Here is a 45,977-nt window from a genome sequence, read left to right on the forward strand (position 1 = left end):
CCTCGTCAACTGAACGAATCAGCTCTAGCCGGTGATATCGGGCCCGTCCCAGGGAGGGCAGGGACGGGAGGCTGTTCTGGTAAACGAGCGCTTGGTGTTCAGGGTTGAGATAAATCCTACCGCATAAGCGAGATAAATCCGGTCTATTCCGGGATAGGCTGGCACAAATTGGGACAGCCTATGCAATACCGTTGCAGCCAGCGCAACAAAAAACACCCCGCTCAGTCATCGACTGGCGGGGCGAACATATCGGCCTGGCGACGCGCTATCTCGTCTTTTCGAACCGCCTTAACAATCTTATAGATCCACTGAAGCGATACCCCCCACTTGCGTGCCAGGTCGCTTTGATTGGTGCCGTTGAATTCCTCGTAGATCTGCCGATCCCGCCGGCTCAGCTTGCCCGCCAGCCCCATTGGGAAATAGACGTTCTGCCCACCCCAATGCGCCGCCATGCGATCGGTGACCTCCTTGGCCACATGGCGGGCAGCCTCATCATCCATCGACACCAACTCACGTAGCGCGCCCGCAATGTGTTCAGTCAGATCAACCAGCAGTTCCGGCCCCTTGCTTCGGAAGTCATTCATACAGCCTTCACCGCAGCATCAAGGGCCAGGCTCATTGATCCTGCTCCTTCACTGGCGTAAACCAAGCCACATCAACACCTCGAACGGTCACGGTGTTGCAGGTCAATGGCCCCGCAGGCGAATAGCGAATCCCTCGCAGCTGAGAACCAAAGCGGCACATAAACCGCTCAAGGCTGCTCAGTTCAATAAAAATCTTATTGTCCAAAAGCACCAGAAGCATGATCGAAACCCCAGCATCACGAATGTCACGCGTTAACTCATTGAACGCGGATAACTGCGCCGGAAACGCCTCAGTCAATATGCTCAACGGTTGTACCGGTGTCGCTATCGCTGCCAAATTCAGAGAATCCATCTCAAACCCCCTTAACGACATCGGCAGTCACCTTCGGCACACCCAGTTGAACAGCCAAATTCATCGCCGCGATCATCAGATTGCCAATCGCCAACGGATAAAGCAGAGAAACGGTCCCATCCCGCCCACCATGGCGAGTCGGCTGAGACAGCCGTGCCGCAATCGCCTCAATGGCACCCTGATCGATGACGTCCCCAAGCACCTTGCCCACTCGATCAAATCGAAACGTCAAAAACTCCTCCAGACGCGAATGCTCAACCGGCGTCAACGTGACCCGTTCACAACGCTGCACCACCTCACGCACATCCGCATTACGCTCGCTTAGCTTCACCCCAAGCTCGGGCTGACCGATCATGATGACACTCACCAACTTAGTGAACCCGACCTCCAACTCCAAAATGCGCTTAAGGTGTTTCAGCGTCGGCACCGGCAAACTGTGCGCTTCCTCAATCACCAGACAATGGCGATACCCGGCGGCATGCGACTCCTTCAACGCCTTATGCAACTGAGCGAAGCGCGCCTCGGGACTGCTCTTGGGCTTAGACAGGGGCGCGACAGCCGCCATCATCGACTCGGCAATGTGCGTGCTCTTCAGCGACTTGCCCTTAACGTCGTTATCCTCGGACGCCAACACATACGGCTCAATGACCATCACCGGATCATTGTTCTCGGCAATGCGGTTCACCAGGTCTCGGCGGAGCGTACTTTTGCCGGCCCCCGATTCCCCCTCAACCGCCAGAAACCCACCATGCCGCGCCGTTTGATACATCGCCTCGCGCACATAACGAATATCCGGGCTCACCCACATATCCTGAGCACACTGCAGCTCATCAAACGGATCTCGAAACAGACCAAACGCCTTACGAGTAGCTGGCTGTAGCGTTTGTTTAGGCAGTAACATCAATTCGTCCTCCCCGGACGGCTCTTTCACAAGGGCCGGACCTGCCGTGTTGGCGCACGGCGGGTCCACTTCATCAAAAGCATTAGCAATAGCGGCGTCATTGGCACCGGACTCCGTCAAGAATCCCCGAATGCGCCCCCGCAAAACCTCACCATCCAGACTGCGCGGCCAAAGGCCGTGGTTCAGCAACTGCGCAACCGTAGCGCTGCTCAAACTCAGCGACTGAGCCAACGCCGCCTGAGGTCGCCCCATCTCCTGCAAAATCCTTTTCAGCTTCAACATCACTCACCTCCAACGGTGTGGCGCATGACTTCAACAGGCCGTTTCAACTCAGCCTCAACCGCCTCAATCTGCTCTTGAGGAACACCTTCTGGAAAACGCCTCAGCAACCACCCAAACGTCTCAGCCGACCAAAGATTGCCCAACCGCGGACGCAGAAGCTTCGCCGCCTCAACATGACTCAGCGGGGCAATCTCAACAGAGGGAACATTGACGTTCAGACTCGTACCGCGCCGTGGCAGATAAGCCGGCAGCACCGTGTCATTCACATGTTTATGCGGATCAATCAGCCCACCAAACGGCACGGCCTTCGTCTTACGCACGGCCTGTGCATCGGCCTGATTACTCGTGCCGGTCGCAATTTGCTCCAACACCTTGCGCGACACCTGAGCCGGCGTTTCGGCATGACGCTTGTACGCTTCGCCGATAGTCGCCGCAGTCTCGCTAAAGCCAAACGCATTCACCCCAATGCGCTCAATCACGTGATACCGCTCACGCCCGTCATCGCCCACCAGTACCGCAATTGCCGAGTCCTTATCCCGCCAACAATTGCGAGTGATCAGCAGCTGTTCGCCCACCATCACCCCCGGCACCGAACTCACATCAAACTGCGAGCCCCGGAACGAAACCCGCAGCAAATTGCTCACCTTGCGGTTTTCCGGCGTGCTCACCGCCAACTCACGACACACCTCAACGCTGGGCGCCAGCCGCAACTGCTCCTGCTTAATCAACTGCCAAACACCGTACCGAGTGCGCCGCGTGCGGGTATGAATCGACGTTGCATTGAAGTACCGCATCCACTGGCCGGCCCAAGTATTGATCTGCTCCAGACTGCTAGCCGCTTGAAACTTCAAAGCACTTTCAAACTCACGCTCAACAATGTTGTGTGCCTGTTCAACCTGACCCTTGGCCCGTGCATTACCGACCCGATTGATAACCAAATCGATCGACAACACACGGCAAAGATTGCGAAAAATACCACTGGTCATCGCCGCCCCAGGGTCCGTCATCAGCACCCAGGGCACCCCATGAAATGGGTCTGAATCACTGCGTTTCTGCATTGCGTTAATCAGTACCGCACACAGGTTCTCCGCTGATTCCGCCCCCAGCACATACTCGACATACAGCGTGCCGCTCGTATGGTCCGTGATCACATACCGCCACAGACGCTGGCGTTCGATCTTCTTCAGATTCGCGGGCTTACCGTCATAGAACTCGGCCTTATTCATCACCCGAGCGCCGTCATCGGCCAGATAAAACTGCGTCGAGATCGACGCATCAATCTGCCAGACATGATTGGGGTGCTGACTCGCCAACGACACCGCCGGGGCGTCTTGCAGCAATTGCTCGGGGTGCAACTTATAAGCGCGCAACGCCCGGCTGATCGCACTGCGGCTCAACGGTCGAAACTCCCCCGTTTCCTCATCCACCCGGCCAGCCATCACCAAGTTATTACTGCGCAAGCGCTCAACGGCCCGCACAATCGTCGACAATTGCTTATTGTTGGCCCGGATCGACTCCAGCAAAACTGCCGAAATCAACCGTGCTTCCTCGAGTGGCAACGCGCTGCAACCCGCATCACTGCGCCGCTTTCGCGGCTTCGCCAAACGCACCGCCTTCAACTGGCGTTGCAGAGTAGAAATCGAAACCCCCAACGCTAGCGCCCCAGCTTCGTAAATAGCCGTACGCTCACCATGCACAGCCGCATCAGCGCGCTGTGCGACCTGCATCAACTGCTCAATGTGTACCGGATTCATCAATCAGGCCTCCGCAGGCGTCATCCAGGCCACGCCATCCGCCTGATCTGGCAAGTTGAACTCACTGCGAACCGCCCCCAGCGTGATCTCCAATTGCCGAATCAAACCGGCTTTAAAGACACGGTGATCCTCACCACCGACAGCCAACGCCTCCAGCTTCGCAAACCCCTCGCGCAACGGCCCTAACACACTGGCCTCTGCCTCATAAGCGATCGCCGCCACTTCCCCGCGCAAAGCCTTCGCCACCTCATCCGCAGACATCGCCTGGATTCGCTTACGGGATACCTCCAACTCCCGCCGAGCCTTATCCAACTCGCCGGTCTTCTTCGCCATCACCTCGCTCTGCGCGTTGTAATCGGCCTTCATCTCATCAAGGCGCCGGCCTAACAGATCCTTCTCCTGGGTGTGCTTGGCAATCATCTCCTCTGCAAGATCAACAAACGCCTCCTTGTCACCGGCTTTCGCCACCTCAATTAGCGCCGCCTGCTGGTCCTGCGGCAAACGCCGATACTGGCGCAGCTCGCGATACCCGATCCCCATACGCGACATCGAATCCAGCGCCTCCTCACCGAAGGCCCGCAGGTTCGCGATATCCCGATCCACCTGATCAACCGAACGCCCCAGCAGCCCGCAAAACTCCTCCCACGTACCGCTCAACACCTGCGCACCGTGCGGACTTTTGCGCCCGGCCAGCCCTCGATACAGCTTCTTCTCCTTCACAAATGCCAACTTCGAAGTCCGCACCGTGCGGGAAAACGCCTCAAACACACCGGCCATTTGTGCCTGCCCCAGCAACTGACTCACCGTGTCACGCTCTTCACTGTGCGAGGCGTGAAGCGCAGCCATCGCGTTCTGATCAGCCGTCAACATCACCCCATCCAAAACAGGCAGCGACAGCGCCTCCACGGGTATGCTCTTGCTCCGTGCCATACAACCTCCTTAAACGATCGACCCAGCGGCAATACGCTGATTGATTTCCTGCATACGCTCCGTCAAACGGGCCATGTGCTCGGCATGCGCCTGTGCGATCTGCAACACACCCACCGAGTGAGCAAAGCGGCCGTTATCCAGCTTCACCGCCAGACCTTCCTCAATCAGGGTTTGCATGGCCCGGGTGATATTGCAGGGACTGTCCTGCGTCAGCTGCGCCAACTCCGTATTACTCAAACCCGTCACCGTGTGCCCCTTCAACGCCTTCAGCGCACGCAAAACGCGTGCAGCAGCCGACACCGAACGATTCATAACCTCGCCTCCGGCTCAGACATTTCAGGTAAATTGACACCCTCAATACCGGTGGCATTGAGTGGCAATGGGTTCAGGCAAAAAGTGGAAACAACGAAAAAGGTGTGAATTGGTGGGTTTTTTGTAGGAAAACTCTTTTTTTGCCCTGCGCACCCACACGACGTAGGTTTTAAAACGGTAGATTCCGAATAGCCGATATGATTTTTCATCACGAGCCTCACGCCACAAAACGGTTGAGCTCAAGGGCCGTCGCCGGATCAGTACAAATTTCTCCGGCCTTAAGACCCAGTTTGATCGCAATCTCGTGGGCCTGACCCCGTACACATTTCTTGCGCCCACCCAACACCTCAAAAACGAGATTGGGTGAAAAACGATTGGCGATTGCCCATTGGGTAATCGAAACACCTTTGGCCTTGAGCTCCGCTCGGGCCTGATCTGCTGTACGTAGCGCCATGGGTTCACTCCGGGGGCTGCGGGCACCGCTGAGGTGCCGATTAAGTTGCCGTTCATGGTCGAACGGTGTGAATTCATGATGGAACCAATCGGTTCCCATTCAAAGGCTTTCTGGTAACCGAATGGTTTCTTTTTGTGAGCGACTGCGCGCAGAGCGGACACGACTTGGCCTCAACCAGACCGACTTCGCGGCACTGGCCGGCGTGACAAAAAAAACGCAAATGCTCTACGAAGCAGGCGAACGCGTGCCCGACGCTAACTACCTGGCCGCCATTGCCGAAGCCGGTGCCGACCTGAGCTTCATCGTCACCGGGCAAAAAAACACCGCCACGCCGTCCGCTGCCGCATGGGCGCCCATCGACAGCGAAAAACTTGGCCGAATTATCGAAATGCTAGAAGCGGCCGCCAAACAAGCCGGGCGGCGCTGGCCGGCCAAAAAGTTGGCCGAAACGGCCACCGAGATCTACAACGCGCTGGGTGACGATCAAGGATTTGATCAACCACGCGTTGAGCGAATATTGAAGTTGGTAGTAAATCGCTAAATAGCAAAGGAATTCTATGCGAAGAGACGACGAGGCCCTGGTAAGCAATCTGTCAGCCAGGCTATCTGAGGAAATCGAAAATCTCCCCAGGGACGGAAAAAATCGCGAACTCACCATCAAGATCAAGGGCAACCGGGGGCATATCAACCTCGGTCATCAAACCTTTGACATAAAGACTGCCAAAGCACCCCCGCCAGAAGGCGGTGATCGTGCTCGGGAATGCCCGCAGTGCCGCCACTGCACATGGCGCTACACACAGTTGTGCATGCACTGTCATTACAACCTGCACCGTCACGACGAAGTCGCTGAGCAGGAAAAAGATTGGGCGCACAAAAAGCGACACAATCTCCAAGTGTTGAAAGCAGGTGTCTGCTGCGTCGGCATTACCGGTCTCAGCTTTTTTGTCATGGACTATCCGCTTGAAACGCTAAAACCGTTGGCCTTAGGCCTGACAGGTGCTCTGGGATTCTTTGCACTCACAACCATGAGGTCACACAGATAAAGCACTGGCAGATAACCGCCAGCGTTAAACGGTCAGGGACGACCAAAGACACTTTAAAAGGAGGTTTCAATGACCGAGAGAAAACACTGCACCCCTTGGAAAGATCGGCCAGCCGCCGAGAAAATCACCCTGATAATCGGCTGGTGTGTTATCGCAAGTCTCATGGTGTACGGGTTCCTGCCGAACAAACCCGAACCGAGCGCCTCCTCACCAGGCGCCGCATCTGAAACACAACCGCCCACAGCACGATACAACGGCCCCAGCGCACAGGCACTGAGCAGTGCAACCCAATACCTGCTGCAACTGGACAGCGCGATGGCCGAAGGTATGCAGATACTCAAAGCCGGCCAGCTCCGTGAGCTGAATGCTCGCAGCCAACTATTCAAATCACTGCTTGAAGGTGGCTACGCGCAATTCGGTCGTTCCGTGTTTCAACCGCTGGGCAAGTGCACCTCGGCGGCGATCTTTGCTAATAGCTGGTGGCAGGCCCACGTGACTGCCATTCGCCAAGGAGGCGCTGAGACGATTCCTGGCTCGATTCAAAGTCACCTGGATGAATACAAGCTCAACCGAGCTGACTGCCTACAAAGCGCGGATCCCTCGGTCGAAACCTCTGCGCCAGAATCGACAAAACACGGCGGATAGACCGGCATACCTAGACACCGCTTTGGTACCGAGCCAATAAAAGCAAAAGGATAACGTCCAGTAAGTTGAGTTCGCCTCAATCGTGAAACGCTACAAAGCGGCTACGCTCATCAAATGATTAACCGGCGTTGAATTCAACGGTCATTTTATGGCTGATCAAAGGTGAGAGGATAACTGTGCCATGAAAGCTCTTAAATTAGTCGTGATTTTGCTATCGATAGATGCAGGCTATACCCTGGCGGATAGCTGTGATGCAATTTTAGATGAAAAATTAATGACTGCTTCGTCCATAGTGGATCAAAGTGAGGCAGAGTCGGCGGCGAAGTATGCCTTTTGTAACAAGTCATTCTCAGAGATTCAAAAATCCACCAGTGGGTCGATAGGCGGAAGTTTTAAATTCATTAGTGCGAATGCAAGTAAGGACGAGAGCTCTTTCAATAAATGGAAGCAATCGAATTGTGGTGACTCATCTAGTTCTTCTGCAACCGCAAAGTACAGATTCTCTGCGCAGAAGGCTCTAGGTGAGGGGGTAGTGGAAGCATGGCGAACCTGTATGCTTCAAAGGGATGGTCTCAGTTGTTTGGTCTCGCCTGGAAGCGATAATGAATCAGTTAATTTTATTTATTCTTGGAGACCCAAAGGGACAGGTAAAACCGAATTGCTTGGGTCGACGATTTATAATGGAAGCAGAATAAGCAGTGAGGATGAAAAAAACAAGGTTGCTAAGGATGCTTCAACTGTCTATCCAGGGAAGCAAAATATCATAATTATTCGAGATGATACTAAGAAAAAAACCATAGTCAGCATGAACACATTGTATAACGGAGACGTTACAGATGAATGCCATGTTGAGGTGCCGGCCCTAATATCCAAAGAGGAGAATGCTGCTCCGGCAATTAATGTGAAAACCATTAAAGGCCGTTGGTGTTACTCTTCTGCTAGCGGCGCCGCTAGCAGCGGGATGTCAGCTCCGCCTAGTGTCGAATTTATTCAGTCTGGTGATAACTGGCAGGTTTATTATTCACCTACTCAAGGGGCTAGAATCCCCGCTGGTGGAGTAGATAGAGTCGAAGTTGAGGACAGTGATGGCGAAGTGACGGTGACTGAGGTAAGCAAAGATATGATGTTGCCGCCGCCGAAAATCCCCTCACTCTATTTCAGAGGTCCATTTCCGGCGCCTCATGCTCCTGTAACCCCTTCTCAGGCTATCCCTGGGGTAATACCAGCACCTGGCACCGCGCCGCTTCCAGCCCCCTCAGGTTCATCCGAAGGGTTAATAATCACCACGGTGGTAAAGTACGACATGCCGAATAATAATACTTTGCAAGCAAGATCGGTAAGTGTTACTACCAATGTTACTGGAGATGAAAATTCCGGTAGTTTATATCCGCTTATAAGATACAGTCGGTGTGATTAGTAATGAATTATTTCGCGGGCCGTTATCAATGCTCCAGCCTACGACGGGAATGCCAAGTCGATCTGCAACTGGCTTTCATGCCACTGGTCAATCCCGGTTAACTTATTGGCCACTACATTATTGGAGATCGAAATGACCCAATCAAAGAAGAACTATTGAATCATCGCGGTGAGCCTAGCTACATCGGAGAGAGCATTGTGCTTGCAGGGAATCGACATGCCTGGGCACGGATCTCCCTCTCCCTAAACCCGATTAAAAGCCCCTCCAGCCCACGCCGCCCACCATAGCGGCGTGAGCATTTCTAGCGCCTCAAATCACAGGGGCGCCACGACTGGAGGCAACCCCCCATGCGACCCAAACACCCCCGCGGCATCCGCAACTACAACCCCGGCAACATCCGCCACACTCATCGCGTCCGCTGGCAAGGCATGGCCACCACCCAGACCGACAACCAATACGTCCAATTCATCAACCCACGCTGGGGCATCCGTGCCATCGCCCGCGTCCTCATCACCTACCAAGACAAACGCCGCGCCGCCGACGGCAGCCCCATCGACACCGTCCGCGAAATCATCGAACGCTGGGCGCCGCCCTCAGAAAACAACACCGATGCCTACATCATCAGCGTCGCGCGCGCTCTGGGCCTCGACCCCGATGCGGCCAGCGTCGATGTCTACGACTTCGACATCATGCGCGCTCTGGTCACCGTCATCATCCGCCACGAAAACGGCCCAGGCCCCTTGCCGGGCGGTCGCTGGTACGGCGACACCATCATTGCCGACGGCCTATCACTGGCCGGCATCGAGCGCGGTGTTTTCCACGGCCAACTCAAGGGGGCGCCCGTATGAGGCTCATCAGCGATTGGCGCCACGGCTACAAGCTCTACAGCCTCCAGATCGGCTTGGTCATCGTCCTGGCAGGGTTCGCCCAACTGGAACTATTGCCCCTCTGGCAGCCCCAGCTAACCCCCAAGGCCTACGCCACCCTCAACAGCGCACTGGCCGTCCTCCTGTTCGTCGCACGCCTGATCAAACAAGGGCCAGACCGACCACCACAGCGCTAAGCCCGCGGAGCGTTGAATGAACCTCAATGAACTCAACTTCGGCTTCCAGACCGTGCAATGGCTGGTCCTCACCGTACTGGCCCTCTACACCTGGATCACCAACCGCCACACCGCCAGCGCCCGAGAACTGCTTGAACTGCGCACCCGCATCGTCGCCCTCGAGGAACACGTCCGGCACCTGCCAGACCCATCAGCGGTCACCGACCTATTGGGCGACATGAAAGCCATCCGCGCCGAACTCACCGGCGTCAAAGACGCCCTCAGCCCCTTGGCCCGGTCCCTCGACCGCATCAACGACTACCTGCTGCGAGAAAAAACATGACCCCCTATGCCGACTACCTGCGCCACGACATGCGCCTGGTCATCTTGCGGCTGCTGGTTGAAATGCCCGGCTACCGCGCCAACAGCTCCGTCCTCAACACCGCCCTCGACAATTTTGGCCACACCGCCAGCCGCGACCAGGTCAAAACCGAACTGCAATGGCTCGCCGAACAGGGCGCCGTAACCCTCGCCGACATCGGCCCGGTACTGGTCGCCACCCTCACCGAACGCGGCCAAGACATCGCCGCCGGCCGCGCCCGCGTGCCCGGCATCAAACGCCCGGGGGCCTGACCATGGCTGGCAAATCCTCCATCAATCGCCTGCCACCCCTGGTCAAGGCCTACATACAAAAACTTCTGCGTGAAGATCGCTTAACCCTCGACGACATGCTCGCCGACATCCAAAAGCGCTTCCCCGACGAAAAAGCTCCCAGCCGCAGCGCCCTGGGCCGTTTCAAACTGGGCTTCGACGAACTCATCGACAAAGCCCGCCAACAGCGCGAAATGGCCGAAGCCTTCGTCGGCGCCTTCGGGGAAGACGCCTCAGACAAAACCGGCGCCTTACTGGTCGAAGCCATCTCGACCCTGACCTACCAGGCCGCCATGGGCGCCCACGAAAAAGACGACGTCACCGTCGCTGAAGTCTCCGCGCTGGCCCGCGCCGCCAAAGCCACCATGGAAGCCCGAACCCTCAGCGTCAAAGAACGCCAGGCCATCGAAAAAGCCACCCGCGAACGCCTGCTCCAAGAGCAAGCCGTCGAACTCGACGACGCCGTCAAAGCCCAAGGCATGACCGAAGACCAGGCCCAGTTCTGGCGGCAGAAATTCCTCGGCGTCAAACCATGAAACCCGTCTCCAACACATTGCGCGTCATCGAATGGGATGAACTGCCGCCCAGCGTCCGTCAGATCCCCGAGGGCTACGACCCGCTGGGCGAAGGCATCCTGATGGCCCACCAATCGCAATGGCTGGCCATCGGCACCCATATCAAACTCTGTGAAAAAGGCCGCCGTACCGGCATCACCTTCGCCGAAGCCCTGGACAGCGTCATCACCGCTGCCTCGCAAAAAATCGCCGGCGGCATGGACTGTTTTTACATCGGCGACACCAAAGAAAAGGGCCTGGAATTCATCGGCTACTGCGCCAAATTCAGCCGCGTCATCGCCGAAGCCCAAGCGTCGGGTGTCAGCCAAATCGAAGAATTCCTCTTCCAGGACCAAGATGAGGCCGGCAACACCCGCCACATCAACGCCTACCGCATCCGCTACGCCTCGGGCTTCAAAATCGTCGCGCTCTCCAGCAACCCGGCCGGCGTGCGCGGCCTACAAGGCAAAGTCATCATCGATGAAGCCGCGTTTCACCGCGACGTCGCGGCCGTGCTCGACGCCGCCACCGCACTGCTGATCTGGGGCGGACGCATCGTCATCATCAGCACCCACAACGGCAAAGCCAACGCCTTCAACCAAATGGTCAGCGACATCCGCGATCAGCGCTACGGCAGCAGTGCCCAGGTCTTCCGCGCCACCTTCGACGACGCCGTCGCCAACGGCCTGTTTGAACGGGTCTGCTTCATGGCCGGCAAGCCCGCCACGGCCCAAGATAAAGAGGCCTGGTACAAACAAATCCGCAACGCCTACGGCCCGCGCAAAGCGCAAATGCGCGAAGAACTCGACGCCATCCCCCGCGACGGCAACGGCGTTTGCATCCCCGGCGTCTGGATCGAAGACGCCATGCGCCCCGGTCGTACCGTCCTGCGCCTGGCCCTGGACGACGACTTCGCCCAACAGCCGGTCTACCGGCGCGAGGCCTACGTCAACGACTGGATCGAGCGCTACCTGGCGCCATTGCTACAGCCGCTCCCAGCCGAGCGGCGCCACTTCCTCGGCATGGACTACGCCCGGCACCGTGACTTCTCCATCATCTGCCCGATGTCCGTTGACCAGGCACGGCATCGCGACGTGCCGTTCGTAGTCGAAATGCACAAAGTGCCCACCCGGCAACAGCAGCAGATCCTGTTCTACATCCTGCGCCAGCTGCCGCGTTTCGTTGGCGCGGCCCTGGACGCCACCGGCAGCGGCGAAACCCTCGCCGAAGACACCGCCGACGCATTCGGCCACAACCGCATCCAACAAGTGAAAATCACCCGCAGCTGGTACGGCGCCTGGATGCCCAAATTCGTGCAACTGTTTGAAGACGCGACAATCACGCTGCCCAAAGACGACTCGCTGCACCAAGACATCCGCGCCATCGAAACCGTCGACGGCATCCCCATGATCGTCAAAGCCCGCAAACAAGACCTCAAAGACCCCGACCTCTACCGCCACGGCGACTTCGCCGGTGCCGGTGCGCTCGCCAACTTCGCCACGCTGGAAGTCGCCAGCGGCCCGGTCACCGTCAAATCACGCCGCCCGCGCCAGGGCCAGCGCCTCACCCAGGGGTACGCATGAACAACACAGGCCTATGGGTCAGCCCCACTGAATTCGTCCACTTTGCCGAGCCCCAACGCAGCCGCTCCCTCAACCGCCACATCGCCACCCGAGGCCGCGCCCAGGCCAGCGACTTCGGCAGCCATTTACCTAACCCAGACCCGATTCTCAAAGCCCAAGGCAAAGACATTGCGGTGTACCGCAACCTGCGCAGCTCAGCCCTCGTCGGAGGCAACATCCGCCGCCGCAAAGCCGCCGTGCTGTCGCTGGAACGAGGCCTGCAACCTGAAGACACCGCCAACAAAGTGGAACGCTTTATCACCGACTGGCTCACCGACCTCGACCTGGACCGCATCATCCGCGAACTGCTCGACGCACCGTTATTCGGCTACCAGCCCATCGAACTCCTATGGCGCCCCGTGGGCAGGCATTGGGTGCCACAAGACCTGCTCGGTAAACCGGCGGAATGGTTCTTCTACGACAAAAACAACGCGTTGCACTTTCGCGCCAAAGACGCCGGCCCAGACGGCGAGCCCTGCGACCCGCAACGCTTTGTCGTCGCCCGCCAAGACGCGACCTACGCCAACCCCTATGGTTTCCCGGACCTGAGCATGTGCTTCTGGCCGGCCACCTTCATGAAAGGCGGGCTCAAGTTCTGGGTACAGTTCACTGAAAAATACGGCAGCCCCTGGGTCATCGGTCAACACCCACGCGGCGCCACCGACGGCGAAACTGAACTTCTGCTCGACAGCCTCGAAGCCATGGTCCAAGACGCCGTCGCCGCCATCCCCGACGACGCCAGCGTGCAAATCATCGAAGCGGCCGGCAAAGCCGGTAGCGCCGACGTCTACCGCCAACTGCTGGAATACTGCCGCAGCGAAATCAACGTCGCCATGCTCGGGCAAAACCAGACCACCGAAAAAGACACCAACCACGCCAGCGCCACGGCCGGCGCCGAAGTCACCCAAGACATCCGCGACGGCGACGCCGCCATCGTCGCCAGCGCGCTCAACGCCTGCATTCGTCACGTCATCGACCTCAACTTCGGCCCCGACGTCGCCGCGCCGCGCTATGCCCTCTGGCAACAAGAAGAAATCGACAAATCCCTGGCCCAGCGCGACAAGGCCCTGACCGAGTCCGGCGTAAGGTTCACCAACGCCTATTGGCAGCGCACCTACAACCTGCAGGACGGTGACCTACAACAAGCACCGACCCGGGGCGACAAACCCGCATTCGCCGAAACCACCCAACACCGGGCGCCGGATCAAGCCGCCCTCGACCAAGCCATCAATAGCCTGCCGGCCGAGCCCTTAAACCAACTGACTGAAAACCTCGCCAACCTGATGTTCATGGCCGACACCTGGGGCCGCCTAAGCACCAGCGCAGACCGGGAAGACTGACATGGTTAGCCTCGCAAAGCAGCTCAACCCCGCGGACCTCAAGGTCATCTTCGGCCTTGAGCCCGCCAACGCCATCGCCTACCTGAAGGCCAAGGGCTACGCCATCACCTGGCATTGGCAAGACATCCTCGACCAAGCCCACGACCACGCGTTCACCGTCGCCAAAGCCATGCGCCTGGACCTGCTCAGCGACATTCGCGCCGCCCTGGAAACCGCCCTCCAACAGGGCCAAACCCTCCAGCAATTTACCGCCCACTTGAAACCCGTCCTACAAGCCCAAGGCTGGTGGGGCCAGCAAGTCATCGTCGACAGCCAAGGCAGCGCCGAAACCGTCCAGCTCGGTAGCCCACGTCGCCTAAAAACCATCTACCAGACAAACCTGCAAAGCGCCTACATGGCTGGCCGCAAAGCCAGCATGGAGCAGGCCACCGAGACCCACCCGTACTGGATGTACATCGCCGTCCTAGACGGAAAAACCCGCAGTAGCCATCGGGCCATGCACGGCCAGGTCTTCCGTCACGACGACCCCATCTGGTCAACCATCTTCCCGCCTAACGGCTTCAACTGCCGCTGTCGCGTCGTCGCCCTGAGCGAAGCCGCCGTCAAGCGCCGTGGGCTTACCGTTACATCCAGCCAAGGGAAAACCTTTACCGAAACGGTCGAAACCGGCACTGACAAACGTACCCAGGAAATCAGAACAGCAACCGTGGGAGGCATCCGAATCACCAACGCCCAAGGCCACACCATCACATTTCGCACCGACCCAGGCTTCAATCACGCCCCCGGCACCGCCTGGCAGAAGGCCTGAAACGCAATTAACCACACCCACCCGTGGCGAGGGAGCTTGCTCCCGCTGGGCTGCGCAGCAGCCCCAAACTCAGCCACCTAGCACCGCAAACCTAAAATGGAAGGCATCCCATGTTCACCATCGAACTAGAGCACCAACACCTGCAACAAATCCTAAGCCGAGTGGAGCGGACTGTCGGTGACCTAGCGCCACTCATGCGCAGTCTGGCCGCTGAGCTCGCCAGCCAGACCGAAGAAAACTTCGAACAGGAAGGCCGTCCCCAGTGGCCTGAGCTTTCCGACGTCACCACAGGACGCCGAGCCGAAACCGGCCACTGGCCCGGCAAGATGTTGCAAGTCAGCGCTGCGGGGCTGGCTGCCTCGATCTCCACCCAAGCGACAGACAGCACGGCGGTGGTGGGTAGCAACAAGCCCTATGCGGCGATGATGCAGTTCGGTGGGGACCAGGCAGATTTCCCGCAACTGTGGGGTGATATTCCGGGCCGACCGTATCTGCCCATGGATGCTGAAGGCAACCTGCAACCCGAAACGGAACAAGCCCTACTGAAACTAGCACTCTCTCATCTTGAACAGGTTGCAGGCATCTAACGTCACAAAGGCAGACAGTGCCCGTGACACGGCGGTTAGACGGAAACGGCGCTAGAGGGACGAGAACCGCTTCAGGGCAGGGGCCTATTAAGCCGCCCATCAAGCGCAAAAGGCTCTTGCAGCACCAGCTCGTACAACCCATCGGCCAGATGCGGGTTCATCAACAAATTCCAGCTATGTGGCGAGACACTAGAAGGGACCAGCACGAAAGGGTGCTTGCTCAACAGATCTGCACCAAACTTTTGCTGACTACGGCTTGGCGTACCCGGTACTAACCAGTTGGGGTTGGCAATGCTATCTGGCTGAACGACATGAATGCCGGACCGGTCAAGTACGCGGGCTTGTGTCAGGCAATGAGGTTTGCAGTCCAGCGCATCGAAATCCTTATGCACTGCAACTTCAAGAATGGCTGTAGAAGCGTCCAGAGCCGCATAAACCGTCGCCATGCCCTTAGGGTTCCAGCGCCCACCCACTTTTTCAGCCCCCACGCCCGAATTCCAAGTGGTGGCATACTCAGCAGGATCAAGACGCCAGAAATGGATCTCACTGCTCAAAGGGTCTTTAGCCATCAATAGACCCCATACTCAATGCGCGTCAGAAAGTCAGTCACCAACTCATACCCGACTGAATTGGAAATCAGGTCAATCGGTGTCTCACCGTCCAGGCCCCGTGCAGGTTTGGCCATCCATTGCTCGGCAAGCTCACGCGAACCCAGGACCACCGTTGCCTTTTCCAAGACCTCGGCATAATTGAGAGCCCGCGTACTTTGCTCTGGGGTCAAGACTTCATTGGGCGTTTTTAACCGCCGCGCCAGCGTGCGCTCAGACGTGCCAACGATTTTCGACAGCACACCGCGCCGCTTATACACCTCACTGTTCTCGACCATATCAAGCACAGATTGCAGCGAGAAACCTTTACGAACGGCCCGGTATATCTCCATACGATCATCGCCATCTTTTCCAGAAAGCAACACCGCGACCATGGACGGAGCGTGACTGGAATCTTGCATCATCACCTTTACCGTGCGCTCGCCACTACTCACAACGGCTACGAACGCACCAGATGCGCGTGGTTTGACGTTTCTTTTGCGGATGCCATCTTTCGCGGCCTCAACGACTGCAACATCTTTTTTCTTGGCGCTCATGGGTACCTCCAGCACTCTGTCATCTGGCATCAACTATAGTGCCAAATGGCAGAAAATCCTAATCCACAACGTTCGTTACGTCGGCCCTGCCGAGCAAGGCTCGCTCTTAGAAGGCGAGGCAAAGCCTAGCCAACGTGGGATAGGTTAGCGGTAGCCTCCCGGCACCGATGCACAGCTGGCCGTCGAGTTCACCAGCTAAGCCGAAAAAGATTTCGGGCGACAAGCTAGGCCGATCACTGGCTTGGCAAATGTTTACAAATCGACGGTACAGACTTGGCCGCCTTTTGGGATCAAAAGCATCTAATGAGCGGTTGAGCTCTATTTATCAGGGATAGAAAAGCATTGCGATGCGGAATTTAGTCATCAAACAAACTTCTCGCAACTCCCATGTTTTTGATGCTCTTGATGTGTTTTAAGTCATCATTGCTTATTTTTTCCAGCCCCACAAAAGCTACATCATTGAATGAACTTGTCATTGGCCCACTCCATGCGCCAAAGAACTCTTTCCCTAATGGCTTTAGCATTGAGTAATACTCAACGTAATACTTAAGGTCTTCTCCGTGAGGCCCTAGACAGTTTATTTGCAATAGAGCCATTTCAGACTCGCTAAGCTGGGCCCGCACTATATTTGTGTAATTTCTTTTTCGGCAATAATCAGCATAAAGTACATCATCAGAAGCTTGCGCCCCATCAATAGAGACAAAATCAAACTCTGTACTTTGGCTGTTGTCAATCATTTTCATAATCCAATAGAGGTTGCGAAAATAATGACCAAATACACTAACTTTACCTTTGCAAAAACTTGAGACGTTTTGCCGTACGTCGCTGTCTGTTGATGGTGGCGGAGAGTAAAATATACTATCTTTGTAAAAACTTTTAAACTCTCTTACAACTAGATCAATGGCATCTCGGCCTTCGCTGATTTTGCCAGGCGTATTGGAGTATTTGATGTCAGCTAGTATTTTGGCATGCGTGTCCAGCATACCAAATAGCGTGGATTCAAACATTTGCCGCGAGTAAACTGCGGTCTGTTGTCTCTGCTCCTGAGTAGCAATCTTGGCTTCTTGCTGTGCCGCCTTCATTTCCGCTCGTTGTAAAGCCATTGTCTTCAAGACTGCCATCAAAGCAAGAAAGCTCAACAAGGGATTCAAAAAGCCTCCAGCAAAATCACCTAGTTGCCCCCAGTAGCTAGCCGTAGATTGATTAACAATTGATAATACCGGGATATCAACACCTCTAAAAAAATGCTGATACAGGGCACCAAACACGACGCTGCAGGCAGTAATAGCAAATAACGCCACACCAAAAAAGAATATATTCTCAGCTGCATACTTGATGAGTTGCACTAAAGCTTTCTTGCACCACTTGTAAATATCTCGAAACAACATAAAGCCACCTAATATTGAGTGCATCCTACCGCCTTGAGCAACTAGCCAGTCTATTGCTTACGGAGGGTAGTTGAAGTGCCTATACTAAAATTTTAATTTTTTCAATTAGCTATGTCCTTAGCCGGAGCGAGCACATCAATGACGGCAAGTCTCAGCAACGCGCATGACCTTAGGCGGTTTAAAATCCAATTTTTATTCCAAGGGCACCTCAACCCTTTGACACTGGATGGGGCACCCCTTCGACGCTAGCAAATCATTCAGTTGTGCACAAAACTCTACGCTTGCACTGACGGGAATCAAAATGGCCTCCAATAGTTCAACTAGGGGCGCTTTCAGCACAAATCCGTATTCATCCACATACCTGAAGTGGTCTTCACAAGCGACTCCACGATTGGGAAAATTCTCAGCTACATCGTCTTCGCAATATAGTTCCATATCTCTTGGCGGCCAGTTGAAATCCGGAAGAATTTTTTTATTGTAAAATATCAGCTCACCAACATCTATCAATATTCGATATTCATGTTCGATGTCGTACGCAAGCCCTTTAGTAAAAAATGCCTCTCGATGTTGCAGCTTGTCCTCGACATACTTAACGGGTCCAGACCGACAGCCGACAGGCAATATTCTATCTAGGTAGGATCCTAGTTTTATGCGATTAACAACAATAAGAGCGCAGTTGGAACTCTCATTGAATTTCCCGTATTCGTTCCACATAAATCGGGACATTTTATCGTGCCAGAACCAACTCTGAATGAAAGAATGCTGCTTGTCTCTATGCACGATGCCTTTTGACAATCGTTTTGCCTCGTCGAGCGACATATGATTGTCATTGAAGAGTCTGCTATTAATAGATTCAAGTATTAAGCTTTCATTTCGGCCAAAAAACTCACGATCACCTTCCGTTAAATCATCCGGGTAACCGTCGACTCGTCTGAAATAGAAGCCGTCGTCGTTGAGAAGTTTTAGGATTCTGTTACCGGGCATATAGCGTTGCAACAACCACTGATCAAACATCTAAACCCACATCCATGTTGTATGAAGTGGCAAAGTGCTACCTCTTTCGCCCAGATCCTAATGCGTATCGACCCCGCGTGCAATCGGCAAACAGGAGAACCATTCATCGCAAGCGCTAGCGAAGGGAGCCTTGGACTCGACGGGCCACTGTTGACGTGCCATCGGCTAACGACCAAGCACTTAGACATATTCAAGCGGCACCTTAACGAGACCCCTAAAACGTCGCGGCCCAAATGCAGGCTCTGAAATTTGTTCTACGCTCACCAAATGGAGTCAAAAAGCCATCAAGGAGAAGCCCCATGAGAGTCCCATTGCTTGTAGCAGCAGTCCTTACCACCACTGGTTGCGTCACCGACCGCATGACCGACCCTGCGATTGTCACAGTCATAGACCACAAAGCTAAATTCACCACCGTCACGACCACAGCCGACCGCCGGATATTTGTCCTCAATGGCTCCACCAATCGCACCTGTGGAGAACCACCGGCAGGTGTGGCAGAGAATGTAGGCGCGTCGCTGAGTAATAGCCTTACAGCTGCGGTGAAAGCAGGAGGTGCCCAGCCAGGGGTGAGCAATAATTTTGCGGAGAGCGCCGCAAAAACGGTCGTGAACGTCGCGCAAAAAACGCAGGGGATGATGTTATATGAGGCAATGGCGTCAGGCTTATGCATGGCCTATGCAAATGATATGACCATCTCATCGACCGAATATACAAGAATGATCAACAAGTCTGCCGAGATGGCGGCGGTGCTCATCGCACAAGAATTAAATTTGACCAAAGGTGTCGTTGGACCTAACGAAAAACCTCTCGTCCAATTAGAGTCAGGAAGCAGCGGCGCAGCCAACAGCACCGGCACGAACCCCAATACTAACGTGACGAACACCACTACGGCGACGGCTGTAGCGTCAGGCGCAGCGGCAACATCAGTTGCAACCAACGGCAACCAAACGGCAGTGAAGGCAACAGCGGACGCGATCACCCAAGCCACGCCTGCGAATGCATCGATTGAGCAGCGAAAAGAGATTGTCAACGCCGCCACGGCAGCGTCGGTCTCCCAAGCTACTGGCGATTCTGGAAAAGGTCAGCGGGCCGCAGACAGGGCCACAACCGTTTTTGAAGCAAGCGTTGGCTCATCTTCAACCGAAGTAGATGTAGGAAAGGTAGTTAGAGATATTAAGGCAGTTATGGGCGGCTCCTAACACAAGCGAACGACTCCTGATGCTTGGGCAAGAGGACATTTTCAAGTATGCCAACGCTTTTTTTGGCATCGAAATTCAAAACAAACACTCTACTAACGATATTTTTTATAATTACTCAAGCCCCCAATAGAGAAAAAATAGTGAACAGACTTGAGGAACGAATCAGGGACTTTCTGACGATCAACCTAAACACAATCGAATCAGATCTAATTCTTATTCGTAAAGAATATAGGTTGCCCAACAGCCTTGGCTCAGGCGGGAGCATAGATATCCTTGCAAAGGACCGCCTCGGTCACTACGTAATTATAGAAATCAAAAGAAGTGATCAAGCAGCGAGAACCGCCTTACATGAGCTAACCAAATATGTAGCGTTGCTTCGTTCCTCCTTAGGGGTTCCTGCTGAAAAAATTCGAGGCCTATTAATTTCAACCGACTGGAAAGAGCTAGCAGTCCCTTTTTCTGAATACCAGAAAACATGCGAAGTTCCGACGACTGGATACGTTATTTCAGCGACCAATACCGGCGAGGTCGTTAGCTGCACTAAATTTATTCCAGTTCATTTAGAGAGTGGACTCTCTATCAGTAGGCAGCAAAGTCTTATATTGTATAAAGGCATAGGGAAAAGAAACAAAGGGATCGATGGTGTTGTGAATGCTGCACTGCAGTCGCAATTGTCAGACTTTGTAATCTTGACAGCGGACTATAGCGGGGATAGCAGCGAAGTCATTTACCCTTATGGCATATATTTTGGCTTCTCTTCGCCGATCTCAAACCCAGAAGCTGAAGAGTCCGAGCTGATAATGCAATCGTTAGCGTGGGATGAAGATTTGGATGATCTTGATGAAAATTTTCTTTGCGCGTTGATGACTAATATTAGCGGTCACGATACTGTGGAAAGCGGTTATCCTGAAAAACTCAAACTGATGGAAGAGTTGGGCTGGTCAATTGCAGTGGTTGTGCGAAACGGACGCTACCAAAAAAATATTGATATTTTGCCTGATGAACAGCTTATATATGAATTCACAAAAACAGAAGGAGGTGCTAACTATTATCTTGATGCCACCTCTTCCCCTAAATACCCACCCAGCTGGAATAAATTTAAAAATGATGTCCTTTTGATTCTTATGGGAAGCGAAAAATGGGTATCCTTTTTTGAAGCATTGATAAAGGAGGTAGAAGCTGACTCATCCAGCCCGACCATATCAATTCACCTCTACAATCCCGTAAATATACTGATTGGGCTAGCTAAAATTTTTGGAAAAAACGATTTCAGATACCAACCTGGCTTCCAACTAATACTTTCGGGCGAGAGGCGGACAATCATATATTTAGGCCAGTTAGCTTGGAACGGTGCAAAATCAAAGCTTAGTGCTACTGAATGGATTGAGAACTCATACGAATCAGTAGAAGATTACTTCACAATGCTCGCCTTTGGCGAACAGCATCACCGGGAAAGTTTGGCATGCAACGCTCTCGGGCTTGAATACGAGGTTTATAAGATCACAAACCCTGGAAAAGTGGACGAAAGTATGTTCCGGGCCACACTAAAAGATGGGCAAATTGTCGCACGTCCTTTTTCGGATAATGATCCATTAACTTTGAATGACTTTTCCAGCTCCCACAAAGAATTCGGTAGGGAGCTGGTCGAAGTTGTAAAGAACTGTTCCATGGGACTTATTAAATAAGAGGGCTACGCGCTTGGATTACGATCAAGAAACCCTGGATTTACGAGTCTGCGGCTGCTAGGGAGGATGTCAATGGACGAAAGATACCCTCCACTAACGCTTACCCCCATCGAATTTGAGCGACACGTACGCTCCATGCTCGATGCGATGGGGAACTCACTTCTCGACTATCGGTCGCATCACCGAGAGGTTATCCCTGGCGTGGACGGTGACTACGAAATCGACGTATCAGCTCGATTCGCTTACTTGGGGATGGAATTTTTGGTCCTTGTTGAGTGTAAACACTACAAGAATCCAGTGAAACGGGAGACGCTCCAAGCCCTTTACGACAAAATGCATTCAGTGGGAGCTCAGAAGTGCGCTGTATTCACGACGTCTGGTTTTCAATCCGGCGCCCTGAAATATGCGAAAGTGCATAAAATCGCTACGGTAAAAGTCGTGGATGGCCGGAGCGTGTATTTCACCAAATCGTTAGGGAGTGAACCGGTTGAGCCGCCGCCGTGGGCGAAGCTTCCGCCTGTTTCCGGCTGGCTAATTGATGATAACCGTTATTCAGTCGTTTCTGAGGAGCACGGGGAATATCTCAAACGTTACCTTTTTGATGACGAGCAGACGTAGTTCTGGCTGACAGATCGAGGCGTTCTAAACCATGGTAACGGCGGCAACCGTTGCCTTGGTGATAAATGGCCAAACGGGACGCTGCGCCCCGCCTTACAGAATGGCTAATGCGGTCCTGAGGCACAACACTCGCCACCTTTGGTGGCATTGAGTGCACCAGTGCCATGCCCCTTCCTTACGCTGCTCAGTCAAATTACACGGTGAATGACGCCTCTATACGGACACACAAAGAGATCATCTTGGGGTCGATTGCAGGAGCTCGTGTCAGGTGCGACTAGCTTCCCACCGTGCCTCGACTCACGATAAAACAAAAAACCAAGCGTAAATGTTTTATAAAGCCTCCTAGCCGTATTGGGCGTCAATGGTTCACCTCACTACAGCTGATCAACTTTGACCGTCTGAATCTAACTGCCCTGATGACCGTCTAACCTTTCATTCGTGACGTTGCACACCAACTCGACACGTCTACAAACGGCCCCATCCAGTCTTCTCTAAATCTGATTAAAAGCCCCAATCCGCCAAACACCTAAAACTGCGCACACCATCTCCCAACAGCGCAGCCCCATGAACCCACTCCACATCTTCAAACCCGGCACCCACACCGCCCAATGCGGCACCACCTTCCACTTCACCGAAGCCGACCTGGCCGCCACCGTCGCCGCCTACAACCCAACCCTCCACGAAGCCCCCCTGGTCATCGGCCACCCGCAACACGATGCCCCAGCCGCCGGCTGGGTTAAATCCCTGTCCGCCACCGCCCACGGCCTCATCGCCGAACCCCAACAAATCGACGCCTCCTTCGCCGAGCAAATCGCCAAGGGCAGCTACAAGAAAATCTCCGCGTCCTTCTACCACCCAACCGCCGCCAACAACCCCGTGCCCGGCGTCTATTACCTGCGCCACGTCGGCTTCCTCGGCGCACAGCCGCCAGCGGTCAAAGGCCTGCGCCCCATCGAACTGGCCGAAGGCGAACCCGGCGTCATCGAGTTCAGCGAAAGCGAACCGAACACCGCTGCACTAGAAGCAGAAAACCACCGCCTCAAAGCCGAACTCGCCCAACGCGACAACGCAGCCCGTCTCGCCGCACAACAAACCACTCACGCAGCCAGCGTCGCCTACGCCGAACAACTGGTCGCCGCCGGCATGAAGCCGTTGCACGCCCCAGTCGTCATTGCCGCCCTCGACGCCGCGCAGTCCGGCACCACCCCTTTGGAATTCGGCGAAGGCGACCAACGCCAGCCGTTAAGCGTCGGCCTCAAAACCCTCTTCAACGACCTGACCAACCCCGTCAGCTTCACCGAAGTCGCCACCAAGACCCGCACCGGCCTAACCGACGCCGCGCCCACCAACCCTCTACTCGCCGACGCCGCAGCCCGCGCCCAACGCTAGGAATCCCCCATGGCCACCTTCAACCAACCCAAAGACCTGGGCGATTTGCTGCTGCTCCAAGTCAGCCCCGGCTGGACCAAAAGCAACGTCACGCTGCTCGCCGGCACCGACTACCCACTCGGTCAGGTGCTCGCCAAAGTCGCCGGCAAATACCAACGCCTTGATCCCACTGGCAGCGGTGCCGCCAAAAAAGCCGCTGCCGTTCTGGCCGAACGCGTAGACGCCACGGCTGGCGATCAACCCGGCGTGATCATCGCCCGCGGCGCCGTCCTCGCCATAGCGCACCTGGTCTGGCCCGCCGGCATCACCGACGCCCAGCAAGCCGTCGCCCTCGACGAACTCAATGCCCTGGGCATCGTCGCCCGCGCAACCCTCTAACCCGGAGCCACCCATGAACCTGCCAGACCTGTTCAGCGTCGCCAACCTCACCGCCGCCATCAACAAACTCCCGGCCATCCCCGGCAAGGTCGGCGCCATGGGCTTGTTCGACGAAAAAGGCGTCACCAGCACCAGCGTCATCATCGACGAGCGCGAAGGCCGCCTGGTGCTGGTGCCCAACACCTCACGCAACGACGACCCCGCGCCGCTCGAAGGTCGCAAACGCAAACGCCGCACCTTCGAAACCCTGCACCTGCCCGTTAGCAGTTCGATCCTGCCCAGCCAGCTACAAGGCATCGCCGCCTTCGGCCAGGAAAGCGCCACCGCGCCCGTCGTCACCGTCGTCAACGACCACCTACAGGAACTGAAAAACAGCATCGAAGCCACCCGCGAATTCCAGCGCGTCGGCGCACTGCGCGGCCAACTGCTGGACGCCGACGGCTCGGTGCTGTTCGACCTGTTTGATGAATTCGACGTCAAACAGAAGAAGGTCACCGTGCCCCTCAGCAAGCCCGAGACCAACGTGCGCAAAGCCTGTCTGGACGCCAAGCGCCACGCCGAATCCAAACTCGGCGGCGTCATGGTCACCGGCTTTCGCGCATTGTGTGGGCCAGACTGGTTCGACGCCTTCACCGACCACGCCAAAGTCAAAGAAGCTTTCGCCCACTACCAGGCGGCCCAAGACCGCCTCGGCGGTGACATGCGCTCAGGCTTCACCTTCGGCGGCATCGAGTACATCGAATACGACGTCACCGTCAGCGGCCAACGCTTCATCCCGGCCGACATCGCCCAGGTTTTTCCCGTCGCCCGTGGCGTGTTCCGCCTGTTCAACGCCCCGGCCAACTACAACGAAACCGTCAACACCCTGGGCCAGGCGTTCTACAGCAAAGCCGAGCCGCGCAAGATGGGCAAAGGCTGGGACCTGGAAGCCCAGGCCAACCCCTTGGCCATGTGCCTGTTCCCCGAAGCCCTCGTTGAACTGAAGGCGGGTTGAGCCATGCGCTACTGCACCCGTGCCGACCTCGGCAACGCCATCCCGTTGATGACCCTCATCCAGCTCTCCAACGACGACCCGGCCGCCACCCAGCCCAACGAAGGCGTCATCGATGACGGCGTGCGTCAGGCCCAGGAACTGGTCGACGGTTACCTGCGCGGCCGCTATCAACTGCCACTCGACCCGGTGCCCACCGTCCTGCGCGATGCCGTGGTCTACCTGGCGCGCCACTGGCTCTACCAACGCCGCCCCGAGGGCGCCTTGCCCGACGCCGTGAAGGACAGCCGCAAAGACACCCTCCAACTACTGGAAAACATCCGCGACGGCGTCATCACCCTCGGCACACCCACCGGCCAGGCCGTGCCAGAGCCGGGCGAGATTCGCGTGCGTGCACGTCCTCAACAATTCGGCGCCCAACAGTGGGACCGCTATTAATGACCCCGACCAAAACCCAAACCGAACAACTGCTCGACGCCATGCTCGCTCGGTTACAAGCCGACCTTGGCAGTGAATTGATGATCGAGCTGTTCCCCGAAAATCCGTTGCAATACCGGCTCAACCATCCCCGCGGTGCCGTCTTGCTCGCCTACGGCAAATCCACGTTCGGCCAGTCAGAAAGCACCGACGCCTGCTTCCAGGCACGTCACTGGGTGCTGCGCCTCACATTGGTGTTTCGCCAACTCAATGGCAAAGACGGCGTCGTCGGTCACCTTGACCGCATCCGCACCTGCCTCAGCGGCTGGTACCCGCCGCACGCCAACCAGGCCTGCCGCCCCGTCGCAGAACACTTTATCGGCCACCACAACGGCGTCTGGCAGTACGCCCAAGACTTCACCACCCGCACCACGCACCTGCAAACCCTTGTCCCCGAAAGCGGACAGCGACTGACCTCAGCTCAATTCCAGGAGCACCCATGAAACTCACCACGTACCGCTACGCCGGGCCCCCCAGTTGCGCCTCTCTACGCGTCGGCAAAACCGGCGAACGCCTCGAAGTCCTCCTGCACCCAGGCCAACCGGTCAGCATGCCCGCCGACCACGAGTACACCCGCGTTTTGCTGGCCCTCAAACACCTGCATCCGCACCCCGTTAACCCTCTGCCGACGGGCTTCCCAGTAAAGGCAGCACAAACATTATCCACCGCGAAGGAATAACCCATGCCCGCCAACTACCTACACGGCATCGAAACCACCGAAGTCGAACGCGGCCCCAGACCCATCCGGGTGGTTAAATCCGCCGTCATCGCCGTGATCGGCACGGCGCCCACAGGCCCCATCAACGAACTGACCCTATGCCTTAACGACATCCACGCCGCACAGTTCGGCCCGCACAGAACAGGCTTCTCCATCCCCGAAGCCCTGCAAGGCATCTTCGACTTCGGCGCCGGCACCGTACTGGTCGTCAACGTGCTCGATCCTGCCCTCCACAGCACCACCGTGGACGAGCAAGACAAACAGTTCGCCCCCAACGATCTATTGCAACTGGAACACGGCGCCCTGCAAACGCTGCAAATAAAATCGGCCGACGGGTTGGTCACCTACCTGGAAAGCACCGACTACAAAGCCGACAGGCTCACAGGTCACATCAGGCGCCTGCCGACCGGCAATATTGCCGCCAACGCCCTGATCAAAGTGGCCTATACCTACGCCGATCCCAGCAAAGTCACCGCGACGGACATCATCGGGGCCGTCAACGCTGCCGGGCGGCGCACCGGCCTGAAAGCCTTCCAAGACAGCTATAACCAACTGGGCTTCTTTCCTAAAATCTTCATTGCCCCAGGCTTCAGCACCTTGAAAGAAGTGACCGCCGAACTGGGCGCCTCGGCCGGCCAAGTCGGCGGCATCGCCTACATCGATGCGCCCATCGGCACCACCGTGCAGCAGGTATTGGCCGGGCGCGGTCCAGCGGGTGCCATTAACTTCAACACCAGCAGTGACCGTATTCGGTTGTGCTACCCGCACATCAAAGTCCGCGACGCCGCCCACGGCGAACGCCTGCAACCGCTGTCCATCCGCGCCGCCGGCCTACGCGCCAAAGTCGACAACGACCACGGCTACTGGTGGAGCAGTTCCAACCAGGAACTGATCGGCGTCATCGGCCTGGAGCGGCCGCTAACTGCGCGGGTCGATGACTCGAACAGCGAAGTCAACCTGCTCAACGAAAACGGCATCACCACCGTCTTCAATTCCTTCGGCAGCGGCCTACGCCTATGGGGCAACCGCACCGCGGCTTGGCCGACCGTCACCCACATGCGCAACTTCGAAAACGTGCGACGCACCAAAGACGTCGTTGATGAATCCATCCGCTACAGCGCATTGCAGTTCGTCGACCAGCCCATCACCACCTCGTTAATCACTAGCATCACCGAAAGCGTCAACCTGTTCCTGCGCAAACTCATCGGCGACGGCGCCTTACTCGGCGGCGAATGTTGGTACGACCCGGCTCGCAACCCACAAACCGAATTGGAACAAGGCCACGTACTGTTCAACTACAAACTCACCGTACCGCTGCCGTTTGAGCGCGGCACCTTCGAAACTGAAATCACCGGGGACTACCTGGTCAACTTGGGGGCTGCATAAATGGCAGGCTTTAGCGCGCATCGTATTTCCAACGCCAACGTGTACCTGGATGGCACCAGCTTCTTTGGCAAATGCGAAGAGATCGACCTGGGCACCATCAAAACCGTGATGAGCGACTTCCAGGGGCTGGGCATGGTCGGGTTGATTGAGCTACCGGATGGCATCGACAAGCTAGAAGGGAAAATCACTTGGAACAGCTTGTACTTTGAGGCGGCCAAGAAGCTGGTGACGCCGTTCAAGAGCGTTCAGTTGCAGTGCCGTTCTAATGTGCAGGTTTTCAATAATGGCGGGTTGGTGAATGAGATTCCGCTGGTGACGACCATGACCATTACAGGGAAGGAGTATCAGTTGGGCACGCACAAGCCGCGGGATCCGACCAAGTACGAGACGCCGTTTTCGGCTACCTATGTGCGGCAGATGATCAATGGGGATGAGGTGGTGCTGTTGGATTATTTGGCGAATATTTTTCGGGTGGGGGGTGAGGATCAGTTATCCAAGTACCGCAGGAACATGGGGCAGGCTTAGAGGGTAATGACGGGCAGCTACTCATGAAGACAGTTTCTCAGCCGATATGTAGCCTCACCGACTCATAACTGGATGACAACTAATGGCTGACTCATCATGGTGGCAGACTTTTGCCGCGTCTCTACTAACGGCTGCTTTTACCCTTGCAGGTACAAGCTATCAGCAAGCTCACCAAGATGAGCGAGCGGATAGAGCAAAATTTCTGGACGGTGCTCAAGCAACGGCGCAAGAAACCAGCCGTCTATTAGACGATGGCTATAATGCGCTCTCCAAGCTGTTGAAGGCAACGGACCAAAAAGGCTGGGAAGAGTTTTCCAAAGGGCCGTGGGATGAATACCGGGAGTTCTATCGAAGCTGGCGCCAACAGCTCATTGCGGAGCATTTCAAGCTGTCGAGGTACTTCGGTAAAGATATGGCAAATGATCTCGTACATATAGATGAGATTGACATTCACCCCGTGGATAACCTTTCATCTCCAAACCCTTGCACTCCACCAGGAGGCGAAAACGATTTCGACATAGAAAAACTTGCATCCCAAACAGAGTGCTATTCCCGATTCGCAACATTAAAACAAGATATAATTGATAGAGATATGGCAAATAAAAAAACAGAGGGGCTCTTCGATGTGATCGATTCGAAGCGCAAGACGGAAGATGGGGCTCGGGAATTACTTAAACATTATGATAAATCATCCGTCAGTTATCTTAGACGGCTAGATGCGCGGCTAACTGAACTGGGAGTTTCCCAGGTGACGGTTACACCTAAGAACTCAAGTGAAAAATATTAGTCAATCATTACTGGCTTAATGATTGCTAGCCTGACGTATGCAGGTAAATTTTTTAGGACGTCTCAAGGGGCTGCAATGCAGCTCCTGCAGTTTTACCGTCCTTCTATTTATGCATCATGGAAAATATCTTGAGCTTTTCCGGTCGCTACGTAATCCGCGAGTGCTTGAAGCCGTCGATGATAAGCCAGTACCATCTTTATTCCCGAAAGGGGATCACCTCCTGCCAATGCTAGAATGTACTCTGTACTTCCCCCAATTCCAATAGCGTCACAGCTAATAGTCAGAACCTCATTCAAATGTTCCACATCTTCAGCTGAAAGATTTATGTCGGATGCTGTCTTGCCAAGCCACCCCATGTCCTGAAGATGGCGATAAGTTGTTTTATAGATCTCAAGAGAAGGGCTGTCTTTTTCATTAATCAAATTTACCAACTCTCTAATTGAGTCGGCAACATCGCCATTCATAAGGAACTTAATCTCACCCGGAGAGGCATAAGTGATTTGTCTAATGCCTGCACGATCTTCGTTTGGTATATTGTGGTATAGCTCTCTGAAGAAATTAACTGAGCTAAAACCACCTCGCCATGGATGCTTGTGGAATAGGGAGGCTATTTTTTTTGTAGTTGCTCTGCCTGCCGCACCCAACAATGCAAAGCCAAAAGAATAGCAGTCTTGAACTGAGTCGGAGAATGTTTTTAAATCACTTATTTCCCACTGCCCATCTATATTAACGACCTTGAAGTCGCTACTCAGACTTTCAGGGGCATGGCCTGGGATAAACATACCTGGTTCTGGAAGCACGTCTGCGGGAAGTTCGGCCGAGCCTTTAGTTTTAAATTCTTCGCCTACAGTGCCCCAGACCTCCCCGAGTTCGTATTTACCTGTATGCAGCTTGGTCACTGCGTAATGCACGTCAATTTTCTCAGCGTACAAGGACTTCAAATGTTCGATTTTAATTTTTGAGAAATAAAATTTAAAGGCTTTTTCACCTTCTTCATAGTTTACCCCCAAATAGCGATCGCCATTTTTCTTCCTTGCCAATGCTATAAGTGGCACCTCATAACTGAGTAATATTTTCTCTATTATTAGATTAGCCATTAAGGTCTTCCACTCTACCAGCAATACCGGTCGGGTTCACAGTAAGATAGGGCCACCAATTTACATGATTAGGCTGATCTTTATGCCATACACCAAGTTTTGGATCACAAGGAATCTCAACGGCATGAGTAAATTTCATTTTAGCCATCAAAGGACTTTTAACTGCCGCCCTACAAGCCGCCAGTGATGTCATCAAAGAAACAGAGCGCGCTAAGCATTCATCAGGATACTTGTGATTTGATAGGCGCTTGCGTTGAGAATCAAAATCCTCCGCAGTGTGCACACTCGCTCTTAGAAGCCTCCACAGTACAGGCTCAGTCGGGGTGTTCACATTTTCAGGAGGACAACTGTCAGGTAGAGGCTCTAAAAAATCAAATCCATTTGTCGGTGACATGAAGCGCGTCCGATGATAGTGGCAATGTGCTGGATGAGGGCATTTTGGTTGAGCTATCGGGAACAGTCAAAACTTTAATTTCAGCTATATCTTATCTGTCTGAAATTATTCAGCTTTTGAGGTTTATCCTTTGAAAAATACTGTGGCCATCCCAACTGCGCTTGCATTGGTGGGTGCATCTGCCTATCAGGCCATGGGTTTGGCGGTCATCGTTGGTCGTAACCAGCGCTGTGAACTGATCGCTATGAACTGCCTGATCCCCAACGAACCACGCTCATTGCGAGCTTTTGACCCAGGCTTTGTCAGCGCTGTAACCACCGCATCGCGGCTGGCCTCGTACATGGCAAAAGCATTGAAATCAGGATCCAGCAACACCAACAGCACTGAATCGAAGGGTTGGGCCAAATCAATCGCACCTAACCGGCCGATCATTTTGCTCGGGTTCGGTACGCACCGGCCTTTAATCTGAATACGTACCGGGCACCCATTTCTAAATTCGGTGGCGTCAAAGCCGGCCTTTCTGGCGCAATGCAGATCCAGGCTAAGCATTGTCGCTGCTTCGTACTCGGCCACCTCACCGGTGATACCTAACGGCTTGCCCGTTAGCCGGTAGTAGCGCCGGGCTAGCAATTTCGCCTGGCGCAAGACTTCGAATATCTCAGCATCGTTGGAATCAACACTGTCTTGGATTTCATTCATATCGGGGAGCTGAGCCAAATCGGAGCCTCATTGCGCTAGTCAGCGGGATTTCCGTAGGTTAGCAGTTAGGGGAGGCACTACGCAGTGCTGAAGGCGATGCCTCAAATAGAACCTGTGATGGACACTTTCCTGTGGGCTACAAAGTCCAGCGCCATTACCTACAGCCGCCACAGAATCCCCCGGCTGCGCTCCCATCGACCCAACGGTATCTTATCTCCCGTCACCGCTCGCAGTGACCGGTCGGAGCAGCCTGCGGTCGTACTTAGGTACCTCTCATGAAGGAACAGGCCGCTCCGCCCGATGTTTGATGGCGCTGCATGCCGGGCCCCTAGGCTTTCTGGCAATGCCCAGTTCTCCAGTCTACTCCGGCTACAGCAGCCATCTTTTAGCGCCCCGGCTACTTATGGTGGCTGTGCGAGGGTTCAATTGACTGCATCGAATTGCGACCTCTTTGCTGGTGACCTCGTACAGCTGCCTCCCTCCGCCAAGCAGCCTTCAAAACCCATCAAGAGCGGTCGAGGGCCGAAGCCAGTCGCCCAAGACAACAGCCTCCAACCTCAAACCCTCTGCCGAGAAAGCACGTCCTTGCGGCGGGCAAATGTAGGTAAATTCCTCAAAGCATCCGCCGGCGTATTATCTACAGCATGATCTCGTTTAATACCGATGAGGCCGGAGCGTCCCATAAGACGCTGTATTTGCAACAATACAGTTTCAAGAGATAACGAAGAAAACTCGAGACCGTTTAATTGCTGTAAACATATCCAGCGCGACACGTTTAAATACACTCCACATTACGCCCATAAGGCTACGAGACCTTGCGTCCTTACTTACGCATGCGTCAGAATCCGCTGGCTTGTGCGCTTTGCCCCTGGCCTCTATCGTTGACCTGCCACTGCCCATCAGTGGTCGGGTTTAGTAGCCCATCAGGTTTGGTGAAGTGCTTGAGCACCGTTCAGTCAGGTCATTTATATGCCTGCACTAAATGGTGGTTGTGCGCAGGGCGTCCTCGGGCGCGCCGGGTTTTGCCAATCCTGCCGGTCTACTAACCTGCGTACAGCCGCCACCCTTCTTTTAGTAGAGAACGGTTGCAGCTCCAATATAGGATTGTCAATTATGTTCAAAGTAACTCCCAACCCCCCAGATATCGACTCGGTACTCTACGGCGACTCTCTCGACCCCGAAAAGTTGAAAGAGGCGGCAGACCGCGCGCTCAAGCACTACCTGAACCCCGGGGCAACGAAAACGCAGATACAGCTCCGCAAGCCCAGCACGATCTTCACCATCGACGCAGCGGTGGATGACGAAACGTTGCTCGTCGAGGCATGCGAGTCCCTGGCATCCGCCAGTGTGTTGATCAGCGAACTCGCTGACTTGACGGACGGCCCACGACGCCAAACGATGCTGGTGCTGCAACGGGTCATCATGTTGGGTGAGTTAGCGGTTAATCGAGTACTGGATAACCACATGCCTGGGTAGCCGCTAGGCAGGTAGCAAGGGAGCGCTTGCTCCCTTGCTACGCAAACGCCTTCAAATGAGATGACTGTGAAGGGCTCAAGAATTGACCCAATCGGTCACGGCCTCGATTGCAATGGACACTGTAGTGGCAGTGCGCTACCTTGAAGACAAATCAAACGCGCGCTCGTCAAGCGGCTCTACTGTTATCTCGGCCATCTCACGGAAGAAAACTTTGGATTTAGTCTCGGAGTTTATCGCTCGGTACCGGAAAGAATACGACTTCTACGAGCAGGCTTGCCGAATGGTTGCCCAGACCTTGGAAGCTAACCTCCGGTCGGCGGGTGTAAGGGCGATTGTCACGTCGCGAGCGAAGAACCCCGCACGCTTGGAAGCCAAGGTAAAGCAGCGGGCAATCAGAAAGAAGTACAAAGATGTCTCCGCAATATTCGACGACATTGTTGACCTTGCGGGAGTCAGGGTCGCTTTGTATTTTCCAGGTGAGCGGCAGGAGGTCGGGCGCATCATCCAGAGCCTATTTGAGCTGACAGATGAGCCTAAAGAATTTCCGTCTCCCACCGCGTCCTCACAACAGTCGGAATACCAAAAGCGTTTTTCCGGCTATTTGGCTACACACTACCGTGTAGTCCTGAAGGAGTCGTCTCTACAAGAATCCAATCAACGGTATGCAGAGGCGAAGATTGAAATCCAGGTCGCTTCGGTGCTCATGCATGCGTGGTCCGAGGTAGAACATGACCTTGTGTATAAGCCATTGCAGGGTGAGTTGTCGATTGAAGAGTACGCGATTCTTGATGAGCTAAATGGATTGGTATTAGCTGGCGAAATCGCACTTGAACGCTTGCAACGAGCTGGTGAACTCCGGGCTTCCACACAAGGGCGTGAGTTCTCCAGTCATTATGACCTTGCAGCTTCTCTGATTGATTTGGCCAAAGCGACGTTAGGAGAAGCCAAGGTTACTGAATCCGCAATGGGAAGGGTTGATACGCTGTTCGAACTGTTGAAGGCGCTGGGTTTGAATAGACCGGAAGCTTTGGCGCAATACGTCAAACCTCTCCATAGCGACTTTGAAAGACGTCCTCTATCTGAGCAGGTAATTGACCAGATACTCGCTGAGGACTCTGGTAGATATGACATGTATGAGAAAATTCGGCGCATCGAATCTGTATCCTCCTTACCCTCATTCAAGAATAACGCCTACCGACAGCATGAGGCGATTGGAGAATTCATAAAGTTATGGGTGGCTTACGAATCACGTCTAGGGGCAGTTTTAAAAGATCTGTATCCGAAAGAAAGCTTTCCAAGTAACCCAGCGCGCTATATCCGCGAGTTCGGTAAGCACTATCCGGATTTTCCTAGTACGTTTGCCTCATCAGCAATGCGTTTACATCAATTTCGAAATCGGCTTGTTCACGGCGTCGATGTACTTCCTCCAGAAGCTATCAAGGCCGCCTCTGAGGAGTTACGCGATCTGACACGCCAGCTAGAGTCGCTAGTAACCCGGCCGTAAACACTCAATAGGGAGGATTGCCTCCCTTAACCCTCTGGGTTTTCTGTCTCAAAGCACTTTTCCAGTGCCTATGGCCGAATCGTCTCTTTAAACCCGATTAAAAGCCAGCCACCAAACGCACCGTCATCATCCGGGCTCAACGAACGAGCAACCGATCCCCTGGAGCACCCGATGGCCGATGCACTCAGCTTCACCCTCAAATTTCCTTTCAGCAGCGCCAGCGGCGAGCAGATCTCGACGCTGCCCATCAAGCGCCTCAAGCGCAAAGACATCACCGCGGCGCAAGTGGTGACCAAAGACGAAGGCGCCATGGAAGACCATCTGGTGGCCAAGATGCTGGGCATCACCCTCGAAGACCTCGGCGAGTTCGATATCGCCGACTCCCGCCTAGCCACCGAGGTGTTGCGGGAAATGGCAGCCGCACGTGACCTTGCTGCAGTCCTGGGACGAAGCCCTGTTGCTAGTGCTCAGGATGCAGCCGTCTGAGATCGCCCAGCTCGACATGCTGGAGTACTGGCGCTGGGTGGCGGTGTGTGAACGAGAGATCAATCGTCGGCTCGAACTGGCCGACAAAGCCAGTGGCTGATCAGCGTTACAACGCTCACCACCAAGCCGGCCAGTAACGCGCCGCCCGCAGCAAAAGGGGCAGCCATCAAAGCCAGCAACGGCAGCCCAAAACAGAACGCCAACACCGCCGCCCATAACGGCAAATGCACCAGACACAGCCAGGCAAGCCCAATCACACCGGCGCCGATGGTCAGTGCGTAAACAGTGTGGGCGGTGCGTAGCGCGGCTTTTTCAATCATGCCCAAAGCGTAGCAAGATCGATGGCGAATGAAGTCCTGTTGGGGTTAAAAATCGGTGGGGTTGTTTCAGGCAGTTTCAATGCAGCCTTCGGCTCAGCCAAGTCCACTGTGCAGCAGCTCGGGCGGGCCACTGATGGCCTCACTGCCAAGCAGCAGACCATTGGCAACGCGCTATCGGCAGCCCTGGCACGCGGCGGCACTGGCCTTGTCCAGCTGCGCCACCAGTACGAGTCAGTGGGCAGAACCATCGACCAACTCAAAGCCAAGCAAGACAGCCTCACGGCCAGCATAGAGCGCGGTGCGGTGCTCAAGGGCAACCGCCGTGAGCTGCGCGGTCAGGCCATGGAGGTCATCGGTACCGGTGTAGCGTTGGGCGCGCCCGTGATGAAGTCGTTCAATACAGCGGTCGATTTCCAGGACCAGACCCGCGACATTGCCATCACCGGCGGCTTCAACCTAGCGCAAGAACAGCGCCTGAGCGCGGCCATGCGTGGCGCGGCGCTCAGGTGGAACCAGACCCAAACCGACATCGCCAACGGCACCGCCATCCTCATCGCCGGCGGCCTCGACAACCTGCAAGAGCTCACCGCGTACGCCCCGGTCATGGCAAAAGCGGCCACCGCCACCCGCGCCAGCATGAAAGATTTGGGCTCGGTCGCCATCGCGCTCAACGACAACCTGGGCATTGGCGCCGCAGGCCTGGAGCGCTCCATGAACATGCTGGCGTTTGCCGGTAAAAGCGGTCAGTTCGAACTGGCCGACATGGCCAAATGGCTGCCGCAGCTCACGCCCCAGTTCGCCGCCTTGGGCATTACCGGCGAGCGCGCCGTGGCCGAGATCGGCGCCTCGCTGCAGATCGCCCGACGCGGGGCCGGCAGCAATGATGAGGCCGCCAATAACTACAAAAACTTTCTTTCGAAACTCACCGCGCCAGAGACGCTAAAAGCCTTTGAAAAGGCTGGCATCGATCTAAAGGGCAGTATGAAAAACCTGGTCAGCGAGGGTTTGTCGCCCGCGCAGGCCATGCTCAACATCCTTACCGCCCACCTGGGCAAAAAAGCCCCGGCCGCAGCCGCCGAGTACGGCAAAGCGCTGAACATCAAGGACGAACAAGAACGGCAGACGGCACTGGCCCGGCTCGATGAAGCCTATAAGCTCGGCGCGTTATTCGCTGATCAGCAAGTCCTGTCCTTTATTCGGCCCGCCTTGGCGAATCAGCAAGACCTGGCCAGTATCGAACAAGGCAGCAAACGCGCCGCCGACCAAGGCCTGCTCGATCAGGACTGGGCCAAGCGCATGGGCAGTTCCAAAGAGCAATTGAAAGAGCTGCGCAACAACCTGACCGACATCGGCCTTTCAGTCGGCAGCGCGCTATTGCCCGCCATCGTCGACGTCAGCCGCGCCGTGGTGCCGCTCATGCGCTCGTTTTCGGCCTGGTCAGAACAGCACCCAGATCTTATTCGCGGCGTGGTCGGCTTGGTGGGGGGCCTGCTGCTCGGCAAACTGGCCTTCATCGGCGTGGCCTACGGCGCCCAGCTGGTCATGGCACCGTTCGTGGCCATGACCACCACCGTCACCGCACTGTCTGCCAAGTGGGTGTTGCTCCGTGGCCTGTGGCAGACGGGCAGATTCGCGCCGTTCATTACGCGGCTAAGCCGCATCGGCGGTGGGTTGCTCAAGGTCGCCCGCGGTGCGCTGTTCTTGGGCAAGATGCTTGGCGGTACGTTGTTGGTCGGGTTGAAACTCGCCGGGCAAGCCGTCCTGTGGCTTGGCCGAGCACTGATGCTCAATCCCATTGGGTTGTTGATCACCGGTATAGCGCTGGCGGCGTATTTGATTTACCGGCACTGGGCGCCGATCAAAACGTTCTTCACCGGTCTGTGGGCCGAGGTCACCACTGGCTTTAGCGGCGGTCTGTCCGGCATCGTCGGCTTACTGGTCAATTTCTCTCCGGTCGGGTGGTTCTACCGCGCCTTTGCCGGTGTCATGAGTTACTTCGGCATCGAGCTGCCGGGCACGTTCACCGAGTTCGGCGGCCTGCTGGTCACGGGGCTGGTCAACGGCATCAGCAACATGGCCGGGGCCCTCAAAGACAGTGTCGTGGGCATCGGGTCGTCCGTTAAGGGCTGGTTTACCGAAACCTTGGGCATTGAGTCCCCCAGCCGGGTTTTCATCGGCTACGGCGCTAACATCAGCGAAGGCGCGGCCCTCGGTATCCGCGCCCAGGCGGGCTTGGTTCGTCAGGCCGCGCTCGGCATGGCCGCACAAAGCGCGGTGGATATGGCGCCGCCCAATCCCGCGCAGGTGACCCAGGCCAGCATGATGGGCGGCACTGGCCGAAGGTCAGCCGTAGCGGGTTCTGAATTCGCGGGCCCAATGACCTTCCATTTCTCGCCTCAGATCAACCTGCCCAGCGGTGCCGGCATGGACCAGATCAACCAAGGCTTGCACGCCAGTTATGCCGAATGGGTGCGGCTGATGGAACGCTACCTGCACGACAAACGCCGCCGCAGTTACGGCCCCGCCGATGAGGTCACCGCCTAATGTTTGCCATCTTGGGCGATATCGAATTCACCGTCGCAGGCGGTATCAGCGGCATGGAACACAACGGCTCAGCCGATTGGGCCGAGCATGCGCGCATCCAGGGCAAGCCGTTATTGGAATGGATGGGCGATGGCTTGGATGAATGCAACCTGACCATCGAGTTACACCCGATGCTCGGCGACCCCGAAGAACGCCTACGGGCGTTACGCCAGGCCAAAAGCCAACATCAGCCGTTGGCGTTCGTCATGGGCAGTGGCGAGTACCTGGGGGCCTATGTCATCAGGCACATCAGCAACACCTTGCGGCGTGCCACCGCGACTGGGCAGACCAAAGCGGCCACTGTGCAGCTCAATCTGGCGGAATACACCGGCACCTTTACGCGCAAAGTCGCGCACCCCGGCTTAATCGACGCCACCCTGAGCGGTACGTCAGCCGCCAATAGCGGTTCACCTGGCTGGATCACCCGCGTGACGCCATCACCCAGCACCACGCAAAAGGTGATCGCCCATGCGAAAACGGCAGCGAACATGCTCAGGGCGGGCCAAAGTCTTTATCACACGGTCAAGGACGGTAACGCCGCCATGATCCTGGGCCAAGTGCCGCAGCTACTCGGCATCACGGCGCGAGTCATCGAGCCGCTGCAAGGGTTAGCCACCGTCGCGGGGGTGCTCGACCACAGCTCAGATTTATCCCGCCTGGGCGAGCAAGTGCTGGGCAACGTCATGGGCGCACGCGCCAGCCTGAACCCTGTTGATCTGGACAACATCCTCGATCGCTTTTCCGCGTCCCAAGAAGCGCTGGACCAGGCACTCAGCACCATGGACGCGGCCAACACCCGATTGGCGGGGCTGGCCGCGCAAGTCTTGACCCGGAGGGCCTGATGTTTATCGCGCATGTCACCACCGAAGGCGAACGTTGGGACCAATTGGCCTGGCGGTATTACGGCGACGCCCACCGTTATTTGCCGATCGTCCAGGCCAACCCCCACGTGCCCATCAGCGCCATATTGCCCGCAGGGCTGACCCTCGCTATCCCTGTACTGCAACCGCTGCCCACCACAGAAGATCTGCCGCCATGGATGCGATGATTCCCCAACAGGTGCCACAGGCGCGCTTTGTACTCATCTACCAGCAGCGCAACATCACCCGTAACGTCAGCCAGCACCTGCTGTCTTTGTCCTACGCCGATTACCTCACCGGCCAGGCCGATAGCCTGGCGGTCGAGCTGGAAGACACACAAGGCCAGTGGCGTGACCAATGGTACCCAGGCCACGGCGACAGCCTGGAACTGTCCATCGGCTGGGAAGGCCAGCCCTTGCGCGCCCTCGGCCGTTTCGAAATCGACGAAATCGAACTCAACTGCCCACCCTCGACCATCACACTCCATGGCCTGGCCACCGGCATCAAAACGGCGTTGCGCACCACACAACACCACGCCTACGAAAACACCACATTGGCCGCCATCGCCCAGCAAATCGCCACCCGCCAAGGCCTGCAACTGGTCGGCAACATCCAACCGATCCCACTCGATCGGCTGACCCAGCAAGACGCCGACCTGACCTTCCTGCGCAATCTCGCCGCCGAGTACGACTACGCCTTCAAAATCACCGGCCAACGCCTGGTCTTTCACGCCATTAGCCAGCTCGCCAACGCCGCGCCGGTAGCAACCCTGATACTCCAGGACTTAAGCCGCGTGAACCTGCGCGACCAAATCAAAAGCGTCCCCCAGGCCATCGAGCTCAAACACAAAGACCCCGCCAGCAAACAACTGCTGACCTACAAAATCGAGAACGGCGAAACCGTCGCCGTGCCCAGCAGCATCAGCAAAACCACCACCAGCGGCGACACCCAAAAAAGCCGCAGACGCAGCGCCTCCACCGAAGAATCCAAAGCGAAAGCCAACGCAGAACGGGCCAAAGCCAACCGCGAACGCACCACCGGCAGCTGGGCGGCCATGGGCCGACCCAACCTGGTCAGCGGCAACGTCGTCACCCTGGCCGCAGCCGGCCAACTCGGCGGCCACTACCTCATCACCTCATCCCACCACCGCATCACCCGTATTGGCGGCTACACCGTCGACAAACACGTGTGCCGCGTCAGCACAACCAATCAAGAGCAAACCCCATGAGCATCGACCTGGCCTACGGCGAAGTCAGCGCCATCGACTACCCAAGCTGCCGAATCCGCGTCCGCCTGGACGACCGCGATGGCCTTCAGACTTATTGGCTCAACATTCCTCAACGCAATACCCAGGGCACCAAACGCCGTCCACTCATGCCCGAACTGGGCGAACAGGTTGCGGTGTTGCTCGATGCGGATGGGGTGGGTGGTGTGTACTTGGGCGGGATCTATTCAACCGCCGAACCGCCACCGGTTGGGGATGAGGACACGGATTATGTGCGGTTTAGTGATGGGACGGTTTCGACGTATGACCGGGAGGCTGGGGTGATGACGTTGGATTGCGTAGGGGCGTTGGTGCTGAAGTGTGGAAGGAACATCACGATTGAAGCAGGTGGTCCCGTGGTGGTGAAAGCACCTTCGGCGACGTTGGATATCGCGCAGGTCACGTTGAACGGTGACCTGCAGGTGAAGGGCAATATCAGCGCAGCCGGCAGCATTATGGATGCCAAAGGCAACTCAAATCACCACAGCCATTAGGTCGCTGGCTCCACATTTTTCGGCTGTTCATCACCGGCACCAACGTGTGGTTTATCCCACGCAATCTTTCCTTCTGCGTACCCCGGGAACTCGGGGTGGATTTCTTCATGCACGACACCTGAATCGCCCTTGATGCGCGTGGCAATACGCATGGCACCATTGACTCGTGCAAATCGAGTTTCCTGTTCAAACCTACCATTTCGCGAGTGCGTGACCATTCTGAAGCTGAATCGATCTCGATCGCCAACCTCGTTTTCACCGATTTTTTGGGTCATACCGCAGTGGACGTCACCCAATTGGTGTTTGGCTGTGAAGTCCAGCAGGCCCTGTCCCTTGAAGCTCCCGTTTAGCTTTTCCACATCGGTAATGGTGACGTTCACTTGCTGTAATGAATACTGTCCCTTGTGGATAGCGACCCACAGGATCTTAGTACCCACAAAAATGACCGGAAAGAAATGCAGATAGCTGTCACCGCCAGTGATATGGCTAATCATGTTCTTAGTTTTGCTTTCCAGATCGCCAATCAAGTGATTGAGGCGCTGTTCGACACTCCCAAAGCTTTCCTCCACACCAGCCTGCTTTCGCACTCTGAATAACTGCCCAGTCAGCCAACTGGCCAAAAAGAACGATGACCCGAAATTCGAAATGACGTCTTTGACCGTGACCGTGGGTCCCCAAACGACGTAAACAGTCCATAAGGAAGAAACAAGGAAAGGGACCCAGAACTCTTTGACTAACTGGCGCACCGTTTTTTTCGAGATACCCAACACTAACGCGACTCCCTTCGATATTTTCTAGACACTCCGTCATCGGCGGCGAGGGCAGCATCTTTAAAGCTGATTAAAAGCAGTAAGTACCCGGCTTGCGCACCATGGCCGCCATGACCAAGCCCATCCCGTACACCCACATCACCGCCGCCCACTGGCAACCCGCCCTCGGTACCTCCGGTGAGGTCGTCGAGGGCTTGCGCGACATCGACCAATCCATCCGCATCATCCTGACCACCCCCAAAGGCAGCGATCCCCATCGGTCGGAATTCGGCAGCGACTTGCACCTGTACCTCGACTGGCCCACCAACCGCGTGACCCCACATCTGGTTCGTGAAGCAGTCGATGCCATTAGCCGCTGGGAACCGCGTATCTCGGTGGTCCAGGTGCACATCCTGATCAATGCGCTACAGATCATCGTGCAGGTGCGATGGGGCATCGCCGGCCAGATTCTCCAATTGACCAAGGTGCCCTATGCGCGAGCTGCCTAAACCCGAATTCATCAAAATCGATCCAGCAGAGTTCGAGGCGAAACTGATCGCCCGCTACGAACAGAAGTCCGGCAAAACCTTGTACCCCGCCCAAATCGAAAGGCTGTACATCGACCAGATTGCCTACGCCGTGTCTCAGCTACAGATGAGCATCCAGCACGCCGGTGAACAGCTGCTGGTGCGTTTCGCCCGCGGCCCGATCCTCGACTACCTCGGCGAACTGGTCGCCACGCCCCGACTGCTGGCAAAGCCGGCCCGTTGCACCTTGCGCTTCAGCCTGCCCATGCCGGCAATACAGCCGCTACTGATCCCAATGGGCACACGGGTAAATACTCAAGACGTCAAGCTGACCTTCATCACCGACCAAGACGTGACCCTGGCCGCCGGCACTACCCAAGTGACCGTCACCGCCACCTGCCTGACCGTTGGCGAACAAGGCAATGGCTGGACCGCCGGCCAGATCAGTGCCCTTGGTAATCCGCCGATGGCAGGCCTCACCGCAAGCAACACAACGGCCACCGCCCACGGCGCCCAAGACGAAGACGATGACCGCTATCGCGAGCGCATCATCCTGGCCCCCGAAGCCTTCAGTAACGCAGGAAGCCGCGCCGCATATCGCTACCACACATTGGCCGTGCACCAGTCCATCGTTGATGTCGCCGTCCATGGCCCAGACGAAGGCCAACCAGACGGCCATGTCGCGCTATTCCCGCTGACCACCAGCGGCCTGCCAACAGACGACCTACTCCAACGCGTTAGGGCCCAGGTCAGCGGCGAAAAACTCCGACCGCTGTGTGACACGGTTAACGTGTTATCACCCACCGAAGTCGACTATCAGATCAAGGCCAACATCACTTTCTACGCCAATGCAGACCGCCCGACCGCGATGGCAGCCGCACAAGCCGCCGCACAAACCTATGCCGCCGATTGCCGCGCCAGTCTCGGTCGGGACTTGGTGCCGGAACAAATCACCGCATTGCTTCAAGTGACCGGGGTGTACCGCGCCCATCTATTACTGCCGGCAGACCTACGCGAGTTGCAGGGCCATGAGTGGGCAAACTGTTCAGCCATTCAATTAATCGACGCCGGGGTGGTCCATGACTGATCAGCCTCTACCACCTGCATTGGCCGGCGATGAACGTTTCGCACTGTTATGCGAGCTACTAAACCGAGCACTGGCCGAGCTTGATCTCAATGTAATGCTGGTCTATCTGATCGACCTGGTGAAACCCGCGTTACTACCGGTCCTGGCCGACCAGTTCTCGCTCTTGGACGAAGCCGCCTGGCAATTGGCCGAGTCCGAAGAAGCCAAACGCAAGTTGATTAAAGGCGCCGGTGAACTGCACCGCTTCAAAGGCACACCCTGGGCGATCCGCGAAGTCATTCGCTTGCTGGGCTTTGGAGAAGTCATTTTGCAAGAAGGCCGACATGCGCAGCCAAGCACTGAGTCTTCCGTTTGGCCGCTGTACCGGGTCGTTCTAAAGCGCGTCATCACTAACGACCAGGCGATGCTCGTACGCCGCCTACTTCTTTCCGTCGCCCCGGCGCGCTGTCGCCTGGTGTCGCTCGACTATCAGTCCGTCGCCATCCGCTACAACGCAGTCGCGTGCTACGACGGCCAATACAACCATGGGAGCAGCTAATGGCCGATTTACCCGAGTCTCAAGATTGGGCACCCGGTGTGTACCAGCTCGAAACCTCCGATCCCGTACTAGGCGGGCCGGAGGGCATATCGAATCAACAAGCCAAGCAATTGGCGAACCGAACGTCCTGGTTAAAGAAAAAAATAGAGTCTTTCCTCGACGGCTCAGGCATTAACTTTGCCAGCCAGCAGGAAGCAGAAAAAGGGGTTGAGACCAACAAACCCATGAACGCTCTCAGAGTGTTCCAAGCGATCGGCGCCAAAGTCGTTCAGGCGACCACAAGCACCTCAGGCATCGCGAGGATCGCAACTTCCACCATGGTCAGAGCCGGCACCGACAACCGCGCAATCGTGACGCCTAAGATGCTCGCGGCGATGTTCCCGTTCCGGGGGCGGCAGGTCTATAAAGTGCCGGGGGTCTACACCTGGGAAGTGCCCTCTGGAGTAACCAAAGTCTGGGTAGAGGTCATCGGCGCAGGTGGCGGTGGCGCGCGACTTACAACGCTCCCAGGTCCCTCCGGTGGTTCTGGTGGCGGGATAGCTCGAAGATTTTACGATGTCAGTGACAAAGCGTCGGTGATAGTCACAGTGGGCGCAGGCGGTATCGGCGCTTTAGTTGACGGGGGAACAGGCACCGGCGGTGGCACCTCGTCATTCGGTACGACCATAGCGGCCACGGGGGGCGGTGGTGGCTTAATCAACGGAAAAGGACCATACGGGGGAAGCGGTCATGGTGGCGACGAGAACCATAGTATTGGGATGGCCGGCCACGCGATTGGTGGCTCCGCCAGTACCACTTTCCTCGGTGGCGCTGGCGGTGGCGGATCGTCGGGGCCTTCGTGGACAGACGATGTAAAGCCTCTGACTCCTGGACATGGGGGCGGAGGACGAGGCGGCAGCGCCGCCCCTGATGGCGCAGATGGACAGGTGACCATTCAATGGTAACCAGCACCTGGGCACGAATAGAAAACGCAACAGTCGCCGAAGTGACGAACATAGACCCGCAAGACAGATTCCCGCCATCCCTTGTATGGATAACCTGTCCTGACGACGCACGGCCAGGCATGCAGTATGCGGATGGAATATTCACGGCTAAACGTGAAACGCCCATTGACCATGCCGCACACATCGCCCGCGTGCGCTACCAGCACGAAACAGCAGGCATCACCGTCAACGGCGTGAACATCGATACCCACCGCGACAGCCAAGCCTTAATCACAGCCGCGGCGCTATCGGCCGTCATCGACCCAACCTACGTGTGTGTTTGGAAAGCCCTAAGCGGCCCGGTCACGCTAACGGCCACCCAACTGATCGACATCGCCACCGCGGTACGCACGCATGTCCAAGCCAGTTTCGACCGCGAGTGCCAGTTGCTGACAGCACTGGCAGAAGGCACCTACAAGGTCGACATGCTCGACCACGGATGGCCCGCGGCGCAGGGGACATAACCATGCAGGAAATACGCTGTGGCGAGTGCCACCGCAAACTCGCCACCGTTCGCAGTTTCACCGAACTACAAATCAAGTGCCCGCGCTGCCGGACACTCAATCACCTGAAGGCCCCGAGCCTCCTATCCGAATGCCCTGAGCATCTGCCCACAAAAGAGCAGACATGCCCCAGCCCACCATTGGAAGCCTGTTCGCAGGCATAGGAGGTTTTGATGTCGGATTCGAAAACGCAGGCTACCGAACCGCTTGGCAAGTGGAACTCAACCCCACCAACCGGGCTGTCCTTGCCGACCGATTTCCACACGCCACCCAGTTCGAAGACGTCCGCCACTGCGGCGCCCACAACCTCGGCCCCGTCGATGTCCTCACCGCCGGATTCCCCTGCCAGGACATCAGCATTGCCGGCTCAAGACCCAACAACAAAGACACCCGAGGCCTGCGCGGCCAAAGAAGCGGTCTGTTCTGGGAAGTCATACGAATCCTCAAAGAGACACAACCTCGCTGGGTGGTGCTTGAGAATGTCGTTAACCTGCTCGCTATCAACGATAGCCAAGACTTTGAAACAGTCATCGGGGCCCTTGCGCAATGCGGGTATGTGGGATGCTGGCGAGTGCTTAATGCTCAATATTTCGGAGTCCCCCAGCAACGTCGTCGCATATTCCTGGTCGCAGGTCATCGACGAATGCCCCCCATCGAGCTGCTGGCTGACGCTGCGCCAGTGGAAGCAATACCTCCAGCGTCTAGCAAGATCCAGTGGCCACGGCCAGCGGATGCATGGGCTGCCAATACTCTATTGGCAAACAAAGCAGGCTCACAAATCGCTATGGGCTGTACAACTTTCATCGCTCACCCGAACGGATGGCATCAGATGGCTGAGCGGCAGCGAACGTCTGAAAATGATGGGCTTTGCCTCGGACTGGATGCGGCCAACCTTGCAGAGGCTTTCGCTGCCGGAAACGCCGTCGTTACGCAAATCGCGCAATGGATTGCCGAAAAGCTAATCAAAGCAGGCTAACAACCCAGGCAGCGAGGGACATCGCCTTGCTGCCTACCCACCTCAATTCTGAAATTCCCTTGCACCAGCCGCAAAAAACCTAAACCCTATTTACCTCGCGCCAGAGCCCGAGTTTTTCGCGCTCGGCATCAGCTTGGGGCGGGAATTTACTGGGTTGAAACACTTGGTAGCAGGTTGGGAAAAGCAGTTGAAGCGTCACCGACCCCTGTGGCGAGGGAGCTTGCTCCCGCTGGACTGCGCAGCAGGCCCAAAACAGACGCCTCTTTGAACCTGACGGATCCGGGACTCAGGTTTCAGGGCCGCTTCGCGCCCCAGCGGGAGCAAGCTCCCTCGCCACAGGGTTCGGGGCCGACGCCTCGTCAGCGGAACGAATCAGCTCTAGCCGGTGATATCGGGCCCGTCCCAGGGAGGGCAGGGACGGGAGGCTGTTCTGGTAAACGAGCGCTTGGGGCGGGAATTT

General features: G+C 56.1%; 56 protein-coding genes. 40 read left to right on the plus strand and 16 right to left on the minus strand.

Annotation, left to right across the window (positions count from 1 at the left end):
• Nucleotides 1-221 precede the first annotated feature (221 nt).
• From BLO97_RS28330 to BLO97_RS28360, 7 genes are all read right to left on the minus strand, one after another.
• Nucleotides 222-584, minus strand: a complete 363-nt coding sequence (locus BLO97_RS28330; protein WP_092349344.1) for a Mor transcription activator family protein — start codon at nucleotides 582-584, stop codon at nucleotides 222-224.
• Nucleotides 585-615: 31 nt separating this feature from the next.
• Nucleotides 616-936, minus strand: a complete 321-nt coding sequence (locus BLO97_RS28335) for a hypothetical protein (RefSeq protein WP_092349469.1) — start codon at nucleotides 934-936, stop codon at nucleotides 616-618.
• A 1-nt stretch (nucleotide 937) separates the two neighbouring features.
• Nucleotides 938-2,119, minus strand: coding sequence for an ExeA family protein (locus tag BLO97_RS28340; RefSeq protein ID WP_092349347.1), 1,182 nt, complete (start codon nucleotides 2,117-2,119; stop codon nucleotides 938-940).
• Nucleotides 2,119-3,873 carry a DDE-type integrase/transposase/recombinase gene (locus BLO97_RS28345; protein ID WP_092349350.1) on the minus strand — a complete coding sequence of 585 codons (1,755 nt, stop codon included), beginning with the start codon at nucleotides 3,871-3,873 and terminating at the stop codon, nucleotides 2,119-2,121. The genes BLO97_RS28340 and BLO97_RS28345 overlap by 1 nt, the downstream gene beginning before the upstream one ends.
• A gap of 3 nt (nucleotides 3,874-3,876) precedes the next feature.
• Nucleotides 3,877-4,803: a hypothetical protein gene (locus BLO97_RS28350; protein ID WP_092349353.1), complete on the minus strand. Its 927-nt coding sequence runs from the start codon at nucleotides 4,801-4,803 to the stop codon at nucleotides 3,877-3,879.
• A gap of 9 nt (nucleotides 4,804-4,812) precedes the next feature.
• Nucleotides 4,813-5,115, minus strand: a complete 303-nt coding sequence (locus BLO97_RS28355) for a helix-turn-helix domain-containing protein (protein WP_092201036.1) — start codon at nucleotides 5,113-5,115, stop codon at nucleotides 4,813-4,815.
• Nucleotides 5,116-5,332: 217 nt separating this feature from the next.
• The gene (locus BLO97_RS28360) at nucleotides 5,333-5,569 is read right to left on the minus strand and encodes a DNA-binding protein (RefSeq protein ID WP_025214346.1); all 237 of its coding nucleotides are present in this window, start codon (nucleotides 5,567-5,569) and stop codon (nucleotides 5,333-5,335) included.
• 121 nt (nucleotides 5,570-5,690) lie between these two features.
• On the opposite strand from BLO97_RS28360, the gene BLO97_RS28365 reads away from it, so the two are divergent.
• The 13 genes from BLO97_RS28365 (at nucleotide 5,691) to BLO97_RS28420 (ending at nucleotide 15,278) form a co-directional block, all read left to right on the plus strand.
• Nucleotides 5,691-6,110, plus strand: coding sequence for a helix-turn-helix domain-containing protein (locus tag BLO97_RS28365; RefSeq protein ID WP_092349356.1), 420 nt, complete (start codon nucleotides 5,691-5,693; stop codon nucleotides 6,108-6,110).
• A gap of 16 nt (nucleotides 6,111-6,126) precedes the next feature.
• On the plus strand, nucleotides 6,127-6,612 hold the full coding sequence (locus BLO97_RS28370) for a hypothetical protein (RefSeq protein WP_092349359.1): 486 nt from the start codon (nucleotides 6,127-6,129) through the stop codon (nucleotides 6,610-6,612).
• A gap of 69 nt (nucleotides 6,613-6,681) precedes the next feature.
• Nucleotides 6,682-7,257 (plus strand): protein kinase family protein, encoded by a 576-nt coding sequence (locus BLO97_RS28375; protein WP_092349362.1) that lies wholly within the window; start codon nucleotides 6,682-6,684, stop codon nucleotides 7,255-7,257.
• Nucleotides 7,258-7,438: 181 nt separating this feature from the next.
• Complete coding sequence (locus BLO97_RS31445; RefSeq protein WP_139197740.1) at nucleotides 7,439-8,674, plus strand: hypothetical protein; 1,236 nt, start codon at nucleotides 7,439-7,441, stop codon at nucleotides 8,672-8,674.
• 347 nt (nucleotides 8,675-9,021) lie between these two features.
• On the plus strand, nucleotides 9,022-9,522 hold the full coding sequence (locus BLO97_RS28380; protein ID WP_092349365.1) for a structural protein: 501 nt from the start codon (nucleotides 9,022-9,024) through the stop codon (nucleotides 9,520-9,522).
• Nucleotides 9,519-9,737, plus strand: a complete 219-nt coding sequence (locus tag BLO97_RS28385) for a DUF7940 domain-containing protein (RefSeq protein WP_092349368.1) — start codon at nucleotides 9,519-9,521, stop codon at nucleotides 9,735-9,737. The genes BLO97_RS28380 and BLO97_RS28385 overlap by 4 nt, the downstream gene beginning before the upstream one ends.
• A 16-nt stretch (nucleotides 9,738-9,753) precedes the next feature.
• On the plus strand, nucleotides 9,754-10,059 hold the full coding sequence (locus BLO97_RS28390; RefSeq protein WP_092349371.1) for a DUF2730 domain-containing protein: 306 nt from the start codon (nucleotides 9,754-9,756) through the stop codon (nucleotides 10,057-10,059).
• Complete coding sequence (locus tag BLO97_RS28395; protein ID WP_025214338.1) at nucleotides 10,056-10,349, plus strand: VpaChn25_0724 family phage protein; 294 nt, start codon at nucleotides 10,056-10,058, stop codon at nucleotides 10,347-10,349. Before BLO97_RS28390 ends, BLO97_RS28395 begins: the two co-directional genes overlap by 4 nt.
• A 2-nt stretch (nucleotides 10,350-10,351) precedes the next feature.
• The gene (locus tag BLO97_RS28400) at nucleotides 10,352-10,903 is read left to right on the plus strand and encodes a phage protein Gp27 family protein (RefSeq protein ID WP_092349374.1); all 552 of its coding nucleotides are present in this window, start codon (nucleotides 10,352-10,354) and stop codon (nucleotides 10,901-10,903) included.
• Complete coding sequence (locus tag BLO97_RS28405; RefSeq protein WP_092349377.1) at nucleotides 10,900-12,504, plus strand: terminase large subunit domain-containing protein; 1,605 nt, start codon at nucleotides 10,900-10,902, stop codon at nucleotides 12,502-12,504. The genes BLO97_RS28400 and BLO97_RS28405 overlap by 4 nt, the downstream gene beginning before the upstream one ends.
• Nucleotides 12,501-13,883, plus strand: coding sequence for a DUF935 domain-containing protein (locus BLO97_RS28410; protein ID WP_092349380.1), 1,383 nt, complete (start codon nucleotides 12,501-12,503; stop codon nucleotides 13,881-13,883). Before BLO97_RS28405 ends, BLO97_RS28410 begins: the two co-directional genes overlap by 4 nt.
• Before the next feature lies 1 nt (nucleotide 13,884).
• A complete protein-coding gene (locus tag BLO97_RS28415; protein ID WP_092349383.1) occupies nucleotides 13,885-14,691 on the plus strand; it encodes a phage head morphogenesis protein in 807 nt (268 codons plus the stop codon).
• A gap of 110 nt (nucleotides 14,692-14,801) precedes the next feature.
• Complete coding sequence (locus BLO97_RS28420; protein WP_092349386.1) at nucleotides 14,802-15,278, plus strand: phage virion morphogenesis protein; 477 nt, start codon at nucleotides 14,802-14,804, stop codon at nucleotides 15,276-15,278.
• 71 nt (nucleotides 15,279-15,349) lie between these two features.
• On the opposite strand, the gene BLO97_RS28425 is transcribed toward BLO97_RS28420, so the two are convergent.
• The 4 genes from BLO97_RS28425 to BLO97_RS28440 form a co-directional block, all read right to left on the minus strand.
• Nucleotides 15,350-15,847: an RES family NAD+ phosphorylase gene (locus BLO97_RS28425; protein ID WP_092349389.1), complete on the minus strand. Its 498-nt coding sequence runs from the start codon at nucleotides 15,845-15,847 to the stop codon at nucleotides 15,350-15,352.
• On the minus strand, nucleotides 15,847-16,422 hold the full coding sequence (locus BLO97_RS28430; protein WP_092349392.1) for a type II RES/Xre toxin-antitoxin system antitoxin: 576 nt from the start codon (nucleotides 16,420-16,422) through the stop codon (nucleotides 15,847-15,849). The genes BLO97_RS28425 and BLO97_RS28430 overlap by 1 nt, the downstream gene beginning before the upstream one ends.
• Nucleotides 16,423-16,778: 356 nt before the next feature.
• Nucleotides 16,779-17,768, minus strand: a complete 990-nt coding sequence (locus BLO97_RS28435) for a putative phage abortive infection protein (protein ID WP_175489870.1) — start codon at nucleotides 17,766-17,768, stop codon at nucleotides 16,779-16,781.
• Between the two features lie 234 nt (nucleotides 17,769-18,002).
• Entirely contained in the window at nucleotides 18,003-18,824 is an 822-nt protein-coding gene (locus tag BLO97_RS28440) for a hypothetical protein (RefSeq protein WP_092349398.1), read from the minus strand.
• A 299-nt stretch (nucleotides 18,825-19,123) separates the two neighbouring features.
• Here BLO97_RS28440 and BLO97_RS28445 point away from each other — a divergent pair, with 299 nt between their 5' ends.
• The 12 genes from BLO97_RS28445 (at nucleotide 19,124) to BLO97_RS28500 (ending at nucleotide 28,977) form a co-directional block, all read left to right on the plus strand.
• Nucleotides 19,124-20,023, plus strand: coding sequence for a hypothetical protein (locus BLO97_RS28445; RefSeq protein ID WP_092349401.1), 900 nt, complete (start codon nucleotides 19,124-19,126; stop codon nucleotides 20,021-20,023).
• Nucleotides 20,024-20,163: 140 nt separating this feature from the next.
• Nucleotides 20,164-21,708: an endonuclease NucS domain-containing protein gene (locus tag BLO97_RS28450; RefSeq protein WP_092349472.1), complete on the plus strand. Its 1,545-nt coding sequence runs from the start codon at nucleotides 20,164-20,166 to the stop codon at nucleotides 21,706-21,708.
• 72 nt (nucleotides 21,709-21,780) lie between these two features.
• Nucleotides 21,781-22,326, plus strand: coding sequence for a restriction endonuclease (locus BLO97_RS28455; RefSeq protein ID WP_175489871.1), 546 nt, complete (start codon nucleotides 21,781-21,783; stop codon nucleotides 22,324-22,326).
• Nucleotides 22,327-22,890: 564 nt separating this feature from the next.
• Nucleotides 22,891-23,715 (plus strand): phage protease, encoded by an 825-nt coding sequence (locus BLO97_RS28460; protein ID WP_092349407.1) that lies wholly within the window; start codon nucleotides 22,891-22,893, stop codon nucleotides 23,713-23,715.
• A gap of 9 nt (nucleotides 23,716-23,724) precedes the next feature.
• Nucleotides 23,725-24,093: a head decoration protein gene (locus tag BLO97_RS28465; protein WP_092349410.1), complete on the plus strand. Its 369-nt coding sequence runs from the start codon at nucleotides 23,725-23,727 to the stop codon at nucleotides 24,091-24,093.
• 13 nt (nucleotides 24,094-24,106) lie between these two features.
• Nucleotides 24,107-25,087: a major capsid protein gene (locus BLO97_RS28470; protein WP_092200966.1), complete on the plus strand. Its 981-nt coding sequence runs from the start codon at nucleotides 24,107-24,109 to the stop codon at nucleotides 25,085-25,087.
• Nucleotides 25,088-25,090: 3 nt separating this feature from the next.
• Nucleotides 25,091-25,522 (plus strand): gp436 family protein, encoded by a 432-nt coding sequence (locus tag BLO97_RS28475; protein WP_092349413.1) that lies wholly within the window; start codon nucleotides 25,091-25,093, stop codon nucleotides 25,520-25,522.
• Nucleotides 25,522-26,004: a Gp37 family protein gene (locus tag BLO97_RS28480; protein WP_092349416.1), complete on the plus strand. Its 483-nt coding sequence runs from the start codon at nucleotides 25,522-25,524 to the stop codon at nucleotides 26,002-26,004. Before BLO97_RS28475 ends, BLO97_RS28480 begins: the two co-directional genes overlap by 1 nt.
• On the plus strand, nucleotides 26,001-26,240 hold the full coding sequence (locus BLO97_RS28485) for a hypothetical protein (RefSeq protein ID WP_092349419.1): 240 nt from the start codon (nucleotides 26,001-26,003) through the stop codon (nucleotides 26,238-26,240). Before BLO97_RS28480 ends, BLO97_RS28485 begins: the two co-directional genes overlap by 4 nt.
• A gap of 3 nt (nucleotides 26,241-26,243) precedes the next feature.
• Nucleotides 26,244-27,665: a phage tail sheath subtilisin-like domain-containing protein gene (locus tag BLO97_RS28490; protein ID WP_092349422.1), complete on the plus strand. Its 1,422-nt coding sequence runs from the start codon at nucleotides 26,244-26,246 to the stop codon at nucleotides 27,663-27,665.
• Nucleotides 27,666-28,190: a phage major tail tube protein gene (locus tag BLO97_RS28495; protein WP_092349425.1), complete on the plus strand. Its 525-nt coding sequence runs from the start codon at nucleotides 27,666-27,668 to the stop codon at nucleotides 28,188-28,190. It abuts the gene before it with no gap.
• An 82-nt stretch (nucleotides 28,191-28,272) separates the two neighbouring features.
• Entirely contained in the window at nucleotides 28,273-28,977 is a 705-nt protein-coding gene (locus BLO97_RS28500) for a hypothetical protein (RefSeq protein ID WP_092349427.1), read from the plus strand.
• A gap of 107 nt (nucleotides 28,978-29,084) precedes the next feature.
• Here the strand turns inward: BLO97_RS28500 and BLO97_RS28505 are convergent, their stop codons facing one another.
• The 3 genes from BLO97_RS28505 to BLO97_RS28510 form a co-directional block, all read right to left on the minus strand.
• Nucleotides 29,085-30,074 carry a hypothetical protein gene (locus BLO97_RS28505; protein WP_092349430.1) on the minus strand — a complete coding sequence of 330 codons (990 nt, stop codon included), beginning with the start codon at nucleotides 30,072-30,074 and terminating at the stop codon, nucleotides 29,085-29,087.
• Nucleotides 30,067-30,468: a hypothetical protein gene (locus BLO97_RS31450; protein ID WP_139197741.1), complete on the minus strand. Its 402-nt coding sequence runs from the start codon at nucleotides 30,466-30,468 to the stop codon at nucleotides 30,067-30,069. Before BLO97_RS31450 ends, BLO97_RS28505 begins: the two co-directional genes overlap by 8 nt.
• Nucleotides 30,469-30,654: 186 nt before the next feature.
• Nucleotides 30,655-31,185 (minus strand): hypothetical protein, encoded by a 531-nt coding sequence (locus tag BLO97_RS28510; protein WP_256572436.1) that lies wholly within the window; start codon nucleotides 31,183-31,185, stop codon nucleotides 30,655-30,657.
• A gap of 1,095 nt (nucleotides 31,186-32,280) precedes the next feature.
• Between BLO97_RS28510 and BLO97_RS28515 the strand changes: the two genes are divergently transcribed.
• The 3 genes from BLO97_RS28515 to BLO97_RS28525 all read left to right on the plus strand — a co-directional run bounded on the left by BLO97_RS28515 (nucleotide 32,281) and on the right by BLO97_RS28525 (nucleotide 34,633).
• Nucleotides 32,281-32,643, plus strand: coding sequence for a DUF6124 family protein (locus tag BLO97_RS28515; protein WP_092349432.1), 363 nt, complete (start codon nucleotides 32,281-32,283; stop codon nucleotides 32,641-32,643).
• An 82-nt stretch (nucleotides 32,644-32,725) separates the two neighbouring features.
• Complete coding sequence (locus tag BLO97_RS28520) at nucleotides 32,726-34,147, plus strand: RelA/SpoT domain-containing protein (protein ID WP_256572437.1); 1,422 nt, start codon at nucleotides 32,726-32,728, stop codon at nucleotides 34,145-34,147.
• Between the two features lie 171 nt (nucleotides 34,148-34,318).
• Nucleotides 34,319-34,633 (plus strand): phage tail assembly protein, encoded by a 315-nt coding sequence (locus tag BLO97_RS28525; protein ID WP_092349435.1) that lies wholly within the window; start codon nucleotides 34,319-34,321, stop codon nucleotides 34,631-34,633.
• A gap of 59 nt (nucleotides 34,634-34,692) precedes the next feature.
• On the opposite strand, the gene BLO97_RS28530 is transcribed toward BLO97_RS28525, so the two are convergent.
• Nucleotides 34,693-34,953: a hypothetical protein gene (locus BLO97_RS28530; RefSeq protein ID WP_092349438.1), complete on the minus strand. Its 261-nt coding sequence runs from the start codon at nucleotides 34,951-34,953 to the stop codon at nucleotides 34,693-34,695.
• 21 nt (nucleotides 34,954-34,974) lie between these two features.
• On the opposite strand from BLO97_RS28530, the gene BLO97_RS28535 reads away from it, so the two are divergent.
• Genes BLO97_RS28535 through BLO97_RS28555 form a run of 5 tightly spaced genes read left to right on the plus strand, consistent with a single transcriptional unit; the run spans nucleotide 34,975 to nucleotide 40,154 of the window.
• A complete protein-coding gene (locus BLO97_RS28535; protein ID WP_092349442.1) occupies nucleotides 34,975-37,497 on the plus strand; it encodes a phage tail tape measure protein in 2,523 nt (840 codons plus the stop codon).
• Nucleotides 37,497-38,378, plus strand: a complete 882-nt coding sequence (locus BLO97_RS28540) for a phage tail protein (protein ID WP_092349445.1) — start codon at nucleotides 37,497-37,499, stop codon at nucleotides 38,376-38,378. The genes BLO97_RS28535 and BLO97_RS28540 overlap by 1 nt, the downstream gene beginning before the upstream one ends.
• The gene (locus tag BLO97_RS28545) at nucleotides 38,378-38,584 is read left to right on the plus strand and encodes a tail protein X (RefSeq protein WP_092349448.1); all 207 of its coding nucleotides are present in this window, start codon (nucleotides 38,378-38,380) and stop codon (nucleotides 38,582-38,584) included. The genes BLO97_RS28540 and BLO97_RS28545 overlap by 1 nt, the downstream gene beginning before the upstream one ends.
• Nucleotides 38,572-39,624 carry a phage late control D family protein gene (locus tag BLO97_RS28550; RefSeq protein WP_092349451.1) on the plus strand — a complete coding sequence of 351 codons (1,053 nt, stop codon included), beginning with the start codon at nucleotides 38,572-38,574 and terminating at the stop codon, nucleotides 39,622-39,624. Before BLO97_RS28545 ends, BLO97_RS28550 begins: the two co-directional genes overlap by 13 nt.
• Nucleotides 39,621-40,154: a phage baseplate assembly protein V gene (locus BLO97_RS28555; RefSeq protein WP_092349454.1), complete on the plus strand. Its 534-nt coding sequence runs from the start codon at nucleotides 39,621-39,623 to the stop codon at nucleotides 40,152-40,154. Before BLO97_RS28550 ends, BLO97_RS28555 begins: the two co-directional genes overlap by 4 nt.
• On the opposite strand, the gene BLO97_RS28560 is transcribed toward BLO97_RS28555, so the two are convergent.
• Nucleotides 40,151-40,924 (minus strand): hypothetical protein, encoded by a 774-nt coding sequence (locus BLO97_RS28560; protein ID WP_092349457.1) that lies wholly within the window; start codon nucleotides 40,922-40,924, stop codon nucleotides 40,151-40,153. The two genes, BLO97_RS28555 and BLO97_RS28560, sit on opposite strands and share 4 nt — an antisense overlap.
• A 101-nt stretch (nucleotides 40,925-41,025) precedes the next feature.
• On the opposite strand from BLO97_RS28560, the gene BLO97_RS28565 reads away from it, so the two are divergent.
• From BLO97_RS28565 to BLO97_RS28595, 7 genes are read left to right on the plus strand one after another with little or no spacing between them, the layout of a single operon-like run.
• A complete protein-coding gene (locus BLO97_RS28565; RefSeq protein ID WP_256572439.1) occupies nucleotides 41,026-41,412 on the plus strand; it encodes a GPW/gp25 family protein in 387 nt (128 codons plus the stop codon).
• Entirely contained in the window at nucleotides 41,396-42,517 is a 1,122-nt protein-coding gene (locus BLO97_RS28570) for a baseplate assembly protein (RefSeq protein WP_092349460.1), read from the plus strand. Before BLO97_RS28565 ends, BLO97_RS28570 begins: the two co-directional genes overlap by 17 nt.
• Complete coding sequence (locus BLO97_RS28575; RefSeq protein WP_092349463.1) at nucleotides 42,510-43,055, plus strand: phage tail protein I; 546 nt, start codon at nucleotides 42,510-42,512, stop codon at nucleotides 43,053-43,055. Before BLO97_RS28570 ends, BLO97_RS28575 begins: the two co-directional genes overlap by 8 nt.
• The gene (locus BLO97_RS31770; protein ID WP_177343975.1) at nucleotides 43,055-43,999 is read left to right on the plus strand and encodes a glycine-rich domain-containing protein; all 945 of its coding nucleotides are present in this window, start codon (nucleotides 43,055-43,057) and stop codon (nucleotides 43,997-43,999) included. The genes BLO97_RS28575 and BLO97_RS31770 overlap by 1 nt, the downstream gene beginning before the upstream one ends.
• Entirely contained in the window at nucleotides 43,993-44,502 is a 510-nt protein-coding gene (locus tag BLO97_RS28585; protein WP_218189627.1) for a DUF4376 domain-containing protein, read from the plus strand. Before BLO97_RS31770 ends, BLO97_RS28585 begins: the two co-directional genes overlap by 7 nt.
• Nucleotides 44,503-44,504: 2 nt before the next feature.
• Nucleotides 44,505-44,705, plus strand: a complete 201-nt coding sequence (locus BLO97_RS28590; protein WP_092201096.1) for a Com family DNA-binding transcriptional regulator — start codon at nucleotides 44,505-44,507, stop codon at nucleotides 44,703-44,705.
• Complete coding sequence (locus BLO97_RS28595) at nucleotides 44,666-45,517, plus strand: DNA cytosine methyltransferase (protein WP_092349466.1); 852 nt, start codon at nucleotides 44,666-44,668, stop codon at nucleotides 45,515-45,517. The genes BLO97_RS28590 and BLO97_RS28595 overlap by 40 nt, the downstream gene beginning before the upstream one ends.
• Nucleotides 45,518-45,977: the final 460 nt, after the last annotated feature.

Source organism: Pseudomonas sp. NFACC05-1 (genome assembly GCF_900100135.1).
GTDB lineage: Bacteria > Pseudomonadota > Gammaproteobacteria > Pseudomonadales > Pseudomonadaceae > Aquipseudomonas > Aquipseudomonas fluorescens_Q.

Coding starts and splice junctions, on each gene's coding strand:
- BLO97_RS28395 (WP_025214338.1), top strand. CDS start 10,056: ATGACCCCCTATGCCGACTACCTGCGCCACGACATGCGCCTGGTCATC.
- BLO97_RS28405 (WP_092349377.1), top strand. CDS start 10,900: ATGAAACCCGTCTCCAACACATTGCGCGTCATCGAATGGGATGAACTG.
- BLO97_RS31445 (WP_139197740.1), top strand. CDS start 7,439: ATGAAAGCTCTTAAATTAGTCGTGATTTTGCTATCGATAGATGCAGGC.
- BLO97_RS28535 (WP_092349442.1), top strand. CDS start 34,975: ATGGCGAATGAAGTCCTGTTGGGGTTAAAAATCGGTGGGGTTGTTTCA.
- BLO97_RS28565 (WP_256572439.1), top strand. CDS start 41,026: ATGGCCGCCATGACCAAGCCCATCCCGTACACCCACATCACCGCCGCC.
- BLO97_RS28575 (WP_092349463.1), top strand. CDS start 42,510: ATGACTGATCAGCCTCTACCACCTGCATTGGCCGGCGATGAACGTTTC.
- BLO97_RS28390 (WP_092349371.1), top strand. CDS start 9,754: ATGAACCTCAATGAACTCAACTTCGGCTTCCAGACCGTGCAATGGCTG.
- BLO97_RS28570 (WP_092349460.1), top strand. CDS start 41,396: ATGCGCGAGCTGCCTAAACCCGAATTCATCAAAATCGATCCAGCAGAG.
- BLO97_RS28420 (WP_092349386.1), top strand. CDS start 14,802: ATGTTCACCATCGAACTAGAGCACCAACACCTGCAACAAATCCTAAGC.
- BLO97_RS28370 (WP_092349359.1), top strand. CDS start 6,127: ATGCGAAGAGACGACGAGGCCCTGGTAAGCAATCTGTCAGCCAGGCTA.
- BLO97_RS28515 (WP_092349432.1), top strand. CDS start 32,281: ATGTTCAAAGTAACTCCCAACCCCCCAGATATCGACTCGGTACTCTAC.
- BLO97_RS28360 (WP_025214346.1), bottom strand. CDS start 5,569: ATGGCGCTACGTACAGCAGATCAGGCCCGAGCGGAGCTCAAGGCCAAA.
- BLO97_RS28590 (WP_092201096.1), top strand. CDS start 44,505: ATGCAGGAAATACGCTGTGGCGAGTGCCACCGCAAACTCGCCACCGTT.
- BLO97_RS28545 (WP_092349448.1), top strand. CDS start 38,378: ATGTTTATCGCGCATGTCACCACCGAAGGCGAACGTTGGGACCAATTG.
- BLO97_RS28540 (WP_092349445.1), top strand. CDS start 37,497: ATGTTTGCCATCTTGGGCGATATCGAATTCACCGTCGCAGGCGGTATC.
- BLO97_RS28465 (WP_092349410.1), top strand. CDS start 23,725: ATGGCCACCTTCAACCAACCCAAAGACCTGGGCGATTTGCTGCTGCTC.
- BLO97_RS28380 (WP_092349365.1), top strand. CDS start 9,022: ATGCGACCCAAACACCCCCGCGGCATCCGCAACTACAACCCCGGCAAC.
- BLO97_RS28350 (WP_092349353.1), bottom strand. CDS start 4,803: ATGGCACGGAGCAAGAGCATACCCGTGGAGGCGCTGTCGCTGCCTGTT.
- BLO97_RS28455 (WP_175489871.1), top strand. CDS start 21,781: ATGGACGAAAGATACCCTCCACTAACGCTTACCCCCATCGAATTTGAG.
- BLO97_RS28555 (WP_092349454.1), top strand. CDS start 39,621: ATGAGCATCGACCTGGCCTACGGCGAAGTCAGCGCCATCGACTACCCA.
- BLO97_RS28375 (WP_092349362.1), top strand. CDS start 6,682: ATGACCGAGAGAAAACACTGCACCCCTTGGAAAGATCGGCCAGCCGCC.
- BLO97_RS31450 (WP_139197741.1), bottom strand. CDS start 30,468: ATGTCACCGACAAATGGATTTGATTTTTTAGAGCCTCTACCTGACAGT.
- BLO97_RS28365 (WP_092349356.1), top strand. CDS start 5,691: ATGGTTTCTTTTTGTGAGCGACTGCGCGCAGAGCGGACACGACTTGGC.
- BLO97_RS28485 (WP_092349419.1), top strand. CDS start 26,001: ATGAAACTCACCACGTACCGCTACGCCGGGCCCCCCAGTTGCGCCTCT.
- BLO97_RS28525 (WP_092349435.1), top strand. CDS start 34,319: ATGGCCGATGCACTCAGCTTCACCCTCAAATTTCCTTTCAGCAGCGCC.
- BLO97_RS28330 (WP_092349344.1), bottom strand. CDS start 584: ATGAATGACTTCCGAAGCAAGGGGCCGGAACTGCTGGTTGATCTGACT.
- BLO97_RS28470 (WP_092200966.1), top strand. CDS start 24,107: ATGAACCTGCCAGACCTGTTCAGCGTCGCCAACCTCACCGCCGCCATC.
- BLO97_RS28505 (WP_092349430.1), bottom strand. CDS start 30,074: ATGGCTAATCTAATAATAGAGAAAATATTACTCAGTTATGAGGTGCCA.
- BLO97_RS28415 (WP_092349383.1), top strand. CDS start 13,885: ATGGTTAGCCTCGCAAAGCAGCTCAACCCCGCGGACCTCAAGGTCATC.
- BLO97_RS28460 (WP_092349407.1), top strand. CDS start 22,891: ATGAACCCACTCCACATCTTCAAACCCGGCACCCACACCGCCCAATGC.
- BLO97_RS28345 (WP_092349350.1), bottom strand. CDS start 3,873: ATGAATCCGGTACACATTGAGCAGTTGATGCAGGTCGCACAGCGCGCT.
- BLO97_RS28500 (WP_092349427.1), top strand. CDS start 28,273: ATGGCTGACTCATCATGGTGGCAGACTTTTGCCGCGTCTCTACTAACG.
- BLO97_RS28425 (WP_092349389.1), bottom strand. CDS start 15,847: ATGGCTAAAGACCCTTTGAGCAGTGAGATCCATTTCTGGCGTCTTGAT.
- BLO97_RS28355 (WP_092201036.1), bottom strand. CDS start 5,115: ATGAATCGTTCGGTGTCGGCTGCTGCACGCGTTTTGCGTGCGCTGAAG.
- BLO97_RS28335 (WP_092349469.1), bottom strand. CDS start 936: ATGGATTCTCTGAATTTGGCAGCGATAGCGACACCGGTACAACCGTTG.
- BLO97_RS28400 (WP_092349374.1), top strand. CDS start 10,352: ATGGCTGGCAAATCCTCCATCAATCGCCTGCCACCCCTGGTCAAGGCC.
- BLO97_RS28530 (WP_092349438.1), bottom strand. CDS start 34,953: ATGATTGAAAAAGCCGCGCTACGCACCGCCCACACTGTTTACGCACTG.
- BLO97_RS28440 (WP_092349398.1), bottom strand. CDS start 18,824: ATGTTTGATCAGTGGTTGTTGCAACGCTATATGCCCGGTAACAGAATC.
- BLO97_RS28445 (WP_092349401.1), top strand. CDS start 19,124: ATGAGAGTCCCATTGCTTGTAGCAGCAGTCCTTACCACCACTGGTTGC.
- BLO97_RS28410 (WP_092349380.1), top strand. CDS start 12,501: ATGAACAACACAGGCCTATGGGTCAGCCCCACTGAATTCGTCCACTTT.
- BLO97_RS28585 (WP_218189627.1), top strand. CDS start 43,993: ATGGTAACCAGCACCTGGGCACGAATAGAAAACGCAACAGTCGCCGAA.
- BLO97_RS28595 (WP_092349466.1), top strand. CDS start 44,666: ATGCCCCAGCCCACCATTGGAAGCCTGTTCGCAGGCATAGGAGGTTTT.
- BLO97_RS28475 (WP_092349413.1), top strand. CDS start 25,091: ATGCGCTACTGCACCCGTGCCGACCTCGGCAACGCCATCCCGTTGATG.
- BLO97_RS31770 (WP_177343975.1), top strand. CDS start 43,055: ATGGCCGATTTACCCGAGTCTCAAGATTGGGCACCCGGTGTGTACCAG.
- BLO97_RS28340 (WP_092349347.1), bottom strand. CDS start 2,119: ATGTTGAAGCTGAAAAGGATTTTGCAGGAGATGGGGCGACCTCAGGCG.
- BLO97_RS28490 (WP_092349422.1), top strand. CDS start 26,244: ATGCCCGCCAACTACCTACACGGCATCGAAACCACCGAAGTCGAACGC.
- BLO97_RS28495 (WP_092349425.1), top strand. CDS start 27,666: ATGGCAGGCTTTAGCGCGCATCGTATTTCCAACGCCAACGTGTACCTG.
- BLO97_RS28550 (WP_092349451.1), top strand. CDS start 38,572: ATGGATGCGATGATTCCCCAACAGGTGCCACAGGCGCGCTTTGTACTC.
- BLO97_RS28480 (WP_092349416.1), top strand. CDS start 25,522: ATGACCCCGACCAAAACCCAAACCGAACAACTGCTCGACGCCATGCTC.
- BLO97_RS28385 (WP_092349368.1), top strand. CDS start 9,519: ATGAGGCTCATCAGCGATTGGCGCCACGGCTACAAGCTCTACAGCCTC.
- BLO97_RS28430 (WP_092349392.1), bottom strand. CDS start 16,422: ATGAGCGCCAAGAAAAAAGATGTTGCAGTCGTTGAGGCCGCGAAAGAT.